The sequence below is a fragment of the Paludisphaera mucosa genome (assembly GCF_029589435.1).
Classification (GTDB): domain Bacteria; phylum Planctomycetota; class Planctomycetia; order Isosphaerales; family Isosphaeraceae; genus Paludisphaera; species Paludisphaera mucosa.
In genome coordinates this window covers 857,879-915,549 of sequence record NZ_JARRAG010000002.1, presented here as the reverse complement: position 1 = coordinate 915,549, position 57,671 = coordinate 857,879, and the positions used below count along the sequence as shown (strand labels likewise).

The window sequence follows — 57,671 nt, the reverse complement described above, 5'->3', positions numbered from 1 at the left end:
GAAGAGACGAGGTTGATGCGACGCGACGACGACCTGGATGCTCAGGTCCGCGGCGCCGTAGCGGGCGGGCGGCGATGCGAGGCCCGAGGTCACCGTGGAGGCGACGCCGTCGTTCGAGTAGCCGTTCGCGGCCGCGTAGGCGAGGGCCGCGGCGTTGGCGGCGGCCATGGGGTCGCGGTCTCCGCCCGCCTGCGAGACGACGTGATACGTGCGGATCGCGGCGAAGGACGCGGCGTCGGCGGCGGCCTGGGCGTGGCGACGCTCGGCGAGCAGCAGGCCGCCGTCGATCGCCAGGGCCATGACGCCGAGCATCGGGATCAGCGAGAGGGCCGCGACGACGGCGACCGCGCCCTTCTTCGCCCAGGGTCGCGAGGACGAGATGCGGATCATGGCGAACTCCCCTTTCCGGCGGCCGCCCCGCGGGCGGCGCGGGCCGCCTCGCAACCTCAGTACGCGATGCGGGCCCGCGCCGTACTGCGGAGCGTGACGGGCGCGAGGTAGACTTCCGGGATCCACGGGTAGGTGATCGTCACGGTCGCCATGTCGGTCTGGGCGGGCGTCGTCGTCACGGTCAGGTCGTCCGGATCCACGCCGACCGCGTTGGGGCGGATCACGTTCGTCATGATCTGCGCCGGGGTCCGCATCGAGACGTCCTGCAGGGACGACCATCGCGCCGACTCGCGCGCCAGGTGGGCGATCTCCTGGTGGCGGAAGATCCCCAGGCCGACGCTCAGCCCGCCGAGCAGCAGCATCAGGAAGACCGCGTAGACGATCGCCGATTCCACCAGGACGGCGCCCTTGCGGGCCCGACGGTCGAGTGTTCGCGTCATCATGTTCAACTCCCCGACAGGGGCGCGCGCATCATCCGGACCGTCCGGGCGATCGTGGCCGAGGAGAGACCCGACAGGCTGCCGACGATGCCGTGGTATTCATAGGTCGCCGTGACCTCGACGTAGTCGAGCCCCTCCGCGTCCTGGCCCGCGGCCCACGAGACCGTAGGGGCGACGTCCAGGTCGGCGGCGGCGCCGGCCGCGGCCGCGCGGATCGCGGCGTCGAGCCCCGCCGCGCCGACGGCCGGGTCGATGGCGGCCGCCGCGCCGCTCCGCGCGCAGTCGGTGACGGCCGCGACGCAGCGGAAGGCCAGGCCGAAGTCGACGGCCCCCAGGCTGGCGAGGGTCAGGAAGGGCAGCAACACGGCCAGTTCGACCGCCGCCGCGCCCCGGCGGCTCCGTCTTCGAGATCTTCCGCGTCTCACGGCGTCCCTCCCGGCCGCCGTCCCCGCGCGAGCGGTATGCGTGGCGGCCCTGAGTGGATCCTAGGTCGCGGGCCTCGCCTTCGCCGGGACGACGGCAAAACTGGCTAGTTGAACCGGACGCGCACGCGATGCGTCGCGTCGACGCACGCGGGGGAGGCCGCCCGGCGGCGGCCGTTTTTATTGACAAGGGCCCATCCGCGACCTTGGCTTCTCTTGTGAGCCGACGCGGGACGCCGGCTGCCGACGGAGGATGCGGACGCAGGCGATTCGGATCGAATCGACGGCTTTCCGGGCTCGTGCGAGCCCCATGCCGATCGGCCCGACCCTCGCCGTGGGAGATCGAGCGATCGTCCCGCCGTCCGATCCTATCCGCCGTAACGACGCCTCCCGAAGACCGGCGAGGACGCCGACCCCCCCCTTCCTTAAGGAGACATTCGATGCGTAGCTTCCTGAACCGCCTCGTGTCGGAAGAAGACGGCGCCACGATGGTCGAGTACGCCCTGATGGTGGCCCTGATCGCCGTGGTCGTCATGGGCGCCGTGACCACGCTCGGCACGGCCCTGAGCGGCAAGTTCGACACCGTCAAGACCGCGATCGGTTGACGGCCCTGAGCGGCAAGTTCGGCGCGATCGGCCGTGTGGTCGATCGACGATTGCGGCTCGCTTTTCATCCACCTCGACGAGTCGTCGATGCGGCGGGGGGCCGCGAAAGCAGCCCTCCGATTGGATCTCCGGGGGCCAAGGACGTCTATCGACCCTTCCTTTGAATCAGTTCGAACGACGGAAGGTCGCGGGGATGAACGCCCTCAAGCGATTGGCCTTCGAAGTCGATGGGGCGACGATGATCGAGTACGCGATGACGATCGGGTTTGTGGCCGCCGCCGTGGTCCTGGGTGCGACGGAACTCGGCGTGAGTCTCGCTTCGAGCCTGCAGCGAATGGCGGAAACACTCCGGTAGGCCGGGACTCCACCTCCGCGGCCCGAGGACGACGGTCCTCTCCGGAGTCTTCGGGCCCGGCGCTCGGCCGCCTCGCCCGACGTTAACGAGGGAGCGATGATCTCGTGGACCGCTCGGAGATGCTATTCCTCTCGGCGGCGGCCGTCGCGACCGTGATCGCCGCCGCGACCGACGTCTGGAAGTTCAAGGTCCCCAACGCCCTGACCTTCCCGACGCTGGCGGCCGGTCTGGCGGCGTCCGCGTGGGTCGGAGGTTGGGGGGGGCTGGCGACGAGCGGGCTCGGGGCCCTGACCGGCTTCGGCCTGCTCGTCGCGTTTTTCGCGATGGGGGGCGTGGGAGCGGGCGACGTCAAGCTGCTGACGGCCCTCGGCGCCTGGCTCGGCCCCTGGCTGACGGTCCACGTCTTCCTCGCCTCGGCGATCGCGGCGGGGCTGTATGCGTTCGTGCTGTCGATCCTCGGCGGCGGCCTGGCCGCGACGGCCGTGGACCTGCTGTTCCTGACCCAGCGGATGCGTCGGGGCGACTTCTCATCGCAGGCGGGGCCTTCGATCGCCGTCGAGGCCGCGCGCGGCGACCGCCGGCGTCGGCTGGTGCCGTTCGCCGCGACGACCTGCCTGGGGTTCTTCGTCACGGTCTTCTGGTGGCGGCCCGGCCTCGACGAGCCCCGCGTCCTCGTCGGCTCGGCCCCCGCGGTCGCGGCCGCCTCCTCGTTTGAAGGACCCCCGCCATGAGGCCGCAGACGCTCGTCGTCGTGATGCTCGCCCTGATCAGCGGCATGGGCGCCGTCTGGGGCGTCCGCTCGACCTGGAAGAAGCCGACCGTCGTGGAGACGGTCCCCGTGGCGGCCGCCCTGGTCGACCTGCGGCGGGACGAGGCGATCGACGCGTCGATGGTCGAGCTCCGCCGGGTGGCCAAGGATCAGGCGCCCGAGGGCGCGCTCCCCTCGATCGCCGAGGCGGTCGGGCGGACGACGTTCATCCCGATGTTGAAGGGGGAGTTCGTCGTCGAGCCGAAGCTCCTGCCCAAGGGGACCCGCGCGGGGATGGCGGCGATGATCCGGCCGGGGATGCGGGCCTTCACGATCCAGACGCCCACCTTCTCGTCGAGCCTGGCCGGGTTCCTGCAGCCGGGGAACAAGGTGGACGTCCTGCTGACGATCACCCCGCCCGGATCCACCGGGGACGACGAGGCGACGACGTCCACCTTGATTCAGAACGTCGAGCTGCTGGCCGTGCACACGATGGTCGACGCGCCGGCCGACAACCGCGCCAATCCGACCGATTCGCGGTCGGTCACCCTCCTGGTGACGCCCAGGCAGGCCTCGATCCTGGACCTGGCGCAGAACAAGGGGACGCTCCACCTGTCGCTGCGCAACGCCAAGGACGACTCGGACGCGGAGGAGACGAAGGCCACGCTCGCCGACCTCGGCGTCCACAAGCCTGAGCCGTCCCCGGGGCCCGTCGCGGCGGCGCCGCCGCCGGCCCCGGATCCCGAGCCGGTCCCGGTGGTCCTCTCGATCCGCACCCTGCGCGGGACCAGGACCGGCGTCGATCAGATCACGGTCCTTCGCGGCGGCCGGGCCCGCCCGCTCCCGCCGGCCCCGGGGGACGTCTCCACGGTCGCCTCGCCCGGGCCGCGGCGGCGGCCGGGCTGACGGGCGGGGTTGCTCAAGGAATGCCGTCTTTCTCATAAGGGATTAGCCATGTCCTGCTTCATCGTCGCCGACGACGAGGCGATCGCCGCCCGGATCCGGGCCGTCCTGGCCTTCCAGAAGCGCGATTGCCCGAGGGCGAACGTCTTGCCGACCGACCAGGCGGTCGCGCGGCTGGGCCGCGAGCAGGGGGTCGAGGTGGTGGTCGCGGTGCTGCCGCCGGACCCCGCGACCGCGCTGGAGCTGTTGTCGCGGCTCGTCCCGACGGCCGGCGGCGGGCTCCTGGCCGTCGGCCCGACGTCGGACGCCCGGCTCGTCCTGCAGGCCCACCGCATCGGCGTCCGCGACTACCTGGACAAGGGCGACCTGGAGGTCGAGCTGGCCGCCTCGATCGAGCGGCTGGCCGCGGCCCCCAGGGCCGCGAAGCTCCTCGGGCGGATCGTCGCCGTGCTCGCCCCCAGCGGCGGCTCCGGCTCGAGCACGATCGCCGCCAACCTGGCCGCCGCGCTGGCGGCGGAGCACGGTTCGGCCGGGCTCTTCGACCTGAAGCTCGAGGCCGGCGACCTCGCCGCGCTCTTCGACGTCAAGCCGTCGTTCACGCTGGCGGACCTCTGCAAAACCGACGTCCCGTTCGACAAGGTGATGCTCGAACGCTCGTTCGCGCGCCACGAGTCGGGGGTCAGCCTGCTCGCCGCCCCGCGCCGCCTGGCCGACGCCGGCCTGGTCCGCCCGGAGGGCGTCGCCCGCGCGCTGGACCTGGCCCGCTCGATCTTCCCGCACGTCGTCGTCGACGTCGACCACACGTTCCGCGAGGAGCAGCTCGTCGCGCTTCGCCTGGCCGACGTCGTGCTGGTCGTCTTCCGGCTCGACTTCAACTCGCTGCGCAACGTCTGCCGGACGAGCGAGCACCTGGGCCGGATGGGCGTCGGCGGCGACCGGATCCGCCTGGTCGTCAACCGCGCCGGGCAGCCCGGCGAGGTCCCCCGGGCGAAGGCGGAGGAGGCCCTCGGCGGCAAGATCGCGCACGCGGTCCCGGAGGACGCCCGGACCGTCGCCCGCGCCAACAACAACGGCGTCCCGCTCGTGATCGAGTCGCCGTCCTCCAAGGTCGCGAGGAGCGTTGTCCAGCTCGCGCAGTCCCTCGGCGCGCCGCACGGCCCCGCCGACGCGCGGGCCGGCCGGGAAGTCCCGCGTCGGGTCTGGCGGCCGTGGCGTCGCGGCGACGCGATCCCCCCCGCGCCCCGGAACGCGCCCTAGGCTTGAGGTGGACCCCGTCGCGGCCGACGGGCCGCGGCCCACGACATCCCGGAACGGACGAACCCGATGAGCCCGACGACCAACGTGCAGGAAGACCGGCGGAGTTCCGGGCTGGCCTCGGCCGAGGAGCGGCACCTGCGGATCAAGAAGGACCTGCACCAGAAGCTGATCTCGGAGATGGACCTCTCGACGATCGGCTCGCTGAGCGAGTCCGAGATCCGCGACGAGATCCGCCGCGGCGCCGAGCAGCTCTGCCTGCGGCACGACGACCTGTTGAGCCTGACGGAGCGGGAGCAGCTGATCGAGGAGGTGCTCGACGAGACGTTCGGCATCGGCCCGCTCGAGGGCCTGATGCGCGACCCGACCGTCTCCGACATCCTGGTCAACGGCCCCAAGGTCGTCTACGTCGAACGCGGGGGGCGGCTGACCAAGACCGACGTCGTCTTCAACGACGAGAAGCACCTCGTGGAGATCGTCCGGCGGATCGTGGGCCGCGTGGGCCGCCGGATCGACGAGACCTCGCCGCTGTGCGACGCCCGCCTGGCCGACGGGTCGCGCGTCAACGCGGTGATCCCGCCCCTGGCCCTCGACGGCACCCTGCTGTCGATCCGCCGCGCCGGCAAGTCGCCGCTCCTGACCCAGGACCTGATCGAGAAGCGGGCGATCACCCAGGAGATGGTCGACTTCCTGGCCGCCTGCATCAAGGGGCGGGTCAACATGGTGATCTCGGGCGGGACCGGATCGGGCAAGACGACGCTCCTGAACGCGCTCTCGGCGTTCATCCCGGAGGACGAGCGGGTGGCGACGATCGAGGACGCGGCCGAGCTGCGGCTCCAGCAGCCGCACGTCGTCCGGATGGAGACCCGGCCGCCGAACATCGAGGGCGAGGGCGCGATCGGCACCCGCGAGCTCGTCAAGAACGCGCTGCGGATGCGGCCCGACCGGATCGTGGTCGGCGAGTGCCGGGGCTCGGAGACGCTCGACATGCTCCAGGCCATGAACACCGGCCACGACGGCTCGATGACCACGATCCACGCCAACGACACCCGCGACGCCATCGGCCGCATGGAGATGATGGTCGGCATGGCGGGCTTCGACCTGCCGATCTGGATCATCCGCCGCCAGATCGCCTCGGCGGTCCAGATCATCGTCCAGGCGGCGCGGCTCTCCGGGGGCGTACGGCGGATCATCAAGATCTCGGAGATCGTCGGCATGGAGGAGGAGGTGGTGAGCATGCACGACCTCTTCGTCTTCAAGCAGACGGGCGTCGACGGCACCCGCGCCGCGCAGGGCTACCACTACTGCACGGGGGTCAGGCCCAAGTGCCTCGAGCGGCTGGAGGAGGCGGGGCTGGGCCTCGCGCCCGAGCTGTTCGAGAGCCGGATCCTGACGTCGCGCCCGCAGGCGGAACCGCCGTCGGACGCCGAGGAGCCGCGGAACGGCGACCGGCTCTGGGGCCTGTTCGGCCGGGGCAAGGGGGAGGGGACGCCGTGAACGACACGATCGTCCTGGGGCTGGCGGGGGCGTCGGCGGTCGCCTTCGTGGTCGCGGTCTTCCAGGTCGTCTCCGACCTGTTCCTGCGCGACCGCGCGCGGGTGAACGACCGGGTCGACGTCGAGTTCCTCAAGAAGAAGGCGTCGGCGTCGGCCGCCAAGGTGAAGAAGGCGTCGCTGTTCAAGAACCTCGACCAGATGGACGCGGCGGTCCGGGCCGGCGAGGGCTCGCCGACCTGGAGGCAGGCGTTCGAGTCGATGGTGGAGCAGTCGGGGCTGGACGTCACGCCGGGACGGCTGCTGATGATCGCGGGCGTGGCCGCGGCGGTGCTCGCCGCCGTGGGGTCCGCCGTCCGCACCCATCCCCTCGACGCGGCGATCGGCCTCGTCCTGGGGGGCCTGGCGCCGCTCTTCTACGTCAAGAAGCGGCGCGACCGCCGGATGGAGCGGCTCCGCTCGCAGCTCCCCGACGCCTTCGACCTGATGGCGCGGGTGGTCCGGGCCGGGCAGAGCCTGGGCCAGGCGGTCCTCGGCGTGGCCCAGGAGTTCCCCCAGCCGATCTCCACCGAGTTCGCCTACTGCTACGAGCAGCAGAACCTCGGGCTCTCGCCGGAGGTCACGTTCCGCGAGCTGACGCGGCGGACCGGGATCGTGGAGCTGAAGATCTTCGTCCTGGCCGTCCTGGTCCAGCAGCAGACCGGCGGCAACCTCGCCGAGATGCTGACGAAGCTGGCCGCCGTGGTCCGCGACCGCTACCGGATCCGCGGGGCGATCCAGACCCTCACCGCCGAGGGCCGCATGCAGGGCTGGATCCTGGCGGCGATGCCCCCCCTGATGATCGTGATCCTGCTGTTCATGAACTACAAGTACGCGGTCGTGCTCTTCGACCACCCCAACGTGCTGGCCGTGAGCTTCGGGGCCGAAGTCCTGGGCATCCTCTGGATCCGGAAGATCGTGAACTTCGACTTTTGAGGGGCGGCCATGGATTCGGAAACGGTCATCATGCTGGGCATCTTCGCGGCGACGGTCGGGCTGGCCCTGTTCGCCGGCCTGTCCCTGTCCGGCCGCGGGCGGAAGCTCTCGGCCCGGCTCGACGAGCTGTCCGGGAAGGCCGAGCGGTCCGAGAAGCCCGAGAGCGTCGGCAAGATCGCGCGCGCGGCGCTGCCGAAGCTGGGCAAGGTGATCGTCCCCAACAACGAGGTCGAGCGCAATCGGCTGTCCACCCGCCTCGTCCAGGCGGGCCTCTACAACCGCCAGGCGATGTACGTGTTCCTGGGGGTCAAGCTGTCGATCCTGATGCTCGCCCTGGTGATGGGCGGCGTCATGACGTTGAGCGGGGCGACGCCTCCGGCGCACTCGCTGGGCGCGGCGCTGGGCCTCTTCATGGCCGGCATGATCGGCCCGGGCATGTGGCTGGACCGGCGGAAGAAGAAGCGTCAGATCAAGCTCCGCCGGGCGCTGCCCGACGCCCTGGACGTCCTGATGATCTGCCTGGAAGGGGGGCTGAGCTTCCAGAGCTCGCTCAAGCGCGTCGCCGAGGAGATCGTCTCGGCCCACGCGCTCCTGGGCTACGAGCTGAGGATCGTCGACCGCGAGGTCCAGCTCGGCCGGTCGCCCGGCGAGGCGTTGCTGCACTTCGCCCAGCGCACGGACCTCGACGAGGCCCTCTCGCTCTCGACGGTCATCGGCCAGTCGGAGCGGTTCGGCGCCAGCCTGGTCAAGAGCCTGAAGAGCCACTCCGAGACGCTCCGCGAGCGCCGCAAGCAGCAGGCCGAGGAGCTTGCGCAGAAGGCGGCGACGAAGATGCTGTTCCCGACCCTGTTCTGCATCTTCCCGGCGATCTTCGTGATCCTGCTGGCGCCGGCGGTCTTCCAGACGATGGCGGCCTTCGGGAACGCCTCGGGGCCCGCCTCGGCCGCGTCAGTCGCCCCGCGTCGCTGAGGCCCGGGCCACGGCGGGGTCGAACCGCGACGGGGGCGGGATCGCGCCCGCGAGGGACTCTCGGGCGCCGCCGCCGAACCCGCGGGCCGCCAGGGCGGCGTCGGCCGCGCGGAGGCCTTCGCGGGCCGCGACGGAGCCGGGCTTGGCGGCGGCGGCCTCGGCGTAGAGCGTCCGGGCGTCCTCGACCCGGCCCTCCATCGCCAGCACCAGGGCCAGGTTCGACCGGGCGTCGGCCCGGTCGCAGCCCGCCTTCGCGAACTCGGCCAGGGCCCCGTCGCGGTCGCCCTGGCGGGCGAGCGTCAGGCCCAGGTTGTTGTGGGCCCGCGCGTGCCGCGGGTCCTTCTGCAGGGCCTTGCGCAGGCAGCCCTCGGCGTCGGCCCAGCGACGCTGGAGATAATAGCTGTAGCCCCGGTCGCAGAGGATTTCGGGGTCGTCGGGGGCCAGCCTCGCCGCGCGCTCGAAGTGCTCGGCCGACCCCTTCAGGTCGCCGCGCTCGTCGGCCAGCACGGCCAGGCGGGCCTCGGCGTCGCCGCGGCGGGGGTCCTTGGCCAGGGCGTCGCGATAGGCGGCCTCGGCGCCGGCCAGGTCGCCGGACTGCTCCAGCGAGCGGGCCATCGCGATCTCGACGTCGGCCGCCTGCCGGTGCGAGACCTTCGCCGCCCTCCCCGAGTCCAGCAGGCTCGCCGAGGCGTGCTCGCCGCGCCGGCCCGGGCCCCCGCGGCAGCCGGCGCAGGCGACCGCCGTCAGGACCAGGCAGCCGCCGAGGATCCGCCCGTTAGGTCGGCCGAGTCGCATGATCGCTCCTCCCGTCGCCGCCGTCGCCGGCGGACCACCCCGCCTCACTGGCCGGGGACCACGCCCACCATCTGGTTCGTGACGCCGCTCGGGCTGTTCACGCCGTTCGCGTTGATCGGGATCGGCGGCCCGTACTGCTGCGTCCGGTTCAGCGCGTTGGCGCTGACGATCTGGGCGTTGACGCCCGACATCCCGAACGGCAGCGGTTGGCCGACGAGCACGCGTTCCTCGGCGACCGGGAACGACGCGGCGGCCAGGGCGTCCAGGACGGCCCGCCGCCGCGCCCCGGCCAGCTCGGGGTCGTCCGGGGTCCGCTCGACGATCAGCGGGTAGGGGCTCGCGGCGAGCTGCGCGGCGGCCTTGGCGAGCTGGTCGCGGCCCCGCTCGTTCAGCTCGGCGGATCCCGGGGCGAAGTCGTAGTCGTGCAGGGCCAGCCGGGCCTCGGCCCCGTTGGACGCCATCGTCCGGCCCATGGCGTAGACCGAGGACCCCAGCATGCGGGGCCTGAACTCCTCGGGGTAGCCCAGCAGCTTCCCCTGCGCCCGCCTCCAGTGCCACGAGCGGATCTTCTTGAAGAAGAAGTGCGGCCCCTTCCGCGCGGCGGCGACCGGGTCGAGCGGGGCCCGCTCCAGAGGGTTCTCGATCTCGTCGGGGGGGGCCTCGATCGCGACCGGGGCCGGCCGCACGAGGGGCGGCTCGACGACGGCCGGGGCCGGCCCGTAGGCCGCGGGCGCGATCGCCGGCGGCATGGGATGGGGGATGAAGACGGGGGCCTCGCCGGCCGGCTGGGCCGAGGCGACGCGCGCCGTCGCCGTCGCCAGCCCGAGGATCCAGGCGGCGGACGCCCGACGGCGCCGGAAGGTCGGGTCCATCGCGGTTCGCTCCTCCCTCACTTCGAGTATCCCACGGGTCCGATCAGGTACTTGCGCTCGACGAGCGCGGGCCGGACGAGGTGCAGCGGGTCGTCGTACATCGTCGTCGCCCGCGCGTCGACGCCGGTGCGGCCCTCGATCCGGTTCATGAGGAAGAACTCCAGGTCGTTGGGCTGGTCGACCTCGTCGCCGGGCGTCGGGGGGACCTGGCCCGGCCGCATGGGCTCGACGAGGTAGGGCGTCACCAAAACCACCAGCTCCTTCTCGATGCGGTTGCTCGTGGTGTTGCTGAAGAACGCGCCGATGTAGGGGAGGTCCCCCAGCCCGGGGATCCGCTGGGTCTGGCCGTCGAGCGCGAGCTGCATGAGCCCGGCGATGGCCAGCGTCTCCCCCTGCCGCAGCTCGACGGTGGTGTGCGAGCGCCGGATGTTCAGGCCGGGCACGGGCGACCCGCCGGGGACCAGGGTGGTGCCCAGCGAGAAGTCGATCGAGCTGACCTCGGGGTCGACGGTCAGGCGGATGGTCTCGCCGTCCTCGATGATCGGCAGGAACGCGAGCCGGACGCCGAAATCCTTGAACTCGACCTGGACGTTGCCGCCGCCGACCCCGCCCCCCAGCCCCGAGTTGACCGGCACCGGGAACTGGCCGCCGGCCAGGAAATTGGCCTGATGACCGTTGAGCGTCACCAAATTGGGCTCGGCGAGGATCTTCAGCAGGTTGTTCCGCCTCAGCGCCTGGAGGACCGCGTTGAACCGGGCGTCGGAGAACGTCCCGAAGAGGGTCGTCCCCGTCCCCAGGGTCATGTCCCGCGCGTCGGGCGGGAGGATCGGGTTGAACGTCGTCCGGCCGATCTGGCCGGGGACGAACGTGGAGCCGCCGATCTGGGTGCCGAACAGGCTGGCGAACTGGGGGATCGAGGCCAGGAAGTCGGCCCCGATCTGGCGGAAGGCCGTGCGGTTCAGCTCGGCCACCCGGACCTTCAGCAGCACCTGCTGCGAGGTCGGCACGTGGATCAGGTTGATGACCTGGACCTGGTTCGCGGCGATCTGATTGGCCGTCATCGACCCCGGCGTGGAGGGGGGCATGATGGCGCCGCCCATGCCTCCCATGCCGGCCGCCGCGGGCCCCATGCTGCCGAGCAGGCCCCCGCCGGCCCCCGCGAGTTCGCCGGAGAAACCGGGGGAGCCGCCCTGTTGCGGGGGGGCGGACGGCGAGCCGTCGGGGTTGGCGGCCTCCTCCGGGGCGTTGGGATCGCGGCCTTCCATCACGTTCAGGGCGTCGCCCACCTGCCCGAGGATCGAGACCCGCTGCACGTTGCGGATGTAGCCGTCGATCGTCGAGATGATGCGTGCGACCTGGCTGGCGTCGCGGGCCTGGCCCTCGACGACGACCTTGTCGCGCAGCGGCGACAGGGTGAGGCGGGCGTCGGGGAAGAGCCGCTGCAGCTCCACCCCCAGCGCGGCCAGGTCCGGGACGACCCGCAATTCGTATTCGAACGTCCGCCCCGACGCCGTGGCGATCGTCAGGTCGGTGGTCCCTAGACGCTTGCCCATCAGCCGGATCCGTCGGGGGCCGACCTGGAAGAAGTCGGCCACGGTCGGGTCGCCCACGGCGAGGAAGGGGACGGCCTTGTTCGGCTGGGCGATGTCCTCAGGGAACGTCAGGAACCGCCCGTGGCCGACCTTGATCTCGATCGTCCCCGACGGCGAGCCGTCCCCCGAGAGGACCGGGGCCTTCGCGTCGGCCGGGGGCGGCAGGGCGTCGACCTCGGGGACGGCCGCCTCGACCCGCGGCGGCGGGGGCAGGGCGACGACCGGGCGGGGCGGCTCCTGGGCGGCCGCGGCGAGGCCCCGGGCGAAAAGCGCGGCCGCCGCGACGAGGATCCTCGTCGCGGGCCGGAGACCCGGCGTCGCTCGGCTTTTCCTGGGGCGATCGTTCATGGGCGGGCCGCCGTGGCAAGGACGGAAGAATCGTCAAAGTCCGAACGTGGAGATCTTCGGCCCGATCGGCGGCCCGGCTTGAGCCTATTCGCCCCCGGACGGGGGTCGATCCCGCGCGGGGCGGGGCGCGTCACGGTTTCCCCGTCCCGAAAAGTCCTCCACTTGTCGATCTCGGCCGGGGGTCGTAGTCTGGGGGCGGGGAACGGCCGAAAGCGTCGGCCGTCCGGCCTCCAATCGCCGCACGTCGGGAACCGCTTTGATGATCAAGCCGCCAGGGATTCGCGGGTTCGTTCTGATGTGGGCCTGCCTCGGGGCCGCGGCGGGCGCGGGACGCGCCGGAGCGGGGGACGACGAGCCCAAGCCGGCCGGCAAGGCCCGCCTGGCCGACTATTTCGGCTTCCTGCCCCTGGAGCTGTACAAGCTCGACTACCGGATCGGCAACCTGACGCTCGCGGACGTGGACGGCGACAAGGTCGACGACGTGATCGTCGCCAACAACGCCCGGTCGCGGATCGACCTGCTGCTCTCCTCCAAGAAGGCCGCCGGGGCGGCCGACGCCCGGCCCTTCCGCAAGGAGGTCAATGACCTGGATTCCGACAAGCGGATGCGGCCGGCGAACATCCCGGTCGACCGCGAGGTCGTCAGCCTGGGCTCGGGCGACTTCAACGGCGACGGCAAGGCCGACCTGGTCTTCTACGGCACCCCGGCCGAGATCGTCATCCTCCACAACGAGGGCGCGGGCAAGTTCGGGCCGCCGAAGCGGATCAAGTGCGGGGACGCCCTGGAGAGCTCCAACGCCCTGGCCGTCGGCGACGTCGACCAGGACGGCCGCGACGACGTCGCGCTGCTGACCGAGGGCGAGCTGGTCCTCATCCGACAGACCGAACCCGGCGTGCTGTCCGAGCCCGAGCGGGCCCCGCACACCGCGGCCACCCCCAGCATGGTCAAGATCCAGGACCTGGACGGCGACGGCGCGTCCGACCTGGTGATCCTCGACGGCGAGTCCGACCACCCGATCCACGTCCGGTTCGCCACGCCCGACAAGAAGCTCGGGCCCGAGCAGCGGTTCGCGATCGCCAAGGTGCGAGCCCTGGCGTTCGGCCAGCTCGACGGCGGCAAGGGGGTCGAGGTGCTCACGGTCGAGGAGCAGTCGGGCCGGGGCAAGGTCTACAAGCTCGACGAGTCCGCGGCCGACTCCGACGACCGCTGGGGCCGCCTGGCCTTCTTCGGCCTCCCCAAGGGGAACGAGCGGGGCCGCAGCCTGGCCGTGGGCGACCTCGACGGCGACAAGAAGAAGGACGTGGTCGTCACCGACCCGGCCAACGCCCAGATGTGGGTCTACCGCCAGTCGGGCGGGACCGGCCTGAGCACCGGCGAGTCGTTCCCCGGCCTGCTGGGCGGCAAGGGGGTGATCCTGACCGACCTCGACGGCGACGGCCGCGACGAGGCCCTCGTCCTCTCGGAGCAGGAGAAGCAGATCGGCCGCAGCCGCTTCGAGGACGGCCGGCTGAGCTTCCCGACGGCCCTGGCGATCAAGGGCGAGCCCGTCGCCATGGCCCTCGCCGACGTCGAGGAGTCGGGCAAGCCCGCGGTCGTCTACGCCGCGAGGACCAAGCCGGGCGCCGACGCCTTCGAGCTGCGGGCCGTGCGTCCGGACGCCTCGGGCGGGGCCGCCGAGGTCAAGTTCGGCGCCGCCGAGGCCGTCCCCCTCGCCGGCCTCTCCGGCGCGCCCACCGCCATCCGCGCCCTCGACGTCGACCGCGACGGCGAGACCGACCTGCTGGTCTTCAGCGGCTTCGGGGCCCCGATCCTGCTCCTGGGCCAGAAGGACGAGGGCCTGAAGCCGTTCGCCGGCGGCCTCGGCCCGCTCGGCGGGGCGACCCCGGCCGGCGTGAGCCTGACGGACCTCGACGGCCCCGCCCTGGTCGTCGCCCAGAACACCTTCGGCCGCCGCGTCCAGCTCGACGACAAGGGGCAGTGGCAGATCAAGGACCAGTACAACGCCGCCCGGGGCACGGCCCAGATCCAGGGCGCCGCCGCGCTCGACGTCACCGGCGAGGGCCGCAAGGACGTCGTCCTGCTCGACCGCAGCACCAAGTCGCTCCTCTTCCTGACCCCCAAGGACGGCGTCTACCGCCAGGCCGGCAGCCTCGCCCTGGGGTCGATCAACTTCGAGGGCTTGCACGTCGGCGACTTCGACGCCGACGGCCGCGACGACCTCCTGATCGCCGGCACCGACCGCTTCGCCGTCCTCCAGACGGGGGGCCGGGGCCGCCGGCTCAAGGTCATCGCCAGCTACGAGCCCAGGACCATCGAGGGCCGGCTCGGCGACCTGATCGCCGGCGACCTCAACGCCGACGGCGTCGCCGACGTCGTCTTCACCGACGTCGTCGAGCAGGCCCTCGACGTCGCCAGCTACGACGGCACCGAGGACCTGCTCCACGCCCTGACCTTCAAGCTCTACGAGCGGAAGTCGTTCCGCGGCGGCGGCGGAGCCTCGTTCGAGCCCCGCGAGATGGCCGTCGGCGACGTCGACGGCGACGGCCGCACCGACCTCGTCCTCGTCCTCCACGACCGCGTCGTCGTCCTCCGCCAGGACGCCGGCCCCGACGACAAGAAGCCCGCCGAGACCGCCGCCGCGCCGAAGTGACGGGCGGAGGCCGCCGTGCGGCGCCGTCGCGGATCTCGCGAGGAGGCGGCGAACCATGGGGGAACGGCGTCGGGAGGTCGAGGCGTGGAGGCGGTACGCCGAGCGTGAGCGGCTCGTCTCCGCCATGAACGCCACCAAGTGGCGTGAAGTCGTCGAGGCCATGCGCGGGCTGTCCGGCGGCCCCCCGGGATTCCGCATCAAGGATATCCAGGGGCCCGAGCCGGCCCTCGCGACCTGGGATCGCGAGTGGATCTACCATCCCCGGCCCTGGGAGACGATCGAGTGGCTGGAGATCCATGCGGACCCCCGACGCGAAGCGATCGTCGAGGCGCTCAAGCGGATCGGCGCCCCGATCAGCCTCGATGAGGGGCGGATTCGAATCTGGGGGTGGCTGCGTCCTGGCGCGGCGGCGGCTTTGATCTGAATCGAGACGGCCCAGGGCCGTCGAGCCCGGCCCCCTTCTGCGGCGAAGGGCGGCGGATGGTCGAAGCGAAGCGGCCCCGCCGGCTATGGCGGGGCCGCTTCGCTTCACGTCATGGGATGGGATCGAGGCGGCGTCAGGGCTTGACCTGCTTGATCTCGACCAGCCCGACGTCGATGTACTGGCCGCCCCTGTCCTGGTGGCAGGAGACGGCGACGACGTTCTTGCCGGCCTTCAGGGCCTGGGCGGCGTCGGCGGCGAGGGGGACGAACTCGTAGCTCGAGGTCCACTTGCCGAGCTTGGCGACCGACTTGCCGTTGAGGAAGACCTCGGCCTCGTCGTCGTGGTGGATGGACAGCCAGATCTCGCCCGTCGGGGCCTCGGCGAGGTCGAAGTCCTTGCGGATGCGGATGTCGGCGGTCGCCCACTCGGTGTTCACGATCGCGCCCGGGGTGGCCTTGGTGCCGAACCCGCTGGGCCCGGACGGCCAGGCGGAGTCGTTGAACTCGGGCTGGTTCCAGCCCTCGGCTTGGGCCTCGGTCGTGTACTTCCAGGCCTGCGGCCCCGCCTGGGCCGTGGGGATCAGGACGGTCGCCTTGAGCGGCGTCGTGGCGTCGTAGAGCCCGGCGTGGGCCGCGGCGACGGCCTCGGCCGGGAGCTTGATCACGGCCCGGTCGTAGGTCATGAAGCCGTTGACCTCGACCTCGACGTCGGTCGTCTGGGTGTAGACCCCCGCGCACAGGCCCAGGCCCGAGAGCGCCTTCAGGCGGTGGATCAGGCCCAGATAGCGTTCGCCCAGGTCCTCGACGTTCTTGAAGCTGACGTAGCCCCAGTTGTCCTTCTCGGAGAAGGTGTGGCCTTCGAGCGGCAGGCCCAGGCCGCCGAACTCGCCCAGGACCGCCGCGCGCTTCTCTTCGAGCGCGGGCATGCCGGGGCCGGGGTAGTTGTGCATGTCGTTGACGTCGCCGACGCCCTTGTCGGTCCAGCCGCTGGCGTTGTCGACCAGCCGGGTCGGGTCGTACTCCTTGGTCCAGGCGACGACGCGCTCGGTGTCGTGCTGGCCCCAGCCCTCGTTGAACGGCACCCACATGACGATCGACGGGTGGTCGTGCAGGGCGTCGATCACGGCCTTCCACTCGGCGCCGAACTGTTCCTTCGAGGCGTCGTCCTTGTTGTCGCCGGCGGGCATGTCCTGCCACACGAGGAGGCCCATCTCGTCGCAGTGGCGGTACCAGCGGGCGGGTTCCACCTTCACGTGCTTGCGGATCATGTTGAAGTTGAGCTTCTTCGTCACCTCGAGGTCGTACTTGAGGGCCTCGTCGGTGGGGGCGGTGTAGAGGCCGTCGGGCCACCAGCCCTGGTCGAGCGGGCCGTACTGGAACAGGGGCTTGCCGTTGAGCATCAGCCGCAGGACGCCGGCCTCGTCCTTGCCGAGCGCGATCTTCCGCATGCCGAAGTACGAGCCGACCGCGTCGCCGCCGTCGCCCTCGACGCTCGCCTTGAGGTCGTAGAGGAAGGGCGAATCGGGGCCCCAGAGCTTCGGCTCGGGGAGGGGGATCTTGATCGCCTCCCCGGCCGGCCCGGTCGCCTCGGCGACGACCTTGTCGCCCTCGAAGACGACCACGCGCACGGCCGCGCCGGGATCGCCGCCGACGACCGCGGGGGTGACGCGGACCTCCTCGGCGTCGACGTCGGCGACGATCTTCAGGGAGTCGATCCGTCGCGCCGGGACGGCCTCCATCCAGACCGTCTGCCAGATGCCGGTGACGGCCGTGTAGAAGATGCCCTGGGGCTTGAGGACCTGCTTGCCGCGGGGCTGGCTGCCCGCGTCGGTCGGGTCCGTGACCGCGACGACGACCTCCTGGGCGGGCCTGGCGAAGTCGAGCGCGTCGGTGACGTCGAACGTGAACGGATCGAAGCCCCCCTTGTGCTCGCCGACCTTCGCGCCGTTGACGTAGACGGTCGCCGCCCAGTCGACGGCCCCGAAGTGGAGCAGGTGCCGCACGCCGTCGGCCGGCTTCTCCAGCGGGAAGGTGCGGCGGTACCAGAGCGTCTCGTCGGGCTTGACCGCCTTCTTCACGCCGCTCAGGGCCGACTCGATCGGGAAGGGGACGAGGATCCGGCCGTCGAACGCCTCGGGCCGGGCGTCGGCGGCGGGGCGGACGGCATAGTCCCAGAGGCCGTTGAGGTTCGTCCAGGCCTCGCGGACGAGCTGGGGCCGGGGGTATTCCGAGTGCACGGTGGCCGGGTCGACCTGCTCCGCCCAGCGGGTCATGAGCGAGCCCGGGGCGGGCTTCCAGGGCGGCGCGTCGTCGGCGAGGGCGGCCGCGGGGCACGCGGCCAGGAGAGCGCCGAAGAGGATGCGTCTCACTATGTCATTCCTTTCGAATCGATCTCGGGGGCGGCGGCGACCCCCGCCGTGGCGGCGGGGCGTCTCCGAGGGGTTGGAGCGGCGATTGTCGCGCGCCGCTCACTCGGTTTCCACCGTCACGGCCATCACGACGGGCGCGGTGCGGTCGTCGCCCTTGACCAGCTCGATCCGGGCGATCGGCCCGGCGCGGCCGGGGACCACCTTGACGTGCCGGAGCTGGCGGCCGCCCAGGTTGAAGGCCAGCTCCGAGCCGGGGACCTCGACCGGGCGGATGTAGTCCGAGAGGTGGACGCCGTCGAGCAGGGGGTGGTCCTCGACCTCGCCGTCGGCGTAGTGGAGCCGGACGATCATCGACACCGACTTGCTCGGCTCGCCGCCGTTGTACGCCCAGCCGCCGATCCCGCCGAGGATGTGGATGGCCCTGGCCGGCGCGTTGCAGTCCAGCTCGACGGCCCTGGGCATCTTGGGCGCGACCTCGCCGATCGGCCCGTTGAGCATGATCGCGTTGGGCGTGCGGCCCCCCTTGGGGTCGATGAGCTGGTAGGGGACGCCCTGGAACTCCTTCGGCCCCCAGTCGGCGAAGACCAGGCGTTCGACGGGCGACTCCGAGGCGTAGAACATGCCTCGGGTGGTGACGACGCCGGCCGCCTTGCGGAGGTCCAGCGGCAGGTACTTGCCGCGCTGGGTGAGGAAGGCGAGCAGGTCCTTCAGGTCGGCCTCGCTCACCTGCTTTTCGAAGCCCTCGGGCATGAGCGACTTCCTGGAGGCGGTCATCTCGTCGATGTCCTCGCGGAGGACGACGTGGGTCTTGGCGTCGGCGTCGAGCAGCTCGACGGCCGTCTTGGACTCGGACGCCATCAGGCCGTTGATGACGCGGCCGTCGGCGGTGGCGAGCGTGTACTGGACGAAGTTGCCCTCGACGCTCCGGCTGGGGTCGACGATGTGGACCAGCAGCTCGGACCGCGGGTGCGAGGCCATGCCGCTGAGGTCGGGGCCGACGTTCCCCCCCTCGCCGGAGTGCTTGTGGCACTTGACGCACTGATCGACGAAGACCTTCTTGCCGTGCGCCGGGTCGCCCCCTTCGAGGACGACCTTCGAGAGCTTCTCGACGACCGCCTGACGGTCGGCGTCGGGCAGCGCGCCGCCGCGGGCGATGAGCCGCGCGGCCTTCTCGGCGAGGGCCTTGTCGGGATGGGCGGCCAGCGCCTGCTTCTGGTCGAGCGAGAAGCCGTCCCAGCCGACCTTGCCGGAGTCGACGGCGTCGAGCAGGTCGGCGGTCCAGTCGCCGCGGCCGAGCAGGGCGCGGAGGGCGAGGGTGCGGGTCGCGGGGGTCATCCGCGGCAGGCCGTCGAGCAGGGCCGGGCCGGCGCCGCGGGCGCGGCCCTTCGCCAGCGCCTCGACCAGCCCGGCGGCCAGCGCGGGGGGCGTCCGGGGGGCGATCGCCGCGACCAGCCCGGCGGCGACGGCGTCGTCCTCGGGCCGCAGCTCGACGACCTCGCGGGCGGCCTCGATGCGGTCGCGCTCGGGCTTCGAGTCGTCGCCCACCCGGGCCAGCAGGGCCTTGGCGACGTCCTCGGACGCGCGCTTCATGGCCTCGCTCCCCCATCGCGAGCCGAGGAAGACGAGCCGGCCCCGGCCCTCCGAGGGGAGCCGGTCGAGCAGGCCGGCGAGCGCCTGCTCCGCGGCCGCGTCGAGCGTCGGCTTGCGGTCGGCGGGCCAGCCCCTGGCCTCGCCGACGACGACGCGCTCGGCGACCGCACGGCCGAAGGGGGTCGCGGCCACGTCGCCGAAGGCCGCGAGGACGCCGCCGATCGCGTCGACCGGGCCCCCCCGCGCGTGGTGCTCGGCGACCCGCTCGACGACCCGGAGCATGGCGGGCGACGGCACGCCCTCGGCCCCGGTCGCGGCCAGGGCCTTCAGGAAGGGCTCGGCGTGGGCCGCCGCGGCGCTCACGGCGGCGTCGGTCAGCCAGCGGTCGCCCGCGCCCAGGCCCGCGACCAGGGCCTTGGCGATCGCCGCGCCGGCCGCCGGGTCGGTCGGGACGTCGGCCAGGGTCAGCAGGGCGGCCAGCCGGACCTGCACGTCGGGGTCGGCGAGCGAGCCGGCCGCGACCACCGCCGCGACCGTCTCGGCGTCGCGCGGCAGGACCTGCAAGGCGTTCCGGCGCACTCCGGCCGAGGGGTGCTTGAGGGCCGCGACGGCCGCCCCCCGCGCCTTGGCGTCGCCGTCGATCGCCTTCAGGCCGCGGAGCGTCCAGAGCGCGTGGATCGCGCCGGGGTTGAGGCCGATCGCGTCGACCTTGGGGTCGGCCGCCAGGGCGAGCAGGGCGGGGACGACGTCGGCCTTGCCGCGCTCGACCAGGAGCCGCTGGGCGTGCAGCCGCCAGAGCTGATTGTCGCTCCCCAGCGCCGCCACGAGGCCGTCGGCGTCGGCCGGGTCGAGCGGCTTCCACGAGGGCTGGGGCGCGTCTTTCCAGACGATCCGGTGGATCCGGCCGTGGGTCTTGTCGCGCAGCGGGGTCTCGTAGGCGGCCCCCTTGCCGGTCTGGAAGCCCTGGGGCGTGGGGTTGTGCTGGACGATGTAGTTGTACCAGTCGACGACCCAGACGTGGCCGTCGGGGCCGACCTCGGCGATGATCGGCGCGGTCCACTCGTCGTCGCTGGAGACGAGGTTCCAGCCGTTGTACGAGGCGAAGTCGCTCCCCTTGGGCTGGAGCGTGAACGCGGCCAGCAGGTGCCCGGTCGGCTCGGCGACGAACGCCGTCTTGTTCCAGTACGGGGCCGGATACGCCCGCGCCGTGTAGAGCGCGTGGCCGGCGGCGGCGGTGAAGCCGCCGTGGTGGTCCACCTGGCGGACCTTGTCGGTCTCGGGGTAGATGTTGTTGGTCGCGGAGATCATCCGCAGGACGCTCGGGGACGAGCCCCGGACCGACTCGTAGTAGCGGTTGGGGACCCCCAGGAAGACGCTCGGGCAACCGTTGGCCGTCGAGCCGAAGATCAGCCCTTCCTCGCTCAAGCCCAGGCCCCACGAGTTGTTCGAGGTGCTGCGGAGGAACTCCAGCTTGGAGCCGTCGGGCTTGAACCGGTAGATCCCCTGGCCGAACGCGAGCCTCTCGCCGCCGACGGTCCCCTTGAAGGCCGAGTAGCCGACGATGCCGTAGATCCAGCCGTCGAGGCCGTAGCGGAGGTTGCTGGGGCCGGCGTGGGTGTCGGCCGTGCCCCAGCCGGTGAACAGAACCTTCTTCACGTCGGCCTTGCCGTCGCCGTCCGTGTCCTTGAGGAACAGGGTGTCGGGCGCCTGGTGGACGATCACGCCGCCGTCGTGATGGCAGAGGCTCGTCGGGATGTTGAGCCCCTCGGCGAAGATGGTGAAGGTCTCGGCCCGGCCGTCGCCGTCGCGGTCCTCGCAGACCTTGATGCGGTCGCGGCCCTCGGCGCCCCGGCCCTGCTTGGTGTTGGGGTAGTCGAAGCTCTCGGCGATCCAGAGCCGGCCTTTGTGGTCCCAGGCCATGCAGATCGGCCTGGCGATCTCGGGCTCGGCGGCGAACAGGCGGGGCTCGAAGCCCTTGGGGACGATCAGGTGCTTGAGCGACTCGGCCGGGCCGAGCGGGGCGGGCATCTTGCGGTAGGGCTCGCCCTGCACGCCCCACTTCTCCGACGGCAGGTAGTTGGGGATGTCCGAGCCGGCGTCGACGACCTCGGCCGGCTTCAGCCCCGGCGCGACGGTCGGCCGCGAGTCGAACACCGGCCTGCCGGCCGCCCAGCGGATGCCGCGCTCCAGGAGCGCCTGGAACCCGGGCTGCTCCCAGGTCCGCGAATCGTGGCCGTAGGCCGTGTAGAAGACGCGGCCCTTCCCCTGGGTGCGGACCCAGGTCCAGGGCTCTTGCTGGCGGACCTGGAGGACGGTGCGGCCCTCGGCGTTGTGCTTCTCGTGGACGTAGGTCTCGTCCCATGTCTTGAACGGGACGAGCCCCTTGGTGATCGGGTGCTCGGGGGCGACGACGGCGGTCTCGAACACGCCCGTCTCGTGGCTCTTGAACTGGCCGCCGATCAGGGCGACGCACGCGGGCGAGTTCCGGAAGCAGAAGGAGGCGCAGTGGATCGGCACGAATCCGCCGCCCCCCTCGACGTAGTCCACGAGCGCCTTGGCCTGCGCCGGGGCGATCTCGTCGATGTTGGCGTAGAGGATCAGGGCGTCGTAGCCCTTGAGCGTCTCCGGGTTCAACGCGGCGGCGACGTCCTCGGTGTACGCGACGTCGATCCCGCGGAGGGCCAGCACGGGCGCGATCTGAGCCTCGCGGTCGGCCGGGTCGTGGTGCCCGCGGTCGCCCAGAAAGAGGACGCGGATCGGCGGCGAGTCGGCCCGCGCGTCCGCGATCGGGGCTGTGAGGAGGGCGGACGCCAGGCCCGTCGCGAAGAGGAGGAGACGCATCATCATGGGAGTCGCTCTCGGATGCGGATCGTGATGTCGTGTGAGACGCCGTCGAGAAGAGAGGGGCGTCGCAGCACGAGCCGGCGTCCCGAGGTCCGATTCTAGCGGAACCGTCGGCGGTGAGGGAACAGGCGGGGCGAAAGGGCGCCGAGCGGCCCTCGCGCAGCGGGAGGGCCGCCCGCCCTGATCGGCTCTCGTAGGGCTTAATCGCCCGCGTCGCGGGACACGTCGCCGAGGTCCTTCGTCTCGCCGCTCGGGACGATCAGGCCCTCGACCAGGGTCACGTTCCTGGGGTGTTGCGGGTTGGGCCGCAGGCTCCAGACGGTGAAGGTGTAGCTCCGCCCGGGGACGATCCTCGGGATGCGGAATCGGCCGTCCCCGGCCGTCGTGGCGACCACCGCGCCCCCGCCGGCGTCGGACGGCTTCGACGACTGGGGGTTGCCGTGCATGATCTGCCAGCCGGCCACCGGGAGCCCGGCGGCGTCGATTAGCCGGCCTGTCACCTCGCCCTGCGGCTCCAGCTTCAGGACCACCGGGCCGACCTCGTCGGGCCCGACCACGAGGGACCCGGCGAGGTTCTTCTCGGCATGGTAGGCCGTGACGGTGCGGGGGGCGTTCGGGACGAGCGTCGCTACCACGAAATCGGCCGACGGCTGCGGCTCGGGCCCTCGGTCGAAGATGTAATCCTCGTCCCCCAGGACGACCGCCCCGGCCAGCGGCGAGCCGTCCGGGCCGACCACCCGGCCCGGCACCGACCGGCCGCGGTCGAGCAGGATCTCGCAGGTGATCTCCGCATCGCCCGGCTTCGGGTCGACGCCCGCGACGCCGTGGTACTCGTACGGCTTGAAGATGTCGGTCAGCGTGTCGACGAGGCCCGACTCCACGCTCTGCCACTTCAGCCCCGGGATCGTCTCCACGCCCGTCCCCCGCCGGTAGGGCATGCCCTCGTCGTCGTACAGGAAGCTCTTGCCTCGCGCCCGCACGGCGATCGCCCCCGGGCCCGGCGACGCGACCAGCTCGAAGTTCCCGTCGTCGTCGGTCCATGGGCCGATTGGCAGGCTGCTCGACATGGCCCGGGGGTTTGGCGTGCAGTAGGGGTTCCCGGCCAGGACGAAGTAGACGGCGATCGAGCGGACGCCCTGGCCGGTCTGCTTGTCGACGACCCGCCCCTTGACCCGGACCCCGCGACGGAGGGCGAGGTCGACGATGGTGGGCTTGCCGGCTTCGAACCGACCGATCGGCTTCGTCGCCGAGAGGTAGGGCGGCGTGGCACCCCCTCCGGCGATGATCTCCTCGATGTCGCCGTTGAACCTGCCGGGTTTGGCCGGAAGGCCCACGAGCCGGTAGCGGCCCTGGGGGTCGGTGGTCGTCTGGAAATCGGGGTCCACCGACGTGGACCATCGGGAGGAGCCGACGGTCGCCCCGGCCACGGGCCGTCCCGTCTCCAGGTCGGTCACCGTCCCGACGACCTCCCGTCCCGGAGGCGCGACGTACTCGAAGGTCGCGCCGTAATAGGTCTCTTTCGGGCCGTCCTTCCGGCCCGGGACGAATAGGACTTCGACGGCCGGCATCTCGCGGGTGGCAACCCGGATCTGCGCCGTCTCGATCCCCGTTCCGGCGACCCGGAGCGAGGCGATCCGCCCGCGGCCGACGCCCCGAATAGTGAACCGGCCGTCCTGGTCGGCGACCGCGGAGGGGAGGAAGGGGACGTCGATCGACCACGAACGCTCCGTTTCGCCCGGCCTGGGCTCGCTGGTCCTCGGCCTGAAGCCGTCGATCAGCCGGTCCACGTCGCCGCTGGGGTTCCAGGAGATCGAGGCGACCGTCACCGCGGCCCCGGCGACCGGGCGGCCCCGGGCGTCGATAACGCGGCCCCGGATGGGGACGTCGTCGCGGACCAGCGGGACGACCTCGTCTTCGCCCGCCGGAGTCCTGTCGACGAAGGTGGGGCCGTAGCCCTCGGCCGCCACGATCACTCGGCTCCGCACGTACGCGTCCGACCGGCCTCGGGGGTAGCGGAACAAGCCGTCGGGGCCCGTCGTCCCGACGAGCGTGAGCGTCGGGCCCGGGCGCTTCGGGCCGGCGAACGTCATGGACTCGTCCAGGTACACCCTGGCCCCCGCGACGGGCTTGCCGTCCGGGTCGAGGAGGCGGGCTTCGATCGCGTCCGGCTCGGTCTTGGATGGCGCGGGAGGAGTCGGCTCCTGGGCCTGCACAACCGGCCGGGGGATTCCGGGGCCGTCGGCCCCGCCGGCCGCCGGGCGGAGGGTCAGGAACGAGGCGGCCACGACGGCCGTCGCCGTGAGGGCCCGCGCGGCGATCCGCCAGCGGGCGGGGCAGGTCGGCTCGACGCGGAATTCTCCGTCCAGCAGCATGGCGATCCTCCGCTTGACCTGGGATGGACGCTCGAACAAGGCGACGGAACCCCCCGCCGCGAGCCACGACCGGTCCGGCGAAGTCCTGGACCAGGCGAACAGGATCTCCGCGTAGCCCAACCGCCCCCCGACGGCCGACGCCGCCGCCGCGTCGGCCAGCGCCTCCTGGTCGTCCCGGATGAGGCGGCGGAGCCACCAGTAGATCGGGTGGGCGAAGAGGATCGGCAGCAGGAGCCGCGAGGCCGCGATCAGGCGAAGGTCGCCGTTGCGGATGTGCCCCCACTCGTGCGCCAGGGCGGCTTCGAGGCGGGCGGTCGGCTCGTCGAGGAACCGCGACGGCAGGATGATCGTCGGCCGCAAGACGCCGATCGCCACCGGTTGTCCCAGCGCGTCGTGGACGAGCAGCGCGGGGGTCGGGGCGTCCCCCACCAGCCAGGAGAGCACGGCCTCCGCCGCCGGGGTCGCCCGGCGGGAGCGACGCCTCAGCACGGACACCCGCCACGATCCCACCGCCAGCCAGGCCAGCATCGCGCCGGAGCCGACGACGAATGCTCGCACAGCGATCAGGGCCCGGTCCGGGGCGGTCGTCGCCGTCCGCACGACGCCGGCGACGGGCCGTTCGGGCGCCGTCGGGACAGGGGGGGCGATCCCGTCCGGCCGCCCGGCGTCGAGGGCCGGCCGCGACGACTCCGAAGCCCCCGGGAGCGGTCCGGCGGACCGGGCCGGGGCGACCGACGCGGCGGGTGGAATCGTCGTCCTCTCCGGCGTCGACGTGAGGAGCCCCGCGAGGCCGACCCTGGGCCAGTGCGGCACGAAGCCGAGGGCGAGGAGCGCGAGCAGGCCCCCGAGGGCGGCGCGGCCGACGGCGATCCGTCGCGCCGGCTGCCGCAGGCCAAGGAGGATCGGGACGACCGCGAGCAGGACGCACGTCGCCAGGGCGTAATAGTCCAGGAGCCGGTACCCGAGCGATGCGGCCGCGGGGGTCATCACGCACCCCCCTTCGCGTCGCGGTCCCGTGCCAGCGCCTTGGCCTCGGCGATCATCGCCTCGATCTCCTCCAGCTCGGCGACGGTCGGCTTTCGCGACTGGAGCGCGCGGGCGACGTATTCGCCCATCGCGCCGTCGAAGACCTGGTCGAGGAAGCCCCCGGCCAACTTGCGGAAGACGCCGTCGCGCCGGACCTTGGCGAAGTAGGCGTACGCCTTGCCCGCGGGCTCGTGGCCCACGAACCCCTTCTGCTCCATCGTCTGCAGCAGGCTGAGCACCGTGGTGTAGGCCAGCTCCCCGTCACGGGGCTGCATCTCGCGATGCACCTCGCGGACGGTCGCGGGCCCCCGGCGCCAAAGGACCTTCAGCGCCTCCAGTTCCCGAGGCGTGGGCGCGACGTCGGCCATGACGGTCTCCTACGGGACGAATAGTAGATACTTTCGGTATCGTACTGGACGACCCGTAGGATGCAAGACGCGGCCCCGATTTGTTCGAAGGCGTTCGGGCGTCTTCCCCTTCTCCCGCCGGGAGAAGGTGCCGCGCAGCGGCGGATGAGGGTCGGCGGAGTTCGACGGGGCTGGAGGGCGCGGGTCTCTTCTGAAGCGCCGCGACCCTCATCCGGCCGTCCCGGCCGCCTTCTCCCGGGGGGAGAAGGAGAGAGGATCGGACGCCGACGGCCTCGGGGCGGGCGCCTTCGAAACGTCAACAGGCCGACCCGGGCGCGCCATGCATGGTGCGCCCGAGGCCGGCCTGGTCGTTACGGATTTGTTTCGGTCGGAGGTCCCCGGGGGGATCAGCCGATGAATTCGGAGAGCATCCGGTCGAGGGCCAGCTCGAGCCGTTCGGGGGTGTCGTAGGTCCCCTCGGCGATCTGGCGGCGGATCTCCTCGACCCGCTCGTGCCGGATCTCGGGCAGGCGGCTGATGCCGTCGAGCATCTGGCCGAGCGGCGAGATTTCGACCTGGTCGCGAGGCGCGCCGGCGTGAACCGTGCTGCCGGCGTCGACGTTGAACGGGGCCAGTCGCGGGAAAATGGGTTGAGGGCCTTGCGCGCCCCCTGCGCCGAAGATTTCCATCGTTCGCCTCCAGTTGGGTGCCGTGGCCGAAGGCCTGGCCTTCAGCGGATCCGGGTGCCGTTCGATTCGGACGGCTGAGATTCATCTCGTCAGAGCGAGCCGACTGACGGTCAGCCGGGATTCTCAGCTCCGGTCTTCGTCCACCGCGTTGACGTCCGAGGTTGAACGTCGATGGTGTTAGTATCGGACCTCCGGCCCCGCCGGTTGAGTCAAAACCGGAAAAAACCTCCCGTCGGGAACCCGGCCTAGCGCCGGAGCCGGCCGGACTGGGCCGGGGCCTTGAGGCCCTCGGCCAGCTGTTGCGACGTCTGGCCCAGGCCCTGGGTGAGGGCCTGGACGCGCTGCTGGAGCTTCTGCATCTCCTGCTGCTGTTCGGGCGTGGCGGGGCGGGCGAGCAGGACGTCGAAGGTCTTGGCGGCGTCGTGCAGCTCCTGGGCCCCCTTGCTGAAGACCTGGGCCGTGTCGTAGACGGCCTGCACCCGCAGGTCCTCGTTGGACGGCTTGTAGAAGGGGCTGAGGACGAACGGGTTGGTGTAGATCTTCTGGACGAGCTTGTCGCCCCAGTCGGTGGCGTCGCGGACGTTGGAGATCGACCGCTCGATGTCGGCGCGGCCGTTGGTGACGATCTGCACCCCCTGGGTCGTCAGCAGGTCGGCCTGGTAGGCGACCCGGTTGGCCCGCGCCGCGAGCATGTCGACCTGCTCGATGGTGCGGTCGATCTTGGGCCGGTGGACGGACAGGACGTCCTTGACCGAGCCGACGGCGTCCCTGGCCGAGCCGATGGTCAGCCGCAGGTTCTCGCGGTTGTCGCTGAGGATCAGCTCGACCAGGCGGGTGATGACGTCGAACCGGGTGACGGCCGCCTCGATCCGGGGCGAGGTCGCGCCGATCCGCTTGGCCAGGTCCTCGACGCGGCCGACGGTGTTCTCGATGGCCGGCCGGAGCGAGTCGCTCATCTCCTTGACGTTGCCCGAGGCGTCCTCGAACGAGGCCAGGATCTGCCGCAGGCGGGGGCCGACGGCGTCGACCGTCTGGCGGATCTCGCCGATGGTGTGGCTGAGGTGGTTGCGCTCCTGCGGCCCCAGCCCGACCTGCTCGATGATCGGGTCGAAGAACGACGACTCGACCCCGGTGATCTTCTGGCCGGCCACGAGCGTGACGTCGGACGCGCCCGACGAGACGATGTTGACGTGGCTCATGCCGGTGAGCCCCGGCGCGATCGTGACCTTGACGTCCTGCCGGAGCTTCTTGAGCAGGCTCGCCGGCAGCGACAGCCGAACCCGCGCCCGCAGCGCGCCCTCGACCTCGACCAGCGACAGATCGACGACGTTGCCGGCGTCGAGCCCGGCGATCCGGACCGGGCTGCCGACCCGGATCCCCTGGCCGTCGCGGAAGACGACGTCGAACGTCGCCTGGCGGGCGAGGAACCCGGGGCCGTCGCTCGCCAGCCCCGCCAGCGCGACCACGCCGCCGAGCGCGGCGAGCACCACCAGGCCGATCCAGACTTCCCGCATCGATGTACGTGGACGCATGGGGCTCCCTCCCGGTCGAGGCCCCCTTCGCGGGCGGGCCCGGATCCTCTGTCACGGGGTCGGCGGTTGCAGAAGCGAGGGCCCGTAGACCGGGACCGCGTGGTACACGAAGAGGAACCAGGTCATGTTCAGCAGCAGGATCGCCGCCATCGCCAGGCACGACGCCCGCACGACCGAGCTCATGGTCGCGACGGCCTCGTCGCCGGCGTCGGCCTCGGGCTCCAGGTCCCGAAGGCCCTCGGCGCAGGCGAAGGCGGAGGTGACCAGCCCGAACAGGACGCCCTTGACCAGCACGCCGACGACGTCGCGATACCAGAGCATCCGGACGAGCATCAGGAAGTACATGTCCGTCGAGAGGCCCATCAGGGCCTCCGACGACTTCCAGCCCACGACCGTGCCGACCACGCAGCCCCAGAGCGAGAGCAGGGGGGTCGCCGCGACCGCCGCCAGCATCCGCGCCGCGGCCGTCCGCCCGAAGGGGAGGTCCGCCGGGCCCCGGCGCAGCCGCCGCAGCTCGGGGACGATCCGGCCGGGGAGCAGGCCGGCGAGGGTCAGGCCGGTCATCATCGAGGCCAGGTTGCGCAGCAGGCCGACGCCCACCACGGCCCCGGTGCCGTCGACGAACGTGCTGCCGAAGTACGCCTGCATCGACAGGAACGAGCCCATCGCCACGTGGACCAGGGCCACCAGCGGGAAGCCCGCCCAGAGCATCCACGACAGCTCGTGCGTCGTGGCCGCGCGGAGCGTCGTCTCGTCGTCGTCGCGTCCCCGCACGATCGCGGCCCCCGCCGACAGCGTCAGCAGGGCCGTCGCGCCCAGGTAGCTCAGGGTCCCGGTGGCCGTCCGGCCGACCCACCCGATCGGGGCCAGCCAGCCCGGCGACTCCGAGACGTGCCCGCCCGCGCTCATCGCCATGAGGCCCTCACTTCCGGATGGTCCGGCGGATCTGCGTCGTCGGCTGGTGCTGGGGCGTCGGCGCCGGGACGGCCGCCGGCGGCTTGCCGCCCAGCCATTCCCGCCAGCGCTCGACGGCCGCGCGGCGCTCGGGCTCCTCCTCCCAGGGGAGATAGCCGAAGTCCTGGCCGGTCCGCTGCTTCAACTCCTCGTGCGCCGCCAGGCGGACCACCGGGTCGGGGTCGTCGAGGCGGCCGACCAGGGCGGGGACGACCTGCGCGCCGGGCCGCCGGTCGCCCAGGCTGAGCGCCCGGGCGCGGACCATGGGCGCGGGATGCTGGATCTTGCGGAAGTTCCGCGGGGTCGTCATGCCGCATCCCTGCGCCGCGACCAGGATCAGGACCAGCGTTGCCGCCCCGAGCGATCGTCTCATCCTGTGGCACTGCTCTTCCGTGAACAGCGGTCCCGGGGGCCGTCGCCTCGACGCGGTCGCGCGTCGCGATCGTCCCGGATCGTGGCGGACTTTAGTCGAAGTCCGGGGGGGCGGCAATCCCAATCGGCCCCCGCGCCCGGCCGCTCAATCGTCCAGGTCCAGGCCCGGGAGCGTCCCCCGCGCCAGCAGGGCGGAGCGGAAGGCTTCGAAGATCGCGCGGTGGCCGCGGACGCTGGGGTGCTTGTCCCAGGGGGAGACGCGGAACTCCTCGGCGGCCAGGTCGCGGAACGCGTCGCCGAGGTCCAGGACGTCCAGCCGGTGGTGGCGGATCGCCGCGTGCATGATCCTGTCCAGGACGGCGTTGTCCAGCTTCTCGTCGGCCCGGGGGATGACGACCACCGTCAGCGGGACGCCGGTCCGCCGCGCGTACTCGGCCCAGCCCTTGTACGCCTCTTCGAGCAGGGGCTCGGCCTCGTGGCGGATCTTGAGGCGGAAGGCGTCGACCGTGTCGGAGGGGGACGCGCCCGCCCGCGCGAGCGCCTCGGTCACGAAGTGCAGGGCGGGGGGGATGGGCGTCGGCGGGTCGGCCCGCACCACGGTCTCCAGGTGCGCGGCCTCCAGGGCCGGGTCGAGGACGGTGGCGTCGCAGAGGATCCAGTCGGGCTCGGATCCCTCGCCCTCCTCGATCATCCGCGCCAGCCGCCGCGAGGGGGAGTCGCCCGAGACGGCGAGGTTCACGACCTCGATCCGGCGGCCCGTGGCGAAGGATTCGTTCAGCCAGCGTTCGAGCAGGCGGGGATAGGCGTCGTCGTCGCCGACGCCGTGGCCCATCGTGTTCGAGGACCCGAAGACCACGACGCGGAAGACCCCCTCGGGCTTGGGCGAGGCGACCTCGGGCGTCCGGTAGCCCCGGGAGTTGGTCCGGAAGGGGACGCCGTTCCAGACGAGGTCGAGGTTCGGCCGCATCCGCCAGCGGAGGTAGGTCGGGATCGGCTCGACGATCCCGGCGGCGCCGAAGGGGATCCAGCCCGGGGGGGGCTCCGCGACGGCCTCGGCGGCCGGCCCGCGGTTGGCGTCGATGAGCGCCTCGTAGTAGCCCCGCGTCTCCACGCCGCGGAGTTCGCGGCCGATCCGGGTCTTCCCCCGGGCCACGCGGAGCCAGTCGTTCTCGGGCCCGAACGCCGAGGCCGCCAGCACGGCCAGGCAAGACAGGAACGAGAGGGCCCCGCCCCGGGTCGCGGGCTTCGAGGGCGTCTGGCCGTGGGCGCGCGTGTTCATGACGGGGCATCCTGATCGGCGAAGCCGGGCCGCCCGTCGGGGCCCGGGGGCCCGCGAGGTCGGCGCGGCGGGGTCGCCGGGGCCGGGGACGTGACGCGGATGGCCGCGAGGCCGCGCGTGGCGTCGAGATACCGGAAAACACCTTTTGCGGCAAGGCGGGCCGTCGCGGCGGGAATCCCCGCGACCTCCGTCTTGTGTCGCCCCGCGATATGGGAAACAATGCGGTTCAAGGCGTTACGGCGACGATCGCGACCCTCCCTCCCCCCGGATCGACGTCACGCCCGGGCGCGGAATGACGTGGCACCGCCCGGCGAGAGGTCGGCGTACCGAGAGGCCCCCGAGTCATGCATCCCACCAACGCTCCGTCGTCCCATGCGGCCCCGACGGCGGGCGCCGCCCCCGAACCCGCCGCGCTCTCGTCCGAGGACGCGGTGCTGGCCGCCGTCCTGGTCAAGAACGGCGTCCTGACCGACGACCAGATCCAGGAGGCCCGCCGCTTCGGGGAGGAGCACCGCCGCGACCTCAAGCAGGCCATCCTGGAGATGAACCTCATCTCCCCCGAGCGGCTCAACCAGCTCGCCTTCGAGCGGCTGCGGGCCCTGGCCCAGACCGACGAGCCCGAGGCCCCCGCCCCGGCGGCCCCGGAAGGGCCCGGCACGACGGCCATCCTCATCCTCCCCGACCGCAACCAGGTCCAGCGCGACGTCCGCAAGGAGCTTCAGGACCTGACCCAGACGGTCCCCGTCCCGGCGCTGGTCGGCCAGATCCTCGAGCGCGCCATCGACTGCCGCGCCACCGACATCCACTTCGACTCGCTCGACAACGGCCTGCGCGTCCGCTACCGCATCGACGGCCAGCTCCAGGACATCCTCTTCATCGAGTCGGCCGTCGCCGCCGCGGCGCTCAGCCGCGTCAAGGTCATGTCCAACCTCAACATCGTGGAGCGCCGGCACTCGCAGGACGGCCGCATCACGATCATGTACAACAGCAAGCCCCGCGACCTCCGCGTGGCCACCTTCCCGACGATCTACGGCGAGAAGATCGTCATCCGCATCCACGAGGTGCTCACCGACGTCGTCGGCTTCCACCACTTGGGCATGAACAAGTCCCAGGCCGAGGTCATGGACCGCCTCATCGTCCAGCCCTACGGCGCGGTGCTGGTCGCCGGCCCGGTCGGCGCCGGCAAGACCTCGACGCTCTACAACTGCCTCGAGCGGATCAACTCGCCGCTCCGCAACGTCATGACGATCGAGGACCCGATCGAGCACCGGATGCCCGGCGTCAACCAGACCCAGGTCGGCTCCAACCCCGGCGAGATGACCTTCAGCGAGGGCCTCCGCGCCCTCCTGCGGCAGGACCCCGACATCGTCATGATCGGCGAGATCCGCGATGAGGAGACCGCCCGCATCGGCATCCGCGCGGCGCTCACCGGCGTCTTGGTCTTCAGCACCCTCCACGGCTCGGACGCCCCCAGCACGATCAGCAATCTTTACAATTTCGGCATCCCCGGCTATCAGCTTTCCAGCAGCCTTTTGGCCATCGTCTCGCAGCGCCTGGTCCGCAAGATCTGCCCCAACTGCCGGGTCTGCTACACCCCCGACGAGAAGCTCCTGCTCTCCCTGGAACTCGACCCCGACGAGCACGCCGGGGCCCAGCTCTACCGCGGCACCGGCTGCCCCGCCTGCTTCCAGACCGGGTACATCGGCCGCACCGGGGTCTTCGAGATCATGATGATCGGCGAGGAGTTGCGCGACCTGATCTTCCAGCAGATCCCCCGGGACGTCCTGCGGCGTGTAGCGGTCGATCTGGGAATGCGAACTTTGAAGCAGTCCGCGGTCGATAAGATTCTGGAAGGGGTCACCACGGTGGAGGAGGTCTACCGCGTGGTGTCCTTCTGAATCGATCCGACGGATCGACGACGAGGTCCGGGCGAACCGACAGGAGGTCGGCAATGCACGCGCAAAGTCTCCGCAGGCAGATCACCACCGCAAGCTTGATCGCGGCCTCGGCGCTGGCCGCGCCTCGGGCCGCGACGGCCGACGACACGGGCCTCCTGGGCCGGCTCTTCCGCCTGGGCGGGACCTCGAACGCGGCGAAGTCCAAGCCGACCCCGGCCCCCCTGCCGTACGGCTCGGGCGGCGAGAAGGCCGGCGTCGGCCGCAACCACGAGCACGACCACGCCCGCGAGCCGGGCGACGCCTTCATCCCCCCCGCCGCCGCCCGGGGCCCCGCGCCGACGCCGACGGCCGGCCCGATCGGCGAGGGGCCGTCGACCCCCGCCGTCTCCGAGCACGGCCCGGCCGCGCCCCCCATCACCCCCCGGTCGCGGGTGAGCAACGCCGCGACCGACGCCGACCCGCTCCTGACCCGCATGGCCCTGGGGCGGTCGAACGACGGCAGCCAGTTCGGCATGTTCCTGCAGGTCTACGCCGACGGGACCGTGATCGATTCCGAGGGCGTCCACCGGCTCGCCCCGGCCGACCTCAAGCCGATCGCCGACCTGGTGGCCTCGGGCGAGCTGGGACGGAACCGGGGCCACTGCGGCAGCCCGTCGAGCGATTACATCGAGGAAGTGCACGTCGTCGTCTTCGAACGTCGGCTCGGCCGGCTCACCGCCCAGCCGTTCTCCTACTCCGGCAACCCCCAGGGCTGCGACCCCTCGGTGCGGCAGCTCCACACCCTGGTCGAGGGCCTGCAGGCCCGGCTCAGCGGCCAGCCCGCCGCCGCCGCCGTGACCCCGCCGGCCGCCGAGGGCGACCACGCCGCCGGGCCCGCGATCGCGCCGCCGTCGGCCGCGTCGGCCTTCAGCCCGTCGTCGGCCGCGGCGCGTCCGGCCGCAGTTCCCGGCCGTGGGGCGATCCCGCCGTCGGCCGTCGGGACCGGCCGCGTCCTGCCGCCGCTCTCCCCCGCGACCTCCCCGGCGTCGGCGAACGCCCCGACCGGCGTGGTCATCCCCCTGACCCCGGCCGGGTCGCCCTGACGCCGCCGCCCCCCATCCCGGCCCCGGGGCGCCGCGTCGCGAGGCGTCCCGCCCCCGGGCCGGATCCGCCCCCGGGACCGTCGCGGCGCGACCGCGTCGGACTGGCGTTCGGCCCGCCCGTCGCCTACAATGGAGAACGATTCTTGATGGGCGAAGGGCGCGAAGACCCCCGGAAGGCTCGCAGCTTGGACGGAAGGACGCGGCCGTGTCGAAGACCCAGACCGACGACTTGACCCCGCTCGACGTCCCGGAATCCCCCGAAGACAAGTTCCGCGAATTCCTGGAGATCCGGGGCGAGAAGCTGACCGACCCCCGGCGCACGCTCGTTCGGCACATCTACAGCAGCCACAAGCACTTCGACGCCGACGAGCTGGTACGCGACCTCCACGACGCCGGCCACGCCATCAGCCGGTCGACCGTCTACCGGACCCTCCGCCTGCTGGTCGAGGCCGGGCTCCTGCGCGAGCTGCGGCTGACCAACCGCTCGGCCTACGAGCACGACTACGGCTACCCCGCGCACGACCACCTGCACTGCACCGTGTGCAACCGCGTGGTCGAGTTCCGCAACGAGGAGATCCTCAAGCTCCGCGACGAGGTCAGCCGCGCCCACGGCTTCCGCGCCACCGGCCACCGCTTCCTCATCACCGGCGTCTGCTCGAAGTGCGACCGCTCCCACAGCCCCCGCCGCCGCCTCGACCTGATCTGAGCGGGAGCGGAACAGCCGGCGCGCATCGTCATGAAGGGCCTGTCGTCCGACTTCGGCCCTTCGCGGCTCTGGCCCCGAAGTCCGACGTCCATTCATTGAGATCGGCGCACGCAATCGCTGATGTCGGCCCATGTTCTATTAAGGTATTGCTACGCGCAGAACAGGCCATCGCGGAGTACGCAAGTTGATCCGACGGCAAGAAAACGGTGAGTCGGAATCGGCCGTCGGAAGTCGAAAAACCGACATCAAAGCTATTCCGTAAAACGATTTAGGTCCGATGGGTCCGTTCGTCGGTGGGGCGGACGAACCCAGATCGGACCCAATCGTCTCGCCCTCTTCGAGGGCCGACTCACTCCAGGTAGCCGAGGTCCGCGAGCCGCCGTTCGAGGATCGCCTGCTCCTCGTCGGTGTATTCGAAGGCGGGCTGGTGGGGGCCGCCGATCGGCTGCTTCGTCGGCTCGTCGAGGCGTTCGGTGGGCCTGGGGCGACCGACGCCGATGGGCGAGCCTTCCATGTGGGGCGGGACCGGCAGGCCGAGCAGGTTCAGGACCGTCGGAGCCGCGTCGATCAGCTGGGCGTTCAGGTTTCGGCCGGGCGCGAGCCCCGCGCCGGCGATGGCCACGACCCCTTCGGGGCGGTGGGTGCCGGTGAGGTTCGGGTCGGCGTGGACCCAGTCGCCGGGCCCGGTCCCGGCCAGCTTGGTGCGGACCCAGAAGGGGGCGTCGGGCAGGGCGATGAGGTCGGGGTAGCCTTCCCGGGCCGGGTCGATCCCGTAGGCGTCGGCCGTGGCGATGATGCGCGGGAAGAGGCGACGGCCCGTCTCCGGGTGCAGGGCCTCGGCGAGGGCCCCGGCGGCGGCGTCGCGGGCCTCGTCGACCTCGCGGGGGGTGAACAGCGGGGCGGCGTGGCGGGTGGTCCCGCGCCGCGCGGGGGAGTTCACGTAGATCATCGCCGCCGTGTCCTGGTGCGGGGCGAAGGCCAGCGTCCGCGACCAGTCGAACGGGAACGACGCGGCGACCGACTGGTCGAACGAGGCCGACCGCGCCGTCGGGTCGCCGCGCTTGGCCTTCCAGACGCGGAGGTGGTCGACGGCCTGCCGGCCGCGGCGGACCAGCTTGCGGGCGATCCCCGCCCCCTGGGCGACCCCGGCGTCGAGCAGGATCCGGTTGACGTCCACCCGGCCCTCGCACGGGCCGAAGCCGTGGTCGCTGACGACCATCACGGCCGCCCCCCGCGCCGCGGCCAGCTCGCAGAGCGTGCCGATGGCGCGGTCGAGGCCGCGGATCACCTCCGCGGCGGCGGCGTTCCATTCGGGCGAGTCGATCCCGGTCGCGTCCACGTTCAGGTACCGCCAGGCGCGGTGCTGGAACGGGTCCAGGTTCTGGAACTGGACCATGAGCGCCGACCAGCTCGGGAACATCCGGTCGGCGAGCAGGCCCCCCCGGGCGCGGCCCTGGAAGCTCTCGACGGTGAGCCGGGCGTTGGCCTGCAGCTCCTCCAGCGACTGGGGCGCGCGCTTCCAGAAGTAGCGGAGCGTATAGTCGGGGACCTCGGCCTTGAGCCGGGCGGCGAACCCGGGCGAGCCCTGCAGCGCGGCGTCGAGGTGGGGCGCGTCCATGCCCGAGACGACGACGCCATCGATCGCGGGCGGCGGGAAGAGGCCGGGGACGTTGAGGCAGGCGGCCTGCCGGCCGGCGTCGCTCAGGATCCGCCAGAGGTTGGGGACGCGGACGCGGCCGGAGTGGTTGACCTTCATGCGGTCGGAGGCGGCGTCGTAGTAGCGGTGGTCGAAGACGCCGTGCCGGGCCGGGGTGCAGCCGGTGGCCATCGAGGTCCACGCGGCCGTCGTCACCGGCGGCTCGACCGACGTCAGGACGCCGTGCGCCGCGCCCTTCAGGAGGGCGTCGAGGTTGGGCGCGACGCCCCGGGCCCGCATCGGGTCGAGGACGTTCCAGGTGGCGCCGTCGAGGCCGAGGATCAGAACACGATCGAGGGATGCCGCCATGCGCCTTGGCCCTTGGTGTCATGGATCATGGGGATGGGGGAACCGTTGACGGCCTGGTCGACGCGCAGCTCGCGCTGGGCCGGGGCCGTCGCGGCCACCGACTCGGCCCCGGTCTCCACGCCGAATTCGGAGTGGTAGTAGCCCGCCGCCTGCTGGCGCTCGCCCTTGGAGCGGTAGAGCCGGCCCAGCCGCCGGCGGATCTTCAGGCCGAACGGCGTCGCGGCCTCGGCCTCGGCGAGGAAGCGGCGGTAGCCGGCGATCAGGTCGCGGGCGCGGTCCTGGAAGTCGGCCGGGGCGGGGGCCTTGATCCCCATGGCCATGACCGAGTGCGGGAACGACCGGAAGCCCTGCGAGCCGACGATCCGGGCGTCGTAGGGCCGCATCATCCGCTTCAGGCAGCTCGGGGTCATCCGCCAGTAGTCGTCGGGGTAGGCGTGGATCCGGAAGTTCAGGGGCGAGGTGATGACGAAGACGCCCCCCGGCTTGAGGATCCGGAAGACCTCGTCGAAGGCGCGGCGGACCTCGAAGACGTGTTCGAAGGTCTCCAGGCAGAGCACCGCGCCGGCGGAGGCGTCGGGCATGGCCACGGCCGAGACGTCCTCGATCCGGTCGACCCCCGGCCCGGGCCGCATGTCGCAGCCGATGAAGGGCTTGCCCGCGAACATGCCCCGAAGATTGGCGTAGCCTTCCTGACCCTCGACCTGGTACGAGCCGAACTCCACGATCGGCGCCGGGCAGTCGAAGGTCTCGGCCACAAGGCGGCAGAACGCCTTGTTGTGGTCTCGCATCGTCGTTGCTCCTCCATGAGCCAGGTGGTCGGCGGACCGAGGGGGTCGTGCGGGCGGTCTCGGACGCCCCCGGAAATCGGCGGGATCTTAGGCCCAACGCCGGGATCGGTCAACGGCAAGTCCGCGGGCCGGGGCCCAGCGGATCTCGCACTGGCCAGGGCGGGCGGTTTCGATTAGGGTGAAGGTTCCTCTCGCGACGACCCCAGGAGGACCGCAGCTCGGTCGCGTCGTATGGACCCGCTCGGCATCGGCCCCGCCGCCGCGCCGCGGTCGGCCCCCGGAGCCTGGTTGAGGGATTTGACCGGTGTCCTATCGCAGCTTCAAGCACCTGCTCGGCGAGACCAGCCTGGAGCGCAAATGCCGCTTCATCTTCGGGCTGGGCATCTTCCTGCTCGTCGTGGTCAGCTTCCTGCTCTACGGCCTGAAGACCGAGAGCCTGGTCAAGAGCCAGACGACCCAGCAGGCGCGGATGCTCGTCAACCCGACGCTCAAGGACATCCACTACAAGAAGCTGGGCAACTACTTCTTCGAGCGGATCATCGACGTCCTCTGGGGCGACCTGAAGCCGCTCGACGACATGCCCGACGTCAAGGCGACGGTCATCCGGCCCTACGCCGACAAGGACCCGGCCAAGCAGCCCCAGGACGACTTCGAACGCGCCGCGATGGCGCGGTTCCTGAAGGCGTCGGTCGACGAGGAGGCGTTCGTCAAGACGGGCAAGCCCCGGCCCAACTTCTACACCTTCGCCGACGGCACCAGGATGTGGGACGAGCGGATCACGCCCGACCAGCAGCAGTACCAGTACATCCAGGCCGTGACCTTCAAGCCCAGCTGCCTGATGGACTGCCACAGCAGCGAGGATGCGGGCGGCGAGGGCTTCGAGGGGGGGGGGACGGTCCACATCGACAACCACCACCTCTGGAAGCTCGCGGCCGACGGCAGGCACAACGTCCGCGTCAAGGCCGGCGACCTCGCCGGGGCCGTCGTCGTCCGGGTGCCGATGAAGCAGACCCGGCTGGCGATCAACAACAACCGCGCCGTGCTGATCGCCGCGGCGCTGGTGACGGCCGTGCTGGCGATGGTCTCGTCGTACATGATCGTCCGCTACGTGATCGTCAAGCCGGTCAAGCACCTGCGCGACGTCTCCGACGCCATCGCCGCCGGCCGGCTCAACATCCGCAGCCAGATCCAGACCGGCGACGAGTTCGAGGACCTCTCCCACGCCTTCAACCGCATGCTCCACAACCTCGTGGCCATGCAGCAGGAGCTGCGCGACGTCAACGGCGACCTCGACCACAAGGTCGACGAGCTGGCCCAGGCCAACATGGCGCTCTACGAGATGAACCGCATCAAGAGCGACTTCCTGGCCACGATGAGCCACGAGCTGCGCACGCCCCTGAACTCGATCATCGGCTTCTCGGAGGTCCTGGGGGGCAACGAGAACCTCAACGATCGCCAGCGGCGGTACGTGGGGAACATCCAGACGTCGGGCAAGATGCTCCTGGGGATGATCAACGACATCCTCGACCTGGCGAAGATCGAGAGCGGCAAGATGGAGGTCCGCAGCGAGGACTTCTCGATCCGCGACGTCTGCGAGGCCCTGACGAACCTGACCCGGCCGATGGCCGACCGCAAGGACGTGGCGCTGGAATGCCGGCTCGACGAGGCCATCCCGCTGCTGCGGCAGGACCCCGGCAAGATCCGCCAGATCCTCTACAACCTGCTCTCGAACGCGATCAAGTTCACGCCCGAGGGGGGCCGCGTGACGCTGCGGGCGCGGACCGACGGCCGGTTCGTGGTGCTGGAGGTCGAGGACACCGGCATCGGCATCGCCGAGGAGGAGCGCGAGGTGGTCTTCGAGAAGTTCCGCCAGGCGAAGGCGCCCGGCCAGGCCGACGACGTGCTGACCCGCGAGCACCAGGGGACCGGCCTGGGCCTGTCGATCGTCCGCGAGCTGGCCCGGCTCCTGGGCGGCGAGGTCCACCTGCGCAGCCAGCTCGGGCGGGGGAGCACGTTCACGGTCCGGATCCCGCTCCAGCTCGCCGGCAACCACCGCTTCGACGTCAACCTCACCGACGAGCGGGTCGACCTCTCCAAGGCCCGCCGGATCGAGCCCCAGCCTTCGTTCCCCCACCTCCCCCTGTCGCGTCCCCAGGCGGGCGGGGGCCTCGGCCCCGACCCGCTCCGGGGCCTCGGCAAGAACGCCCCGGTCGTCTGACCGCCCCGATCCCGTTGTGATTCCGCCCCGTCGACACCACGATGTGAGCACCATGAATCGCCTCCCGCACCTGCTCTCGCACCGCAACCGGCGAGGCCGCCGGAACCTGGGGCTGCTCGCGACGGCCGTCGCGCTCGGCCTGGCGGCGGCCTTCGGGCTCGCGGCCCTCCTCCAACCCCCGGTCCGGGACCTCTCCTACGGCCGCTTCCGCAAGACGCTGGTCGACGGCGGCGTGGCCTCGGCCCGGGTCGGCCCGACCGCGATCGAAGGCCGCCTGGCCGCGCCCGCGGCCGGCGCCCCGGGGCCCCGCTACCGGGTCTCCCGGCTGGGCATGGAGCACGACGAGGACCTGATCCGCCTGCTGGAGGCGCACGTCCCCGGCGGCGACTACGACGCCGAGTCGGCCCCCTCGGCCGCGTGGTCGACGGCCCTGCCGACGGCCATGTTCCTGATGATGATCGCCGTCCTCTCGCTGGTCGTCGCGCGATCGGGGGGGATGGGCTCGGCGCTGGCGTTCAGCAAGAGCCGGCCGCGGGTCTACGGCGCCGACGAGCGCCGGATCACCTTCGAGAACGTCGCCGGCCACGACGAGGTCGTCGCCGAGCTGCGCGAGGTCGTCGACTTCCTCCGCACGCCCGGCAGGTTCCACTCGCTGGGCGGGCGGATCCCCAAGGGCGTCCTGCTCGTCGGCGCGCCCGGCACGGGCAAGACCCTGCTGGCCCGCGCCGTGGCGGGCGAGGCCGGCGTCCCGTACTTCTCGCTCTCGGGCTCGGACTTCGTCGAGCTGTTCGTCGGCGTGGGCGCCGCCAGGGTCCGCAGCCTCTTCGCCAGGGCCCAGGCCGAGGCCCCGTCCCTGATCTTCATCGACGAGCTCGACGCCATCGGCAAGGCCCGAGGCGCGGGGGGCTCGGGGGGCCACGACGAGCGCGACCAGACCCTGAACCAGCTCCTCGTCGAGATGGACGGCTTCGACGCCGACCGGGGCGTGATCCTGCTGGCCGCCACGAACCGCCCCGAGACCCTCGACCCCGCGCTGGTGCGCCCCGGCCGCTTCGACCGCCAGGTGGTCGTCGACCGGCCCGACCTCGTCGGCCGCGAGCAGATCCTCGCGGTCCACTCGCGCGTCGTCCCCCTGGCCGACGGCCTGAACCTCCGCCAGATCGCCGCGATGACCCCCGGATTCGTGGGCGCCGACCTGGCGAACCTCGTCAACGAGGCCGCGCTGCTGGCGGCGAGGCGGGGCAAGGAGCAGGTCGGCCAGCCCGAGTTCGAGGACGGCATCGAGCGCCTGATCGCCGGCCCCGAGAAGCGCCAGCGGCTGCTCCTCCCCGACGAGAAGCGGCGGATCGCCTACCACGAGGCGGGCCACGCCTTGGTCGCGCGCAGCCTCCCCCAGACCGACCCGGTCCACAAGGTCTCGATCGTGGGCCGGGGGGCCGCGGCCCTGGGCTACACGCTCTACCGCCCCGAGGACGACCGCTTCCTGCACACCCGCACGGCCCTGCAGAACGCGATCTGCTGCCTGCTGGGGGGCACCCTCGCCGAGGAGATCGCGCTCGGGGAGACGTCCGACGGCTGCACCAGCGACCTGAGCCGGGCGACCGAGATCGCCTCGCGGATGGTGCTGGACTTCGGCATGAGCCCCGTCCTGGGCCGCCTCCGCTACACGGCCGAGCGCGACGCGCCCCGCCCCGGCGGCCCGGCCCCCGACCGCGCCTACAGCGAGCAGACCGCCCGCGAGATCGACCTGGAGGTCCGCCGGATCGTCGACGAGGCCCTGGCCAAGGCCCGGCGCATCCTGGAGGAGCGTCGCGAGGCCCTCGACCGCGTGGCCGCCCGCCTCATCGAGCGCGAGTCCATCAACGCCGTCGAGCTGGACGAACTGCTGGCCGCCTGACCGCTTACGCGAAACCGGGCCGTCCTGTAGAATCGACCCGTCGACGGCGGCGTGCGTCGCCGCGGCAATCTGGGCTGGGAGCGCATCCTATGGCAGGGCAGGGCGACGGGCCTCCCGTGATCGGCGTCGATCTGGGCGGGACGAAAATCATGGCGGGCGTGGTCGCCCCCGACAACCGGATCCTCGGGCGGGGCAAGCGCAACACGCCGGCCAAGGAAGGGGGCCCGGCCATCCTGAAGACCATGCTGGAGTGCATCGACGAGGCCCTCGCCGAGGCCGGCGTGGCGCGGGGCGACGTCGTCGCGGCGGGGATCGGCTCGCCCGGCCCGCTCGACGTCGACGCCGGCGTGATCCTCTTCAGCGCCAACCTGAGCGTCAAGAACTACCCGATCGGCCCCGAGCTGTCGGCCGCCCTGGGCGTGCCGGTGCGGCTCCAGAACGACGTCCGGGTCGGCGGCTACGGCGAGTTCATGCTGGGCGCCGGCCGGGGCTACACCGACCTGATCACCGCGTTCGTCGGCACCGGCATCGGCGGCTGCCTGATCCTCAACGGCCGGATCGTCGCCGGCTCGACCAACAACGCCGGCGAGATCGGCCACGTCGTCGTCAAGGCCGGCGGCCCCCGCTGCGGCTGCGGCTCGAAGGGCTGCATGGAGGCCTTCGCAAGCAAGACGGCCATGGCCAACCGGCTCGTCAAGGCCGCCAAGAAGCGCGACTGCCCGCTGGGCGAGAAGATCCTCCGCAAGGGACGCCTCAAGAGCGGCGACCTGGCGCAGGCCGTCCGCGACAAGGACGAGGTCGCCGTCCGCGAAGTCGAGCGCGCGGCGTTCTACCTCGGAGTGGGCCTGGGCGGGCTGGTCAACGTCTTCGGGCCCCAGGTCGTGGTGATCGGCGGCGGCGTGACCCAGGCCCTGGGCCAGCCGTACCTCGACATGGTCGCCGATTCCGCCCGCCAGCAGATCATCACCGACCCGGACAAGACGATCAAGTTCGTCCAGGCCACCCTCGGCGACGACGCCGGCGTCCTCGGCGCGTCGCTCTTCGCCCGCGAGATGATGGCCCAGGGCTGACGGCCGACCTCACGGCTTCGGCGCGGCGGGGGCGGCCTTCGACGCCGCGTCGCGGTCGAGGCCGCGGAGCCAGCCGAGGATGTCGCGCTGCTGGTCGGCGGCGAGCATCGCGTTCATCGCCGGCATCTTGCGCAGGCCCTTCTGGACCACCTCGTTATAGAAGCCCGCGTGGGTCAGCACGGCCCGGTCGGCGAGCGCCGGGCCGAGTTCGGTCCCGAGCGCCGCGGGCCCGTGGCAGCTCGCGCAGACGATCAGGTAGAGCTGGCCTCCCCGCGCGGCGTCGGCCCCGCTCGCGCCCTCGGAAGGGTCGCCGGGGATCTCGCGCGTCGGCAGGTCGGCGAGCGCGACCCGGCCGGGGGGCGGGACGGGCGACTTGTCGCCGAAGTGGCGAGTCAGATACTCCTCGACCGGCGCGCGGTCGGACTCGGGGAGCATGGCGCCCCAGGTCAGCATCTTGTCGACCTCCGCCTTCCATTGCGCGGCGGTCAGGCGCTGGCTGGAGAACATGCCTTCCTCGTGGCAGATCAGGCAGTTGTCGGTTAGGGCTCGCTTCGCCATGACGTCGCGATAGGCGGCCTCCTCGTCGTCCTCGTCGCCGCCGGGGGCGGCCGGGGCGTCGAGCTTCGCCTGGGCCGTGACCGAGGCCGAGGCGTCGCGGGCCGCCGCCTCCGCCCGCCGCACCTGGTCGAGGATCGCGCGGCGGCTCTGCTGGAGGCGATATCCGAACGTGAGGCCCGCCGCCGCGATCGCCGCGAGCGTCAGGGCGATCAGGATGGTTCTCATAAGTTGGTGCTCACGAGACGGTGCAGGGGACGCGGTCGTAGCCGTTCCACAGATAGCCGCTCTTGTTCCACGGGCTGACCTCGGGCTGGACCTCCCCCTTGGAGTCGGTGGCTCGGGCCTGGAGCACGTACTCGCCTGCGGCCGGCGGCGTCCAGGCGAGCTTGAACCGCCGCCAGCTCCCCTGGCGGGGCCCGTCGAGCAGCTCGGCCTCGCGCCAGGTCGGGTCCTGGACGGTCGCGACCTCGACCTTCACGACGTGGCCCTCGCCGGTCCAGGCGACGCCGCGGACCTCCTGCGGCCCTCGCGCCAGCGCGGCCCCGGCTCCCGGCCAGGTGATCAGCGACTTGACGTTCATCCACTCGACGGGGACCAGGTCGGCCGGATCCGGGGCGACGCCGGGGGGGATCGGCTTGCGCGGGATGCGGTAGCCGGTCTTCATGTAGAAGCTCGACGCCTCCTCGGCCGCGACCACGATCCGGCGGATCCACTTGGTCCAGCAGTCGCCGCCCCATCCGGGGACGACGACCCGCGCGGGGCCGCCGTGGAGGACCGGCAGCGGCTCGCCGTTCATCTTCAGGGCGACGAGCGTGTCCTCGGCTTTCGCGCGGGCGACGGGGATGCTCCGGATGAAGGCCGGCGATTTGGGCGTGGGCGGGACGTCGCCGCCGACGAAGTGGACGTGGGCCGCCTCCGGCCTCACGCCGGCCCGCTCCAGGAGGGCCGCCAGCGGCACGCCGGCCCATTCGGCGTGGCCGACGGCCCCGCGCTCCCAGACCAGCCCCGGCATCCGGGGCCGGAACAGGCCCCGGCCGTTGCCGGCGCACTGGAGCACGGCCGGGATCGTCGTCGACGCCATCGCCTCCAGGTCGGCCAGGCTCAGCTTGAGCGGCCTCTCCACCAGGCCCTCGACGACGACCTCCCAGGGCCGCAGGCCGATCGCCGGCGCGCCGTGATGGCTGCGGACGAAGAACTCGGGGACGGGCGTCAGGAACGAGTCGAGCGCGGCCGACGGCGATTCCAGGTTCAGCGGCCGTTCCGTGCGCACGATCATGCGCCGGTCCACGCCGGCCGACGCCTCGTCGGCCCGCGCCGACGGCGAGGCCGCGCGCCCGAGCCCGCCGGCCAGGCCCCCCGCGCCGAGCATCCCGCCCCAGACCGTCCCGAGGAACCCGCGACGGTCCGACGCGGCCCCCGCGCGGCCGTCGCGATCGCGATGATCGTCCAATTCCGCAGCCATCGTCCTTCGCCCCCCGGCCCCGCGAACCCCGGCCTTCGGGGCTGCGTCCAGATTATGCAGATGTGCCCGCTGCGCGTCCAGGACCCTCGCCCCCGCGCGTGGCCTCGAAGCCTCGCCGGTGCCCGGATCGACGCCGTCCCAGGGGCTCGAGGTGGGTGATTCGCCCGCATTCTCGGTTCAATCCGCAGAACCCCTCTCCGGGCGCCTTCGTAACAAGATTAGGAGGGGTAAGCTCGGTATTTGGTTTGCTCTATAATAGTGATGTCGAGAACGGGCCGACCCAGGAAGGCCGTTCAAGGACGTCACATCCAGCCCGCAAGTCGGCTCGCACTCGCACGGTCCCGTCCCCCGGCGTTCGATCTGAGGTGGCCACCGACTCCATTCCACGGGTTGCGAACGATGAAAAAAATCCGTCGCAAGCGCCAGCAAGCCTTGTTCGCCCGTCTCGGCCGTCATCTGGAGATCTGCCTCGACTCGCTGAAGCCCCGCAGGATGCGGACGCGCTCGGCGCGATACGCCGCGGCCCTCGCCGAGGGCCTGGGCCTGATCGAACGCCCCAAGGGCTGCTCCTGGTGCCGCCGCCGCCAGCGGCTCCAGCGCCACCACTGGGATTACGAGGAGCCGTTGAACGTCACGTTCCTCTGCCCGGACTGCCACGCCATCGCCGACGGCATGGTCCTGAATCAGCATCAGGCGATCGCCTGAGCATCCGGATCGAATCGACGGGCCCCGTCCGGGGGCTCACGCGCTCTTCGCGGCGGGCTCTTCGGGCGGGCGGTTCCAGGGGAGCTTGACCTGGAAGACGGAGCCCTGGCCGGGCGTCGAGTCCCAGGTCAGTGAGCCGCCCGCGCGCTCAACGAACCGGGCGGCGCGGGAGAGGCCGAGGCCGAGGCCCCGGCCGGCCTGGCGGCCGCAGAAGAACGGGTCGAAGAGGTGGGCGGCCTCGGCGTCGCCCACCCCCTTGCCCGAGTCGGCGACCCGGACGCGCAGCTCGCGGCCCTGGCGGTCGGCCCGCACCCGGATCGTCCCGCCGCCGGCGGCGGGGCCGGCGCCGGCCTGGATGGCGTTGCGGATCAGGACCTCGGCGACGTGTCGGAGGCCTTCGGGGTCGGTCCAGAGCTGCTGCCCGGCCTCCTCGAATTCGCCGGTCAGGCGGATGCCCCGGGCCGCGCACTCGGCCTGGAACTCGGCGAGGCAGGCTTGCAGGACGTCGGCCGGCCGGCAGAGGCGGGGGCGGGGCTCGGAAGGCCGGGCGACGAACATCAGGTCGCGGAGGATGCGGTGCGTCCGCTGGGCCTGGCTGAGGATGATCGCCAGCGACCGCGCGGCCTCCGGGGTCGCCGCCTGGGCCATCAGGAGCTGCGCGCGGCCGACGATGACGGCCAGGGGATTGTTCAGCTCGTGGCCGGCCCCGGCGGCGAACTCGGCGAGCGCGTCGAGTTTGGCGGCCTGGACGCGGCGGCGCTCGGACCGGGAGGCCTCGCGGCTGCCTTCGACCGCGGCGCGGAGGCGGCGTTCGAGCAGGGCGCGGTCGGCGACGTGGGAGGCCCACGCCTTCCAGGCGTCGACGATCCGGGTCGGCCCCAGCCGCTCGCGGAGCGCGTCGACGTCGGCGTCGAGCCAGAGCTGGACCTCGCCCGCGACGCCGCCGGCCGCCTCCAGCGGGATCGTCCACGACGCCCCCCGTCGCGGCGCCTCCGCGTCGTCGGCGTCGGGCGAGGCCTCGATCGGGAGGCCAGGCCCGGGATCGGGCTCGGTCGTCGACGGCCCGCGCCAGACGACCCGGGCGGCGTTGACCTCGGGCTCGCCGCACCACGCCCGGCCGGCGCGGACGCTCCAGCCCTCGGGCGTCTCGTCGGGCTCGGAGTCGGCGATCGCCTCGATCAGCCGGCGCTGGGTCGCGTTCTCGCGGGCGAGGTCGACGAGCTGGAGCCGCAGGCGGGCGTTCTCGCGGGTCGCCCGTTCTTCGTGGGGGGAGGCGTCGTCGGACGCGAACGCCGTCCCGCAGCGGGACTGGACCTCGGCGACGAGGATCCGGAGGCGGGGCTCGGTGGGCATCGCCTCGCGGCCTTCGGGGGCGTCGAGCGCCCAGGGGGTGGACTCGGCCCAGCGGACGGCCTCGCGGACGAGGGCCAGGCGGGCGGGCTCGCGGGCGGCGGCGATCAGGTCGGCGTCGTCCTCGCCGTGGAGCCAGGCCGCGTCGACGACCAGGGGCTCGCACCCCCAGCGCTCGGCGAGCCGACGGCCGACGTCGCGCAGGTCGCCGCCCAGCTCGATCGCCTCGCGACGTCGTCGCGCGTCGCGGTCGGGCTCGGCCATCCAGCGGGCCAGGCATTCGGGGTCGACGGCCGCGAGGGCCCAACGCCCCAGGCCGTGCAAGAGCCCCGCGCGGACGAGGCCGGCGGGGTCGGGGTCGCCGTGCTCGCGGGCCAGCGTGCGGCAGGCGAAGCTCGCGGCGACGGCGTGCCGCCAGAGCTTCTGGACCGCCTCGGCGGCCGGCCCGGCGGCGAGCGACGCGGGCCACCAGGGGGAATCGGCCAGGGCCCGGAGGACGCCCCCGCGCCCCTTCGCCCGCTCGGCGACGAGCCAGCCCGGGTCGAGGTCCGGCAGCATGCGCGGGATCCCGCCCGGGGCCGCCTCGTCGTCGCCGTCGGCGGGGACGGACGCGAGCGAGGCCATGACCACGCGGGCCGTCCGCGGACGGACCGGCAGCCGCGCCAGCCCGTTCAGGCGGCCGATCAACGGCTCTCCCGGCGGTTTTCGTCCCGTTTGGAACCGCACGACGATCGGGCTCCTTCCCGACCCCTCCCCGCCCGTCGCCCCCCATGGATGGGGGTATGGACGGCGAACGTCCCGCGCTCAGGCGTTGGGGCTGGTCTCCATATCCAAGTGTCGGCAGATCCGGGCGATCAGTTCATCGATATCCAGCGGCTTGTGCAGGAAATCGTCCGCGCCCGACGCCTTCAGCTCGGCGATCTTGTCTTCCTCGACCATCCCCGAGATGCAGATGATCTTGATGTCGGAGATGCTCGGGTCGCGGCGGATCAGCTCGCAGACCGCCTGGCCGTTGATGTCCGGCAGCATCACGTCGAGGATGATCAGGTCGGGATGGTACTCCTTGGCGAGCATCCCCGCCCCGAAGCCGTTGTTCACCGCTTTGTGCTCGAACCGGCCGTCCGTCGAGAGCACCTCGGCGATCAGGTCGACCACCCCCTGGTCGTCGTCGACGATCAGGATGCGCCGCCGCCCGCTCTCCAGGGCGTCGGTGGGGATCCCGTTGTCCTTCATGAAGCGGAAGAGCGCCTCGCGCGGGATCCGCCGGAACCGCGAGCCGGGGACGCGGAACCCTTTGAGCTGGCCCGAGTCGAAGCAGCGGATGATGGTCTGCTGACTGACCTTGCAGATCTTGGCAGCCTCGCCCGTCGTGTAAACGGTCTTCATGGTTGGTTGAGTCCCGATGATCCCATCGAGGTCGAGTCGGAACCGCAACGCGCCTCTCAGGCGACCCTCCTGCGAATCCGAGCCCGCCCCGTTCGGCCTCCCTGCGACACGTCCTTGCCACGATCACGAAATCGCCGCGGCGAACCCATGGGTCAAGGGTCCATGGAAAGCTTAGGCGTTAAAATCTGCGGAGCCTATAAATCTTACCGAAATTACCAATTTAGCCAATTGTAAAAAAACACCCAGCCTTGTCAATTGGGCAGGGCCCCAAGTCTCACGGTCTTCATCATCTTGCATTATTGCAACAATGCATGCGTTGTTCCAGTGTTTTCCATCTTCTCCCTTGCCGTTTTGAAGAAGATGAGTAGGGAGCGGCGAGCCTGCGAGGTTGCGTTTCGGAAGCTCGGCAAGGCACGTCGTCCCGCACAACAGATACCGAATGCGCGTTCCTGTCAATCTCGGTTGTCGTTAACGGTCGACAGGGGGAGGGGGACGCTCAGGGTTTGCGAGGGGAGACAGGGTCGAGAGGTTTCCGAGCTCGGGGTAGTCTCAGCGGGGCGATTCGTCCAGGGTGGTCGCGGAGTTGCGGCGGCGGAGGTGGACGAGCAGGGTGGCGAGGTCGGCCGGGCTGAGGCCGCTGATCCGTCCCGCCTGGCCGAGCGACCGCGGCTGGACCCGCGCGAGCTTCTCGCGGGCCTCGGCGCGGAGCTGGGGGATGGCGGCGTAGTCCAGGTCGGTGGGGATCGTCTTGTCCTCGAGACGGCGAAACCGCTCGATCTGCTCCACCTGGCGGCCGACGTAGCCGTCGTACTTGGCCTCGATCGTCACCTGAGCGACGGCGTCGGCCGCGTAGCTGGCCGCGGCGAGGTCGGGGTCGAGCGCGACGAGGTCGTCCCAGGTCGTCTCGTGGCGGCGGAGGACCTGGAACAGGGCGACGCCCCCGCGACGGGTGGTCGTCAGCCGCTCGCGGAGCCCCTCGACGGCGTCGCGGCGGGCCTCGAACCGCGTCCACCGGGCGTCGTCGACCAGGCCGACGGCGCGGCCCCGCTCGGTGAGGCGGAGGTCGGCGTTGTCGTGGCGGAGGAGCAGGCGGTACTCGGCGCGGCTGGTGAACATCCGATAGGGCTCGTCGACCCCCCGCGTGACCAGGTCGTCGATCAAAACGCCGATGTAGGCCGAGGAGCGGTCCAGCACGAACGGCGGCTCGCCCTTCACGGCGAGCGCGGCGTTGATCCCGGCCACGATCCCCTGCGCGGCGGCCTCCTCGTAGCCGGTCGTGCCGTTGATCTGGCCGGCGAAGAAGAGGCCCGCGACGGCCTTGGCCTCCAGCGTGGGGCCGAGCTGCTCGGGCGGCGCGTAGTCGTACTCGACGGCGTACCCGTAGCGCATGATCTCGGCGTGTTCGAGTCCCGGGATTAGAGGGATCACGGCCTCCTGGACGTCGCGCGGCAGGCTCGTGGAGATGCCGTTGCAGTAGTATTCCAGCGTGTCGCGGCCCTCGGGTTCCAGGAAGATCTGGTGCGACTCGCGGTCGGCGAAGCGGACGACCTTGTCCTCGATCGACGGGCAGTAGCGGGGGCCCGTCGACTGGATCTGGCCCGAGTACATCGGCGCGCGGTGGAGGTTGGCCCGGATGACCTCGTGGACGGCCGGGGTGGTGGCCGTGATGTGGCAGGGGATCTGGGGCTTCTCGATGCGGTCGGTCAGGAACGAGAAGGCGACGGGCTCGGCGTCGCCGGGCTGGACTTCGAGCCGGTCGAAGTCGATGGTCCGGCCGTTGAGCCGGGGCGGCGTGCCCGTCTTGAACCGTCGCAGCTCGAAGCCGAGTCCGCGGAGGCTCGCCGAGAGCCCGACCGCCGCCGCGTCGCCCCCGCGGCCGCCGGGGGTCTTGACCTCGCCGGTGTGCATCAGGGCCTGGAGGAACGTGCCGGTCGTCAGCACGACGGCCCGCGCCATGTACACGGCCCCGCCGCGGCAGCGGATGCCGGCGATCCGGCCCTCCTCGACCTCAAGGGCTTCCACCATCTCCTGGCGGAGGGTCAGGCCGGTCTGGCGCTCGACGGTCAGCTTGGCGAGCTGCTGATACGCCTTCTTGTCGCACTGGGCGCGGGGGCTGTGCATGGCCGGCCCCTTGCCCCGGTTGAGGAGCCGGAACTGGATCCCGGCGGCGTCGGCGAGCCGGCCCATCGCGCCGCCGAGGGCGTCGACCTCGCGGACGATCTGGCCCTTGGCGACGCCGCCGATCGCCGGGTTGCAGCTCATCTGGCCGACGGCGTCGCAGTTCATCGTCAGCAGGGCCGTGCGCAGGCCCATGCGGGCGGGAGCCAGCGCGGCCTCGACGCCGGCGTGTCCGGCGCCCACGACGACGACGTCGAACTGGTAGGGATCGCGGCGGACGGCCATGGGGGCGGTTCTCGGGGCGGAGGACGGTCGACGTGACGTGGGGTACTGAACGAATTCATCTTAGCCGAGCAGGCCCGACGAACTCCAGTCCGGCGCCATCCACCGTCGAGCGCGTGTGCACCCTTCCATCCGACCCCGGTCGGCCGTCGTCGCGGGCCGTCTACGTCTTCCAGACGCCCGAGTACTTCTTGCGGTACTTCGCGTCCGACTCCGTCGCGATCAGCCCCAGGGCCGTTTCACGGATCGACTCGTCCTTCACCCGGTCGTACAGCTTCCGCAAGCCCTGGACGACGTCGAAGCGGATGAGGGTCACGTTCTTCTCCGCGGCGCAGGCCTCGAACCGGCCCGCCAGCCCCTCGACCAGCCGCCGCTTCTGCGCCTCGCCGGCGAGCCCGATCTTCCAGAGGGCGAGCAGGCAGTGCCTAGCCGTGACGAATCGCTCATCCCGCGTGACCGCGAGCAGGGCGTCGAAGTCGCCGAGGATCCTGGCTTCGGGGTCGCTCCTGGAGAGGTTGCAGAGGAGCTGGGCGGCGATCGACCTGACGTGGTTGTCCTTGTGCCCCAGGGCCTCAATGAGGTCGTCCCAGACCTCGTAGGCCCAGTCGACCGGGCCGTCCGTCTCCTGGAGGAGGGACTGATACGCGCGGCCCTGCGTGGCGCGGTCGTCGGAGAAGACGCCCGACAACCGCGTGCTGACGACTTCGCTCATCGGTCACCCTCGGAGATTTCAGGGACTTGGTCGCTCGATCCATCGTCCGCCTTCGCGACAGCCTGGATGATGACCGGCGCCGCGATCCTGTCAACCGGGCCTCTCGTCGCACGACGGCTCGACCGGCGTCGGAATGCGGCTCCGGCCCGGTCGTGGCCCCGTCCTTTCGAGCGCGGCTTGCGGGGGCCGGCGGCGAGCGGCTAAGTTGGAGGCTGTCGGGACCACCGTCGACATCCGGGACGAGCGAGAATCCAGCCATGGCCGAGACGCGCAAGGGCGAAGTGACGTTCAAGGGGAACCCGATCGAGCTGGTCGGGCCCAAGCTCAAGGCCGGCGACGCCGCGCCCGACTTCAAGGCGGTGGGCGCCGGGCTGGCGTTCATCTCGCTCGCCGACACGGCCGGCAAGGCGCGGCTGTTCAACGTCGTCCCGTCGCTCGACACCCCGGTCTGCAACAAGCAGACGAAGCACTTCGCCGAGGTGCTGAAGGACCTGGGCGACAAGGTCGCCGCCTACACCGTCAGCACCGACCTGCCGTTCGCCCAGGCCCGGTTCTGCACCGAGGCCGCGATCGACAACGTGAAGAACCTCTCCGACGCCCACGACCACAGCTTCGGCGAGCACTACGGCGTGCTCATCGACGGCCTCCCCGTGCCGCTCCTGGCCCGCTCGGTCTTCGTCGTCGACGCCTCGAACAAGATCACCTACGTCGAGATCGTCCCCGAGATCGCCCAGGAGCCCGACTACGAGCCGGCCCTCGCCGCCCTCAAGGCCGCCGCGGGCGTCTGACGCTCGATCGAGCGAGGCGCCCGGGCATCGGGATCCTAACGGCCTTCCCCCCTCGCGGGGGAAGGTGGCCCGAAGGGCCGGATGAGGAGGTGACGAGTCGACAGACCGTCGCCGTCCCCTCGCCTTCTCCCGGCGGGAGAAAATGGACTCGGTCCGAATCCCGTCGCCCACTCTGAACGCTCCCCCTCATCCGGCCTTCGGCCACCTTCCCCCGCGAAGGGGGGAAGGCCGTGATGGTCCGGCCCCGGATTCCAGCGGCCTTCAGGAGCCCGGCCTTGTCACCCGACACCGAAGATCGCGACGGGCCCGCGCCCGAGATCGAGGCCGAGGCCCCGTACGAGACGCCGACGGCCGAGCCCGAGATCGAGCCGGCCCCGGCGTCGGACTACGTCGAGACCGAGCGCGCGATCGCCGTCGAGGAGGAGGCCGGGCCCGCCGAGCCGGAGGCCGGACCCGCGGCCGAACCTCCGCCCTTCGCCGCGTTCGCGGAGGAGGTCCGCGAGGCGTTCGCCCGCCTGGGGGACCAGGTCCACCAGAAGCTGGCGGGGCTGCAGGCGCAGTTCGACCGCGAGGTCCGCGCCGAGGCCAACCGCGAGCGGATCGTCGACCGGCTCCACGCCGAGCTGCAGGAGTACAAGCAGGACCTGGTGCTGAAGGTCCAGCGGCCGATCTTCGTCGACCTGATCCAGCTCCACGACGACGTCGGCAAGATGGCCCACGCCGTCGCCCCGGAGGCCGAGGCCTTCCGCGGCACGCTCGAATCGATCCAGACGGCCCTCGAAGACGTCCTCTACCGCCAGGGCGTCGAGCCCTTCCGCGCCGAGGGCGACGCCTTCGACCCCCGCCGCCAGCGCGCCGTGACGACCGTCCCCACCGCCGACCCGGCGCTCGCCAAGACCATCGCCGCCCGCATCCGCCCCGGCTTCCAGTCCGGCGACAAGGTCATCCGCCCCGAGGTCGTCTCGGTCTACACGCTGCAAGCCTGACGGGCCGGCCGTCAGCCCCAGGTCTTCGCCGCGACCGCCCTGGCGAAGCGGTTCCCCAGCTTTTCGAGGTCGCCCGGCTTGCGGACGACCTTCCCGAAGCCGCCCCGGGGGGATTCGCCCGCCCCGGGGCCGGCGTGCACGGCCTGGTCGGCGAGGTCGAAGACGCCGTAGACGACCTGGGCCGTCGAGCCCCCGCGAACAGCTCGACCTCGCGCCGGACGTCGAACGCGGTGAGCGCGGCGTTCAGGTAGACCGACGTCTCGATCAGGGCGTCGCGGTATCCGGGACGGTCCTTCGCCGAGGGCCCGCAGACCCGCTCGATCGCCTTGGACGCCCCCCGCACGGCGATCAGGATCCGGTCGACGAGCGAACGGAGCGCGTGGGTGAGGCCCAGGTCCGGGTAGTCCTGCGGCGCGAGGTACAGGTCGACCGCCGCCGTCACCGCGCCGCAGCCTCTGTGGCCCAGCACGAGCAGCAGGGCGAGGCTCCCTCCCAGGTTGCGGACGGCGTAGTCGATGCTCCCCAGGCGTTCGGTCCCCAGGACGTTGCCGGCGACCCGGATCACGAACAGGTCGTTGGGCGACTGGTCGAAGATCTGCTCGATCGGCGCGCGGGCGTCGGAGCAGCCGAGGACCAGCGCGTAAGGGACGTGCAGCGGCCCGTCCGCGACGCCGGAGAAGCCGATGCGCAAGGTGTCGATCTCGATGATCACGGGCTTCGACGCCCCGTCCCGCCCCTCCTCGATCTCCTTGCGGACCTGGATGACGTTGCGGTGGAAGCGGTGATGCCCTTCCTGCAGCAGGGAGCATCGCCGCCTTCGCGTCGATCGCCGGCCAGGGGGCGGTCTACGCGTAGGGGGTCGTACCGATAGATGACGTCCAAGAGGCTTCCTCGACGGATGACGGGGGGCGGGACCGGGCGCCGCGGCGGGGCGGCGGGATGAGGCCCGCTCAACGGCGCGCCCTCACGGCCGCGGCTCGGCACCCAGCTTCCCTCGCCATTCGGCGGCCTTCTCCGGCCGGCCCCAGGCGGTGTAGAGCCGCACGATCCGGTCGCCGGCCTCGGCCGCCAGCGGGCGGTCCTTCGCGACGAGCCCCGCCTCGCGCGCCTTCAGGCCCTCGTAGCCCTGGACCAGGAGCGGCTCGGCGTCGGCGAACCCGCCCCGGCCGAGGAGCGAGGCGCCCAGCAGGGACTGGGCCTGGAACCGCGTCGGCGATTCGGGCGCGGCCTTCTCGAGGACGGGGAGGGCCTGGCGCAGGACGGATTCCGCCTCGGCCCACTTCTCCCGCCGGACGAGGCTCGCGCCGTACGCCGCAAGCTCGACGGCGTACGAGGACGACTCGACCCCGGACCGGTCCTTCACGGCGTCGCGCCACTTCCGCCGCCAGGCGTCGGCGTCGTCGGGCCGGCCCGATCGCTCGAGGGCGTCGGCCAGGCCGGCGATGACGTCGCCCGCGTTCTGGAACTTGAGCCCCCGCTTCTCGAAGCCCGCCGCGGCCTCCTCGCGGAGGGGCAGGGCCCGGGCCGGCTGGCCCGCGGCCTCGTGGGCGGTCGCCAGCCGGTCGAGGATGACGAGCACTTCGGGATGGTCCGGGCCCACCTTGGCCTTGCGGGCCTGGAGGATCTCCTCGAGGATCGGTATGGCCTGGTCCGGCCTCCCCGCCGCCACGTGGGCCGAGGCGATGGCGGTCCGGCTCTGGAGGATCGCGGGGTCGTCGGGCCCGAGCCTGGCCTTGCGCCCCGCCAGGGCCTCTTCGAGCAGCGGCAGCCCCAGGTCCGGCCTGCCGAGGTCGACCTGGACCAGGCCGAGGCTGGTCATGCCGAGATAGATCAGGGGGTGGCCCGGGCTGAGGTTCGCCTTCATGAGCCCCAGGGCCTCTTCCAGCACCGCGCGGGCCTTTTCCGGCTGGCGGGCGGCCCGGTAGACCAGCCCCATGTTGTTCAAGGTGGTCAGGGTGTTGGGGTGGGTCGGGCCGACCTTGGCGCGGATCAGCCTGAGCGTCTCCTCGCGGAGCGGCAGGGCCCGCTCCACGTCGCCGACGGCCCGGTAGCCCTCCGCGAGGTTGTTCATGCTGGTCACGGTGGCGATGTGCTCGGGCCCGAACTTCTCGCGCCGCAGCCGCAGGGTCTCCTCCATCAGGGGCAGGGCCTTGTCCATCCTGGAGTCGAGCCGATAGGCGTCGGCCAGGTTGTTCATCGTGGTCAGGACGACCGGGTCGTCGTGGCGGATCGCGATCCCCTTGAGCCTGAGCGCCTCCTCGTGGAGGGCGATGGCCTCGGGGATCCGCCCCGCCTGCTGGTGGAAGGCGGCGAGGTTGTTGATGCGGTAGAGCGTGAACGGCTCCTTCTCGCCCAGGTGGATCCGGCTGAGCTTCAGGGCCTCTTCCATGAGCGGCAGGGCCGCGCCCGGCTTGCCGTCGGCCCGATACGCCTCGGCGAGCAGGGTCATGGTCTCGAGCGTGTCGCGGTGGACGGGCCCCAGCAAGGCCTCGCGCGTGGCCATCGCCTTCTGGAAGAGCGGGATCGCGTGCTGCGGCCGGCCCAGGTGGACCAGCGAGACGGCCAGACGGTTCTGCAGCGCGGCGACCGACGACGCCTCGCCCAGCGACTCGCCCCCGATCTGGTCGGCCGCCTCGACGAGCCGATCGGCCAGCACCGCCCGCAGGGGCTTGTCGCCCTGCTCCTCGCGGGGGTTGACGTCGTTGAAGACCGCCGCCAGGACCTCGATGCCCTTCTCGGTCTGGCGCAGGAGCTTCTGGGCCTGCTCGTTGGCCTTGCGCTCGCCCTCGGCCTGCTCGGCCTGCTTCGCGCGGGCGCGGTCGGCGCGGATCATGCCCCAGGTCGTGCCGACGACGCCGCCGGCCAGGAGCAGGAACATGATCGACGCGGCCAGGACGACGCCCCGGTTGCGGCTGACGAACTTGCGGAGGCGGTAGCCGGCCGAAGGCGGGCAGGCCTCGACCGACTCGTCCGCCAGGTAGCGCTGGAGGTCGCGCGAGAGGCCGCTGGCGGTCTCGTAGCGGCGCGCGCGGTCCTTCTCCAGGCACTTCATGACGATCCAGTCCAGCTCGCCCCGCATCAGCCGGGTCAGTCGCGCGGGCGGCGTCTTCCGCCGGGCGGCGAGGCTGGGGAGCGCCTCGCTGTCGCTCAGCCGGGCGCTGGGGCGGGGGGGCACCTCCTCCTGGATGAGGCGGAGCATCTCGTGCCAGGCGGCCTCGCGGAAGCGCCGGCCCTCCAGCGGCGTCGTGCCGGTCAGCACCTCGTAGAGGACCACGCCGAGGGCGTAGACGTCCGACCGGGCGTCGACGTCCAGGTTGTTGATCTCGGCCTGCTCCGGGCTCATGTACAGGGGCGTGCCCAGGAGCGCCCCGTGGGCGGTGTGCAGGGTCTTCTCGGTGAGCGGGTCCTGCATGGCCTTGGCCAGGCCGAAGTCGATCACCTTGGGGGTCGGCGCGCCGTCGTAGAGGCAGACCAGGATGTTCCCCGGCTTGATGTCGCGGTGGATCACCCCCTTCGTGTGGGCGTGCTGGACGGCCTGGCAGACCGGCACGAAGAGGGCGAGCCGCTCGTCGACGCTCAGCCGGGCCTCGTCGCAGTACTGGGTGAAGGGGACGCCCTTGACGTACTCCATGACGAAGAAGGGCCGGCCGTTCTCGGTCACGCCGCCGTCCAGGACCGCGGCGATGTTGGGGTGCTCCATCAGGGCCAGGGCCTGGCGCTCGGCCTCGAACCGCGCCAGGACGGTCCGCGAGTCCATGCCCGGCTTGACGAGCTTCAGGGCCACCACGCGGCGCACCGGCTCGGTCTGCTCGGCCTTCCAGACCGAGCCCATGCCGCCGACGCCGATCTCCTCGATCAGCTTGTAGCGGCCGGCGATCACCGAGCCCTCGGCCGGCCCCGGGGCGGCGGCCCCGGCGGCGGGCTCGGCCCGGCCGAACGCCTCGGTCGGCCGGTCGAGGATGCCCAGGCTCCGCTCGTGGGCCTCGACCAGCACGCCCACGCGCCGACGCTGGTCGGCGTCGTCGGCGGCGGCGTCGAGGAAGGCCCGACGCTCGGGGGCGGACGCCTTCTCCAGGGCGGCCGCGAACAGGGATTCGTCCGTCATCGTCGCGGCTCCGCGCCCCGCTCGGGGGCCTTGAGGGGGGCTCTCGCAGCGGATCGATTCGACCCGATCCGGCTCACGTGTACCAGTGGTAGACGGTGTCGGTGGAGTCGCCCTCGGCGCTGTTGTAGCCGACGAACACGTCGAGGTCGGAGCCCAGCCAGATGCTCTTGTGGCGGACGTACGCGTCGGCCCCGGCCCCGCCGTTCAGGATGTCGGCGACGTTGACCCCGCCGTAGGCCCAGAAGCCGCCGTCGAGGTAGTCGTCGCCGTTGTTGCCGTAAAGGTAATCCTGGCCTCCGTCGCCGTACAGGCGGTCGTCGCCCAGGCCGCCCGAGATGACGTCGTCGCCGCCGTCGCCGTGGAGGGCGTCGGCGCCGGATCCCCCGGTGATCGCGTCGGCCCCGTCGGATCCGCGGTGGAGCAGGCCGCCGTTGTCGCCGTAGACGACGTCCTTGTCGTCGCCGCCGTCGAGCTGGTCGGCGCCGCCGCCCCCGTAGATCAGGTCGTCGCCCGCCTCGCCGAAGATGGCGTCGCGGCCGGCCCCGCCGTAGATCGAGTCGTTGCCCGGCCCGCCCCAGATCCGGTCGCCGTCGGGGTCGCCGTCGGCGAAGTAGTTGAACGGGTTGATCTGGTCGTTGCCGCCGTCGCCGTAGAGCAGGTTGTGGCCCGCGCCCCCGACGATGACGTCGTCGCCCGCGCCGCCGCGGATGTAGTCGTCGCCCTCGCCGCCGTCGAGGTATTCGTTGCCGGAGCCGCCGATGAGCGTGTCCGCGCCCTGGCCGCCGTAGAGGGAGCCCCCGCCCGGCCCGGACTTCAGCGAGTCGTTGCCGGCCCCGCCGTCGATGGAGAAGCGGGCGGTCGAGTCGTTGGTGATCTGGTCGTTCCCGCCGCGGCCGAGCGCCTGGAAGGGCGCGGGGAGGTCGTACGGGGAGAAGTGGACGCCGGCG

Annotated in this window: 45 protein-coding genes (2 of these 45 running past the window's edge); 19 read left to right on the top strand and 26 right to left on the bottom strand. The window is 72.0% G+C overall.

What is annotated here, in order from left to right:
* The 3 genes in view from PZE19_RS13280 to PZE19_RS13270 are tightly spaced (at most 56 nt apart) and all read right to left on the bottom strand, a layout consistent with a single transcriptional unit that may run on beyond the window.
* Positions 1-390 carry the 5' portion of a pilus assembly protein TadG-related protein gene (locus PZE19_RS13280; RefSeq protein WP_277861108.1) on the bottom strand. Its footprint begins 891 nt before the window's first position, so the window shows 390 of its 1,281 coding nt (coding positions 1-390); it begins with the start codon at positions 388-390; its stop codon lies beyond the left edge, outside the window.
* A 56-nt stretch (positions 391-446) separates the two neighbouring features.
* Entirely contained in the window at positions 447-833 is a 387-nt protein-coding gene (locus tag PZE19_RS13275; protein WP_277861107.1) for a TadE/TadG family type IV pilus assembly protein, read from the bottom strand.
* 2 nt (positions 834-835) lie between these two features.
* On the bottom strand, positions 836-1,255 hold the full coding sequence (locus PZE19_RS13270; protein ID WP_277861106.1) for a TadE/TadG family type IV pilus assembly protein: 420 nt from the start codon (positions 1,253-1,255) through the stop codon (positions 836-838).
* 437 nt (positions 1,256-1,692) lie between these two features.
* Here PZE19_RS13270 and PZE19_RS13265 point away from each other — a divergent pair, with 437 nt between their 5' ends.
* From PZE19_RS13265 to PZE19_RS13230, 8 genes are all read left to right on the top strand, one after another.
* On the top strand, positions 1,693-1,857 hold the full coding sequence (locus tag PZE19_RS13265; RefSeq protein ID WP_277861105.1) for a Flp family type IVb pilin: 165 nt from the start codon (positions 1,693-1,695) through the stop codon (positions 1,855-1,857).
* Positions 1,858-2,050: 193 nt separating this feature from the next.
* On the top strand, positions 2,051-2,212 hold the full coding sequence (locus PZE19_RS13260; protein ID WP_277861104.1) for a Flp family type IVb pilin: 162 nt from the start codon (positions 2,051-2,053) through the stop codon (positions 2,210-2,212).
* Positions 2,213-2,331: 119 nt separating this feature from the next.
* On the top strand, positions 2,332-2,943 hold the full coding sequence (locus PZE19_RS13255; RefSeq protein WP_277861103.1) for an A24 family peptidase: 612 nt from the start codon (positions 2,332-2,334) through the stop codon (positions 2,941-2,943).
* A complete protein-coding gene (gene cpaB, locus PZE19_RS13250; protein WP_277861102.1) occupies positions 2,940-3,866 on the top strand; it encodes a Flp pilus assembly protein CpaB in 927 nt (308 codons plus the stop codon). The genes PZE19_RS13255 and cpaB overlap by 4 nt, the downstream gene beginning before the upstream one ends.
* Positions 3,867-3,914: 48 nt before the next feature.
* Positions 3,915-5,120, top strand: coding sequence for a CpaE/TadZ family protein (locus PZE19_RS13245; protein WP_277861101.1), 1,206 nt, complete (start codon positions 3,915-3,917; stop codon positions 5,118-5,120).
* A gap of 66 nt (positions 5,121-5,186) precedes the next feature.
* Complete coding sequence (locus PZE19_RS13240) at positions 5,187-6,614, top strand: TadA family conjugal transfer-associated ATPase (RefSeq protein ID WP_277861100.1); 1,428 nt, start codon at positions 5,187-5,189, stop codon at positions 6,612-6,614.
* Positions 6,611-7,585: a type II secretion system F family protein gene (locus PZE19_RS32940; RefSeq protein ID WP_277861099.1), complete on the top strand. Its 975-nt coding sequence runs from the start codon at positions 6,611-6,613 to the stop codon at positions 7,583-7,585. The genes PZE19_RS13240 and PZE19_RS32940 overlap by 4 nt, the downstream gene beginning before the upstream one ends.
* 9 nt (positions 7,586-7,594) lie before the next feature.
* Positions 7,595-8,554, top strand: coding sequence for a type II secretion system F family protein (locus tag PZE19_RS13230; protein WP_277861098.1), 960 nt, complete (start codon positions 7,595-7,597; stop codon positions 8,552-8,554).
* On the opposite strand, the gene PZE19_RS13225 is transcribed toward PZE19_RS13230, so the two are convergent.
* The 3 genes from PZE19_RS13225 to PZE19_RS13215 are packed head-to-tail and all read right to left on the bottom strand — an operon-like array spanning position 8,534 to position 12,161.
* Positions 8,534-9,349, bottom strand: a complete 816-nt coding sequence (locus PZE19_RS13225; RefSeq protein WP_277861097.1) for a tetratricopeptide repeat protein — start codon at positions 9,347-9,349, stop codon at positions 8,534-8,536. The two genes, PZE19_RS13230 and PZE19_RS13225, sit on opposite strands and share 21 nt — an antisense overlap.
* 44 nt (positions 9,350-9,393) lie before the next feature.
* Positions 9,394-10,221, bottom strand: a complete 828-nt coding sequence (locus PZE19_RS13220; protein WP_277861096.1) for a hypothetical protein — start codon at positions 10,219-10,221, stop codon at positions 9,394-9,396.
* 17 nt (positions 10,222-10,238) lie between these two features.
* Positions 10,239-12,161, bottom strand: a complete 1,923-nt coding sequence (locus tag PZE19_RS13215; protein WP_277861095.1) for a type II and III secretion system protein family protein — start codon at positions 12,159-12,161, stop codon at positions 10,239-10,241.
* A gap of 259 nt (positions 12,162-12,420) precedes the next feature.
* Between PZE19_RS13215 and PZE19_RS13210 the strand changes: the two genes are divergently transcribed.
* On the top strand, positions 12,421-14,811 hold the full coding sequence (locus PZE19_RS13210) for an FG-GAP repeat domain-containing protein (protein ID WP_277861094.1): 2,391 nt from the start codon (positions 12,421-12,423) through the stop codon (positions 14,809-14,811).
* 55 nt (positions 14,812-14,866) lie between these two features.
* On the top strand, positions 14,867-15,235 hold the full coding sequence (locus tag PZE19_RS13205) for a DUF6678 family protein (RefSeq protein WP_277861093.1): 369 nt from the start codon (positions 14,867-14,869) through the stop codon (positions 15,233-15,235).
* Positions 15,236-15,368: 133 nt separating this feature from the next.
* Here PZE19_RS13205 and PZE19_RS13200 read toward each other — a convergent pair whose 3' ends face one another.
* The 9 genes from PZE19_RS13200 to PZE19_RS13160 form a co-directional block, all read right to left on the bottom strand.
* Positions 15,369-17,603, bottom strand: coding sequence for a glycoside hydrolase family 2 protein (locus tag PZE19_RS13200; protein ID WP_277861092.1), 2,235 nt, complete (start codon positions 17,601-17,603; stop codon positions 15,369-15,371).
* Between the two features lie 99 nt (positions 17,604-17,702).
* The gene (locus PZE19_RS13195) at positions 17,703-22,037 is read right to left on the bottom strand and encodes a PVC-type heme-binding CxxCH protein (RefSeq protein WP_438269990.1); all 4,335 of its coding nucleotides are present in this window, start codon (positions 22,035-22,037) and stop codon (positions 17,703-17,705) included.
* Between the two features lie 200 nt (positions 22,038-22,237).
* Positions 22,238-25,396, bottom strand: coding sequence for a M56 family metallopeptidase (locus tag PZE19_RS13190; protein WP_277864349.1), 3,159 nt, complete (start codon positions 25,394-25,396; stop codon positions 22,238-22,240).
* Complete coding sequence (locus PZE19_RS13185) at positions 25,396-25,803, bottom strand: BlaI/MecI/CopY family transcriptional regulator (protein WP_277861090.1); 408 nt, start codon at positions 25,801-25,803, stop codon at positions 25,396-25,398. Before PZE19_RS13185 ends, PZE19_RS13190 begins: the two co-directional genes overlap by 1 nt.
* A gap of 386 nt (positions 25,804-26,189) precedes the next feature.
* On the bottom strand, positions 26,190-26,471 hold the full coding sequence (locus PZE19_RS13180) for a flagellar biosynthesis anti-sigma factor FlgM (RefSeq protein ID WP_277861089.1): 282 nt from the start codon (positions 26,469-26,471) through the stop codon (positions 26,190-26,192).
* Positions 26,472-26,716: 245 nt separating this feature from the next.
* Positions 26,717-28,003 (bottom strand): MlaD family protein, encoded by a 1,287-nt coding sequence (locus tag PZE19_RS13175; RefSeq protein WP_277861088.1) that lies wholly within the window; start codon positions 28,001-28,003, stop codon positions 26,717-26,719.
* Between the two features lie 51 nt (positions 28,004-28,054).
* Positions 28,055-28,918, bottom strand: coding sequence for an ABC transporter permease (locus PZE19_RS13170; protein ID WP_277861087.1), 864 nt, complete (start codon positions 28,916-28,918; stop codon positions 28,055-28,057).
* Positions 28,919-28,925: 7 nt separating this feature from the next.
* Entirely contained in the window at positions 28,926-29,330 is a 405-nt protein-coding gene (locus PZE19_RS13165; protein WP_277861086.1) for a HEAT repeat domain-containing protein, read from the bottom strand.
* Between the two features lie 144 nt (positions 29,331-29,474).
* On the bottom strand, positions 29,475-30,608 hold the full coding sequence (locus PZE19_RS13160; RefSeq protein WP_277861085.1) for an SGNH/GDSL hydrolase family protein: 1,134 nt from the start codon (positions 30,606-30,608) through the stop codon (positions 29,475-29,477).
* Positions 30,609-30,952: 344 nt separating this feature from the next.
* On the opposite strand from PZE19_RS13160, the gene PZE19_RS13155 reads away from it, so the two are divergent.
* The 3 genes from PZE19_RS13155 to PZE19_RS13145 all read left to right on the top strand — a co-directional run bounded on the left by PZE19_RS13155 (position 30,953) and on the right by PZE19_RS13145 (position 34,294).
* Complete coding sequence (locus tag PZE19_RS13155) at positions 30,953-32,506, top strand: GspE/PulE family protein (protein ID WP_277861084.1); 1,554 nt, start codon at positions 30,953-30,955, stop codon at positions 32,504-32,506.
* 53 nt (positions 32,507-32,559) lie between these two features.
* Positions 32,560-33,588, top strand: coding sequence for a hypothetical protein (locus PZE19_RS13150; RefSeq protein WP_277861083.1), 1,029 nt, complete (start codon positions 32,560-32,562; stop codon positions 33,586-33,588).
* Positions 33,589-33,793: 205 nt separating this feature from the next.
* Positions 33,794-34,294, top strand: a complete 501-nt coding sequence (locus tag PZE19_RS13145) for a Fur family transcriptional regulator (protein ID WP_277861082.1) — start codon at positions 33,794-33,796, stop codon at positions 34,292-34,294.
* 349 nt (positions 34,295-34,643) lie between these two features.
* Here PZE19_RS13145 and PZE19_RS13140 read toward each other — a convergent pair whose 3' ends face one another.
* Both PZE19_RS13140 and PZE19_RS13135 read right to left on the bottom strand, forming a co-directional pair.
* Positions 34,644-36,299, bottom strand: a complete 1,656-nt coding sequence (locus PZE19_RS13140) for an alkaline phosphatase family protein (protein WP_277861081.1) — start codon at positions 36,297-36,299, stop codon at positions 34,644-34,646.
* Positions 36,272-37,087, bottom strand: a complete 816-nt coding sequence (locus PZE19_RS13135; RefSeq protein ID WP_277861080.1) for a class I SAM-dependent methyltransferase — start codon at positions 37,085-37,087, stop codon at positions 36,272-36,274. The genes PZE19_RS13140 and PZE19_RS13135 overlap by 28 nt, the downstream gene beginning before the upstream one ends.
* Before the next feature lie 304 nt (positions 37,088-37,391).
* Between PZE19_RS13135 and PZE19_RS13130 the strand changes: the two genes are divergently transcribed.
* From PZE19_RS13130 to PZE19_RS13120, 3 genes are all read left to right on the top strand, one after another.
* Complete coding sequence (locus PZE19_RS13130; protein ID WP_277861079.1) at positions 37,392-39,305, top strand: ATP-binding protein; 1,914 nt, start codon at positions 37,392-37,394, stop codon at positions 39,303-39,305.
* 52 nt (positions 39,306-39,357) lie between these two features.
* Entirely contained in the window at positions 39,358-41,202 is a 1,845-nt protein-coding gene (gene ftsH / locus PZE19_RS13125; protein ID WP_277861078.1) for an ATP-dependent zinc metalloprotease FtsH, read from the top strand.
* 116 nt (positions 41,203-41,318) lie between these two features.
* Positions 41,319-42,272: an ROK family protein gene (locus tag PZE19_RS13120; protein WP_277861077.1), complete on the top strand. Its 954-nt coding sequence runs from the start codon at positions 41,319-41,321 to the stop codon at positions 42,270-42,272.
* 9 nt (positions 42,273-42,281) lie between these two features.
* On the opposite strand, the gene PZE19_RS13115 is transcribed toward PZE19_RS13120, so the two are convergent.
* On the bottom strand, positions 42,282-43,055 hold the full coding sequence (locus PZE19_RS13115) for a c-type cytochrome (protein ID WP_277861076.1): 774 nt from the start codon (positions 43,053-43,055) through the stop codon (positions 42,282-42,284).
* Between the two features lie 10 nt (positions 43,056-43,065).
* Entirely contained in the window at positions 43,066-44,292 is a 1,227-nt protein-coding gene (locus PZE19_RS13110) for a sulfite oxidase (protein WP_277861075.1), read from the bottom strand.
* A gap of 399 nt (positions 44,293-44,691) precedes the next feature.
* Between PZE19_RS13110 and PZE19_RS13105 the strand changes: the two genes are divergently transcribed.
* Positions 44,692-44,997 carry a hypothetical protein gene (locus PZE19_RS13105; RefSeq protein ID WP_277861074.1) on the top strand — a complete coding sequence of 102 codons (306 nt, stop codon included), beginning with the start codon at positions 44,692-44,694 and terminating at the stop codon, positions 44,995-44,997.
* Between the two features lie 36 nt (positions 44,998-45,033).
* Here the strand turns inward: PZE19_RS13105 and PZE19_RS13100 are convergent, their stop codons facing one another.
* The 4 genes from PZE19_RS13100 to PZE19_RS13085 form a co-directional block, all read right to left on the bottom strand.
* Positions 45,034-47,073, bottom strand: a complete 2,040-nt coding sequence (locus PZE19_RS13100) for an ATP-binding protein (RefSeq protein WP_277861073.1) — start codon at positions 47,071-47,073, stop codon at positions 45,034-45,036.
* 78 nt (positions 47,074-47,151) lie between these two features.
* On the bottom strand, positions 47,152-47,733 hold the full coding sequence (locus tag PZE19_RS13095) for a response regulator (RefSeq protein ID WP_277861072.1): 582 nt from the start codon (positions 47,731-47,733) through the stop codon (positions 47,152-47,154).
* A gap of 549 nt (positions 47,734-48,282) precedes the next feature.
* Complete coding sequence (gene mnmG, locus PZE19_RS13090; protein WP_277861071.1) at positions 48,283-50,136, bottom strand: tRNA uridine-5-carboxymethylaminomethyl(34) synthesis enzyme MnmG; 1,854 nt, start codon at positions 50,134-50,136, stop codon at positions 48,283-48,285.
* Between the two features lie 160 nt (positions 50,137-50,296).
* Positions 50,297-50,845 carry a hypothetical protein gene (locus tag PZE19_RS13085; protein WP_277861070.1) on the bottom strand — a complete coding sequence of 183 codons (549 nt, stop codon included), beginning with the start codon at positions 50,843-50,845 and terminating at the stop codon, positions 50,297-50,299.
* A gap of 257 nt (positions 50,846-51,102) precedes the next feature.
* On the opposite strand from PZE19_RS13085, the gene tpx reads away from it, so the two are divergent.
* Both tpx and PZE19_RS13075 read left to right on the top strand, forming a co-directional pair.
* Entirely contained in the window at positions 51,103-51,633 is a 531-nt protein-coding gene (tpx, locus tag PZE19_RS13080; RefSeq protein ID WP_277861069.1) for a thiol peroxidase, read from the top strand.
* A 275-nt stretch (positions 51,634-51,908) separates the two neighbouring features.
* Positions 51,909-52,619 (top strand): nucleotide exchange factor GrpE, encoded by a 711-nt coding sequence (locus PZE19_RS13075; protein ID WP_277861068.1) that lies wholly within the window; start codon positions 51,909-51,911, stop codon positions 52,617-52,619.
* Here PZE19_RS13075 and PZE19_RS13070 read toward each other — a convergent pair.
* The 3 genes from PZE19_RS13070 to PZE19_RS13060 form a co-directional block, all read right to left on the bottom strand.
* Complete coding sequence (locus tag PZE19_RS13070) at positions 52,576-53,331, bottom strand: carbonic anhydrase (RefSeq protein ID WP_277861067.1); 756 nt, start codon at positions 53,329-53,331, stop codon at positions 52,576-52,578. The genes PZE19_RS13075 and PZE19_RS13070 overlap by 44 nt on opposite strands.
* Before the next feature lie 252 nt (positions 53,332-53,583).
* Positions 53,584-56,724: a tetratricopeptide repeat protein gene (locus tag PZE19_RS13065; RefSeq protein ID WP_277861066.1), complete on the bottom strand. Its 3,141-nt coding sequence runs from the start codon at positions 56,722-56,724 to the stop codon at positions 53,584-53,586.
* Between the two features lie 73 nt (positions 56,725-56,797).
* Positions 56,798-57,671, bottom strand: partial view of a calcium-binding protein gene (locus tag PZE19_RS13060; protein ID WP_277861065.1) — the 3' portion only. It continues 266 nt past the right edge of the window; the window shows 874 of its 1,140 coding nt (coding positions 267-1,140); the start codon falls outside the window, past its right edge; the stop codon is at positions 56,798-56,800.

Excerpts from the sequence above, each read along its gene's own strand:
- PZE19_RS13170 (WP_277861087.1), bottom strand. The coding sequence starts at position 28,918 with ATGGCGATGAGCGCGGGCGGGCACGTCTCGGAGTCGCCGGGCTGGCTG.
- PZE19_RS13225 (WP_277861097.1), bottom strand. The coding sequence starts at position 9,349 with ATGCGACTCGGCCGACCTAACGGGCGGATCCTCGGCGGCTGCCTGGTC.
- PZE19_RS13150 (WP_277861083.1), top strand. The coding sequence starts at position 32,560 with ATGCACGCGCAAAGTCTCCGCAGGCAGATCACCACCGCAAGCTTGATC.
- PZE19_RS13220 (WP_277861096.1), bottom strand. The coding sequence starts at position 10,221 with ATGGACCCGACCTTCCGGCGCCGTCGGGCGTCCGCCGCCTGGATCCTC.
- ftsH (WP_277861078.1), top strand. The coding sequence starts at position 39,358 with ATGAATCGCCTCCCGCACCTGCTCTCGCACCGCAACCGGCGAGGCCGC.
- PZE19_RS13175 (WP_277861088.1), bottom strand. The coding sequence starts at position 28,003 with ATGCGTCCACGTACATCGATGCGGGAAGTCTGGATCGGCCTGGTGGTG.
- PZE19_RS13255 (WP_277861103.1), top strand. The coding sequence starts at position 2,332 with ATGCTATTCCTCTCGGCGGCGGCCGTCGCGACCGTGATCGCCGCCGCG.
- PZE19_RS13275 (WP_277861107.1), bottom strand. The coding sequence starts at position 833 with ATGATGACGCGAACACTCGACCGTCGGGCCCGCAAGGGCGCCGTCCTG.
- PZE19_RS13240 (WP_277861100.1), top strand. The coding sequence starts at position 5,187 with ATGAGCCCGACGACCAACGTGCAGGAAGACCGGCGGAGTTCCGGGCTG.
- PZE19_RS13065 (WP_277861066.1), bottom strand. The coding sequence starts at position 56,724 with ATGACGGACGAATCCCTGTTCGCGGCCGCCCTGGAGAAGGCGTCCGCC.
- PZE19_RS13135 (WP_277861080.1), bottom strand. The coding sequence starts at position 37,087 with ATGCGAGACCACAACAAGGCGTTCTGCCGCCTTGTGGCCGAGACCTTC.
- PZE19_RS13115 (WP_277861076.1), bottom strand. The coding sequence starts at position 43,055 with ATGAGAACCATCCTGATCGCCCTGACGCTCGCGGCGATCGCGGCGGCG.
- PZE19_RS13110 (WP_277861075.1), bottom strand. The coding sequence starts at position 44,292 with ATGGCTGCGGAATTGGACGATCATCGCGATCGCGACGGCCGCGCGGGG.
- mnmG (WP_277861071.1), bottom strand. The coding sequence starts at position 50,136 with ATGGCCGTCCGCCGCGATCCCTACCAGTTCGACGTCGTCGTCGTGGGC.
- PZE19_RS13105 (WP_277861074.1), top strand. The coding sequence starts at position 44,692 with ATGAAAAAAATCCGTCGCAAGCGCCAGCAAGCCTTGTTCGCCCGTCTC.
- PZE19_RS13205 (WP_277861093.1), top strand. The coding sequence starts at position 14,867 with ATGGGGGAACGGCGTCGGGAGGTCGAGGCGTGGAGGCGGTACGCCGAG.
- PZE19_RS13185 (WP_277861090.1), bottom strand. The coding sequence starts at position 25,803 with ATGGCCGACGTCGCGCCCACGCCTCGGGAACTGGAGGCGCTGAAGGTC.
- PZE19_RS13195 (WP_438269990.1), bottom strand. The coding sequence starts at position 22,037 with ATGATGCGTCTCCTCCTCTTCGCGACGGGCCTGGCGTCCGCCCTCCTC.
- PZE19_RS13215 (WP_277861095.1), bottom strand. The coding sequence starts at position 12,161 with ATGAACGATCGCCCCAGGAAAAGCCGAGCGACGCCGGGTCTCCGGCCC.
- PZE19_RS13165 (WP_277861086.1), bottom strand. The coding sequence starts at position 29,330 with ATGAGACGATCGCTCGGGGCGGCAACGCTGGTCCTGATCCTGGTCGCG.
- PZE19_RS13260 (WP_277861104.1), top strand. The coding sequence starts at position 2,051 with ATGAACGCCCTCAAGCGATTGGCCTTCGAAGTCGATGGGGCGACGATG.
- PZE19_RS13095 (WP_277861072.1), bottom strand. The coding sequence starts at position 47,733 with ATGAAGACCGTTTACACGACGGGCGAGGCTGCCAAGATCTGCAAGGTC.
- PZE19_RS13230 (WP_277861098.1), top strand. The coding sequence starts at position 7,595 with ATGGATTCGGAAACGGTCATCATGCTGGGCATCTTCGCGGCGACGGTC.
- PZE19_RS13190 (WP_277864349.1), bottom strand. The coding sequence starts at position 25,396 with ATGACCCCCGCGGCCGCATCGCTCGGGTACCGGCTCCTGGACTATTAC.
- cpaB (WP_277861102.1), top strand. The coding sequence starts at position 2,940 with ATGAGGCCGCAGACGCTCGTCGTCGTGATGCTCGCCCTGATCAGCGGC.
- PZE19_RS13160 (WP_277861085.1), bottom strand. The coding sequence starts at position 30,608 with ATGAACACGCGCGCCCACGGCCAGACGCCCTCGAAGCCCGCGACCCGG.
- PZE19_RS13210 (WP_277861094.1), top strand. The coding sequence starts at position 12,421 with ATGATCAAGCCGCCAGGGATTCGCGGGTTCGTTCTGATGTGGGCCTGC.
- PZE19_RS13180 (WP_277861089.1), bottom strand. The coding sequence starts at position 26,471 with ATGGAAATCTTCGGCGCAGGGGGCGCGCAAGGCCCTCAACCCATTTTC.
- PZE19_RS13140 (WP_277861081.1), bottom strand. The coding sequence starts at position 36,299 with ATGGCGGCATCCCTCGATCGTGTTCTGATCCTCGGCCTCGACGGCGCC.
- tpx (WP_277861069.1), top strand. The coding sequence starts at position 51,103 with ATGGCCGAGACGCGCAAGGGCGAAGTGACGTTCAAGGGGAACCCGATC.
- PZE19_RS13155 (WP_277861084.1), top strand. The coding sequence starts at position 30,953 with ATGCATCCCACCAACGCTCCGTCGTCCCATGCGGCCCCGACGGCGGGC.
- PZE19_RS13245 (WP_277861101.1), top strand. The coding sequence starts at position 3,915 with ATGTCCTGCTTCATCGTCGCCGACGACGAGGCGATCGCCGCCCGGATC.
- PZE19_RS13085 (WP_277861070.1), bottom strand. The coding sequence starts at position 50,845 with ATGAGCGAAGTCGTCAGCACGCGGTTGTCGGGCGTCTTCTCCGACGAC.
- PZE19_RS13265 (WP_277861105.1), top strand. The coding sequence starts at position 1,693 with ATGCGTAGCTTCCTGAACCGCCTCGTGTCGGAAGAAGACGGCGCCACG.